The following is a 55,265-nucleotide window of genomic DNA, read 5'->3' as shown; positions in this document are numbered from 1 at the left end:
ACAATCAGTCTACTTACTAAATCTTTCTTAACAAACTAAAAGTTTAAGTGGTATAATATACCACTTAAATTAAAACCTTTAGGAATTGTCATGGATGATAAGCTATTACTTGAAAATGAAAATTATAAAAAAATTGAAAAAGTAATAAAATACATTGATGAAAACTTCAAAGAACAACCCTCGATAGATACCATTTCAGAATATATAGGAATGAGTAAATTCCACTTAATTAGAGTCTTTAAAGAATATGTTGGAGTTACTCCAATACAATTCTTACAATCCGTTACTTTAAACTATGCAAAAGAACATTTAAAAGAATCCAAAAGTATACTTGACTCTTCTCTTGATTTAGGATTATCTAGTTCTAGTAGACTACATGATTTATTCGTAAATATAATAGGAGTAACGCCAAAAGAATACAAAGAATCTGGTAAAAATGTAGAGATTACTTATGGATACGGATTTACTCCTTTTGGTGAGGCTTTAATAGCTTTTACAAAAAGAGGTGTTTCATATTTAGGTTTTGTTGACAACAATAAAGAGGCAGTTTTTACAAGGTTTAAAGAGATTTGGGAAAAGGCTACTTTTATTGAGGATGACAAAAAAGCTCAAGACTTTTTGGATAATATTTTTATAGAAAAAAAGAAATTTGACTTATATGTAAAGGGTACAAACTTCCAAATAAATATTTGGAAAGCCTTACTAAATATACCAAATGGAACAATCACTACATACCAAGATATAGCAAATACAATAAATAAACCAAAGGCAGTTAGGGCTGTTGCATCTGCAATTGGCTCAAACCATATTGGATATTTAGTACCATGTCATAGGGTTCTAGCAAAATCAGGTGCCATGAGTGGTTACCGTTGGGGAATTGAACGAAAAAAAATATTAATAGCATACGAAGCTATAAAAAACAAAAATCAGGAGTAGTATGTCACAAGATTTACTAAAAGAAATACAAGCAGGTAAATTAAAAAATGCTACATCTGTTAAAATGGCATCAGGATTAAAAACTTTTCCTATAGAGTTATATAAATTAGCAGATACATTGGAAGTTTTAGACTTAACAGATAATAACTTATCAAGATTACCCGATGATTTTTATAGATTTAAAAAATTAAAGAGACTTTTTTTATCAAATAATCAATTTGATCATATTCCAAAAGTTTTAGCAAAACTACCACTTTTATCAATGATAGGTATACGTAATAATCAAATTAAAATATTTGAAGAGGACTCTTTACCTTTAAGTACACGTTGGCTAATACTCACAGATAATAAGCTAACATCACTCCCACAATCAATTGGAGATTTAACACTACTTCAAAAATGTATGCTTTCAGGTAATCAATTAACTAGCTTACCTAATACTATTAGTAAATGTAAAAATCTAGAACTACTTAGAATTTCTGCAAATAAACTTGATATTTTCCCTTCAACTGTTTTAACACTACCGAAGTTAGCATGGTTAGCATATAGTGGAAATCCTTTTTGCAAAAAACATCCAAATTCAAATATAAAACTACCTACTGTTAAATGGCATGATTTAAAAATAAAAGAACTATTAGGACAAGGCGCATCAGGAAATATTTATAAAGCACAATATCAGGAAAAAGAAGTTGCTGTAAAAATATTTAAAGGTGAAATCACCTCAGATGGTTTACCTCAAGAAGAGATGAATATTAATATTTCTATGGGTATTCATAAAAACTTAATAGATGCAATTGCTCATGTATCAGAACATCCAGAAGGTAAAAATGCACTTATTCTAGAATTAATCCCTAATACTTATACAAACTTAGGATTACCTCCTAGCTTAGATAGTTGTACAAGAGATATTTATCCCTCTGATTTTACACTATCTCTAATATCCATACTAAAAATATTAAAAGATATGGCATCTACTGCTTTGCATATGCATCAAAGAGGTATTATGCATGGTGATTTTTATGCGCATAATATTTTAATAGATAAAGAAGCGGATACTATTTTAGGTGATTTTGGAGCAGCTTCATATTATGAAGAAGATTTTGAGATAGCTAAAGCTTTAGAGCAAATAGAAGTTAGAGCTTTTGGATGTTTGATTGAAGAGTTATTAGATATATCATCAAAAGAAGATGAAAAATACAAATATATTAAAGATTCTCTTCTTAACTTACAAATATCGTGTTTAAATGAATCAATTAAACAACGACCACTATTTGAACAAATAACAAAACAATTAAAAATAATCAAATAAAATAATTAGTAAAATCATATATTATAAATCATAATTTAGGTATTATATACATAAATAAACCTTTTTGTTAGGAAATAGATGCTAAATATACAATCTAATAATTTTCTTTATAATTATAAAATACTAATAATAATTACTATTTTACTTTTTATAGGATTCTTTGCAACATCTTTCTTTTCTTATAAAATTGCTACAGACCTTGCAAAAAATGAATTAAAATATAAATCCTTACCACTAAGTAGTGATAATGTATATTCAGAGATACAAAGAGACATACTAAAACCAAACCTAGTTTCTTCACTTATGGCACAAGATACATTTATGATTAAATGGATGTTAAATGGGGAACAAAATATTAATGAAATTACTACTTATCTTTCAACAATTCAGAAAAAATATAATACTTCAACTAGTTTTTTAGTATCAGACAAAACAAAAAACTACTACTACCCAAAAGGCATACTAAAAGAGATATCTCCAAATGAGAAAAGAGATATTTGGTTTTATAGAGTTAAAAATATTGTAAATGAATATGAAAGTAATATTGATATTGATTTGGCTCAAAATGATTCTATTACAATTTTTACAAATTATAAGGTAAAAGATTTCAATGGGAATTTTTTAGGAGCAACAGGAGTTGGTTTAAAAACCTCACATGTTGGTGACTTACTTAAAATCTATAAAAAGAAGTATAATCATGAAATCTACTTAATTAATAAAGATAATAAAATATTAATCAGTTCAAAAGATACACAAGATATCCAAAATAATAGTTTTATAAATAAAGTAATAAATACTTTTAATAAGAAAGATATATCTACTCATGAGTATTATAAAAACAATGAGAAGTATGTTTTAAATATTAGATATATAGATGAATTAAATTTATATTTATGCGTAGAAGCTAAAGAAGGCTATTTTACAGAAAAATTAGAAAAAACTTTTTATATAAATATTCTAATTTTCTCTATCATAATATTAATCATTATAATTTTTACAATTCTTTATATAAAACATCAACAAGAGATATTAAAAGATCTTGCAAAAACGGATAAATTAACTTCTTTAAACAACAGACATGATTTTGATTTAATATTTGAAAAACTTTTTAATTCACAAAGAAAAGATGAAAAAGATTTAACAATTTTAATATTTGATGTAGATGATTTCAAACAAATTAATGATAAATTTGGGCATATTGTTGGAGATAAAGTTTTAATTGAAATAGCAAATATATTTAAAAATACATTTAGAGATTCTGACACTCTAGTACGATGGGGTGGGGATGAATTTGTTGCATTGTTAGCAAAAATCAAAGAAGATAAAGCTTATAAATTAACAAAAAAATTATGTGAGAATATTAGCAGTAATAAAACTCTTCATAATTTACTAAATCAAGAAATCACTATAAGTGCAGGCTTGCATTCAAAAAAAGATGAAACTTCAAAAGAAGAATTATTTTCAAAAGCCGATAAAAATTTATATAAAGCAAAACAAAAAGGTAAAAATATAATAGTTTATTAAATATGCCACTAAATGAACACTAATAAAATATAAACTTCTTAAAACAAAGGAGTTTATATGTCTTATACTAAAAAAAGATATTTAGTTTATATCTTTATTACAATTCTCACATTTACATTACCGTTTATTACCATTGATAATAATCACATATTACTTTTATCATTTGATAAATTACAATTTCATTTTTTTGGATTTGTTTATAATGTAAATGAGCTTTATATTATGCCATTTTTATTAATGTTCTTATTTATTGGTATTTTTGCGATGACTGCTATTTTTGGTAGAGTTTGGTGTGGATGGGCTTGTCCTCAAACAATATTTAGAACGATTTATAGAGATTTAATTGAAAGTACTATTTTAGATATGCGAAGAATTAAAAATAAACAAAAAGATGTTGATTATTCAAAAAAATCTAATTTATTAAAAAAATATATTTCTATTTTTCTTTGGCTTATAATTACAATAGTAATTTCTACAAATTTCATGTGGTATTTTGTTCCTCCTGAAGATTTTTTCCTTTATATGCAAACTCCTAGTGAACACATGTTTATGATAATATTTATATTATCAATTGCTATATTCTTGATTTATGATATTGTTTTTATGAAAGAAAATTTTTGTGTTTATATTTGTCCTTATTCTAGAATACAATCTGTTTTATATGATGATGACACAAAGCAAATTGTTTATGATACTTCAAGAGGTGGAGACGTTTATGTAAATAGAGAAAAATCTATTTTCAAAATGAAAGAATGGACTTCAAATCAAGAGTGTACGACTTGTGAAGCATGTGTGAAAATATGTCCTACAAATATTGATATTAGAAAAGGTTTACAAGTTGAATGTATTAACTGTTTAGAGTGTTCGGATGCATGTAGTATTGTAATGGGAAAACTTGGAAAGAAATCTTTAATTAACTGGGGAAGTACAAATAGTGTTATAAATAAAAAAATATCAACACTTCTTACAAAAAGAAATATGACTTATTTTGTTTCGCTTATTTTATGTATTATTCTTGCTATTGTTTTTGCATCTAAGAAAGAACCTTTTTTACTTAACGTTAACAAAACTACAAACCTTTATAAAATCAAAGAAGATCAAAAAGTTACAAATAATTATATTTTAACTTTTCATAACACACAAAATAAAGCATATACCTTTGATATTAAATTAGAAGATAGTGAAAACTTTAGAATTAAGAGATTTAAGCCTTTTAAATTAGAGCCAAATAAAAGAATAAAAAAGATATTTATTGTAGAGACTAAAAAGAGACTTTTTATTTCAAAAACAAAAGATACTCCATTGAAAATAAAAATAAACTCTTTTGCTCTTGAAAATAAAGAAATTGTGCTATCAAAAGAGTTGTCTTTTGTTTATCCAAGAAGTGATTTAATCAAATGATTTTTCAAAAAAGAGGGTGAATGCTACTCCCTCTTTTTTATTAACTAACTCAATTTTACCTTCAAAGCTCTCTTCAACAATTAGTTGAACTAAATAAAGTCCAATTCCTGAACCTTGCTCCTTTGTTGAAAAATATGCTTCGAATACTTTTTCTATATTCTTCTCTTTTATTCCACCTGCATTATCTTGAATTTTTATTATAACCTCAGCATCAGAGGAAGTTACTTCGATTCTTATATAAGGATTTTCTACACTTGTTAAAGCATCATTAGAATTTGAAAGAAGTGCAAGTATTACTTGTGATAATTCATTTTTAACACCATATATTTTAATATTTTCATTTGTATTAAATACAAATTCTAAAGCTATATTATGTTTTTTGAAATCTGCACTTAAAATAGTAAGACAAGAATCAATGGCTTCTTTTACAGAAAAGATTTCTTTTTGTTTTGAAGGTGCATAAAAATCTTTAAAATCATCAATTGTTTTAGATAGAAAATCTAACTGTATATTTGCTTGATTAATTTTCTTATCTAAATAGACCTCATCAAGTTTTTTATTTTCAAAACGTTTTTTTATATTGATTAATATATAAGAGAGATTATTTAAAGGTTGTCTAAATTGATGTGTAATATTTCCAATCATTTCACCTGATTTAGCCAATCTAGATTGTTGAAGAAGCATATCTTCATAAGAATTACTTTGTATTTGTAAGTTATTGTATTTATATCCAACTGATAAAGTAAAAAGAATAGCCTCTATAGTAAAAGCCAATAGAACTAAATCCATATATCCTTTTTGAATATAGAGTGTCTTAAAGTCCATTACAAATAATACAAAGCATAATAATGACCAACCAACTACATAAATAACTGTAGGTTTAAACCCTTGTCTTAAATTAAATACAATAGATATAAATAAAATTGCATAAATAATAGTATAAGGTAAATATTCAAATAACATATAATGATAGAAAGCTGTTAAAACTACTATATTAAAAAGTATAGTGTTTATGATAAGTTCTTTATAGTTAGAAATTTTAGGAAAAAATTTTCCTTCATAAAAAGATACAGCAAATACAATTGAAAATAAACTTGCACCTAATATTGCAATTTGTTCTATAAGGTGACTTATATCAAACATCTTACTATATGAAATTATAAATAGTAAAGAAAAAGCTTGCATAATGCAGTAGCTTATATAAAAAATTTCTTTTGAATATATATATCTTACAAGTGTATACATTATAGTCATAATCAAGATACCAAAAGTAATCCCGTAAGCTAAAGTAGTGCTCAAGTCATAAATCAATTTTATATCCACTACCTGAGAGATTTAATATAAGTTCTTTTGGAATCTTTGTCTTTATATTCTTTACTAAAGTTTTTAGAGCATCTTTACTCATAGAAGAATCAAACCACACATAGTTTTCAATTTCAGTATATGTTACATATCTATTTTTGTTTTTTAATAGTAAAACTAAAAAGCCTAATTCTTTAGTACGTAATTTTATCATTTCCCCATTTCTTACTAAAGAATGATTAAACATATCAAAAGTATACTCACTATTTAAAGCTATTATATTACTAGTATCACTTTTTATACTTTCCATACAAGAAATCAATGCTTTTTTTAATTCATCCTCTTTAATTGGTTTAATTAAATACTTCACAAGTTGAAGCTCAATTGCTTTTAATAAATAGTCTTTATCACTAAAAGCACTTATTACAATAACTTGTGTTTTAGAGTCTGTTTTTCTAATTCTTTGAACAAATTCTAAACCATTTAATTTGGGCATTTGTATATCTGTTATAATAATATCAGGCTGGTGTTTTTCATATAACTTTAAAGCGGTTAAGGCATCACTTGCCTCATATATATTTTCAAAGTAATTTTCTAAATACTCAACACCATTTTCACGTGCAATATCATCATCTTCTACATATAGTATTTTAATAGTTTTGTTTATACTTTCTAACATAAAAGATATCTACTTTTCGAATAAATCAGGGATAAGATATCCAGATAATTTACTGTTCAACTTAAATTTTAGTTTTCCACGTGGGCTGTCTGTTTCTAAATAATCTTCTTCTAAAAGCTCTTTTACGATAGTGTTTGAAGTAGGTGCACTTACATCTAAAACTTTTATAGCTTCACCTCTAGTTACTTCTCCATGTATTAAAAGATATTCTAAAAGTTTATTTGAGTTTTTTGGTAAAGGTTTAATATTATGAAGCATTCCTTTTTGTGAAAGTTCTACAAATGCTTTAATTTTTGTTACCATAGAATCTAATTTTAAATATTGACTCATAAATAATACTTGATCTAATGCGATATCTAACATAAATTCCAGAAATGTTTCTAAGCCTTTTAATGTTAAAGGACCTCTTCCATCATTGTATGGACCGAATTGATCATCTGCTTTTGCTAAAAATTTTCTATAGTCTTCTTGATTACGAGCTAAGCCTCTAGATATATTCCATAAACCATATCCCTGAATATTCGTATGGAATAATAAATAATCTAAATAAAGCCTAGATATCCTACCATTTCCATCATAAAATGGGTGAATATAAGTTAAACGATGATGTGAACACAATGCATAAATTAATTTCATTGTGTGAGTGGAGTGGCTAGACTGATTATATAAGTTTTCAAACTCATTGAAACAAGATTTTAACTCATCGCTTTTAGGTGGAATATGTACACCTACTTGAACATATCCTTCTCTTAATTTACCGGGAATCATTTTTACTTCTAGTTCACCATTTTTAATATTTAAAGCATAATTCATTTCTTTTTTCTTGTAAAACTCTTCATGTATTTCTAATATCTTATCTAACGAATATGATGGTCTAGAAATATCTAATGTACTCTCCAAGTATTTTTGTACTTCTATATGAACTAAGGATAATTGTTGCATACTCTTTGTTTTATCATTTTGAGAGAAATCATTTTTCATTGCTCTTTCAATATCAATTGGATGTGTACCTTCTGATTCAATTTTATTAGAGTAGTAGGAATTTATTGTACGTAGATTATCTTTGATTGCATTAATTACCTGAATATTTAAATTACCTGTTAATTTAGCACTCTCAATTATGATACGTTCTGCTTTGTTTAGTATTTCTTGATTTAAAGGATAGTGCTCAGTTTTTGGTATAATTAGGGTTGTGTACATTCGTAACCTTTTTATATATAAAAACCTATTTTTTTGGATAGTTTTTTTAAATCTTTTTAGCTTATAAATATACTATAAATTGGTGTCTATGTCAAATTAATATTAATATATTTAATAGTTTTTTTAATAGTTTTTTTAAAAATAAATAAATAGCAACTTATTAATGAGTATTCAATAATTATACATCCTGGAAAAGTCAAGGGTTCTGTTAAAAGTGGTGGTGAATCTAGTAGTAGATGATTATGAAGCTTTTTAAAACCGACTTAAGTCGGCTTTTTATTTATAATCTATTTTTTAATTAAAGGTAATTTATTTAATAAGTTCTCACAATATTCCCATTGTTCTAAAGTCTCTTTCCATTCATTTGGAATTGCATCAACACCAAAATGTGCTCCTAATACCATTCCAATAGCAATTGCTCTTGAAGCGTTATCTCCACCTACCATTGCATTTGCTTGTAATGCTTTTTTAAGACCATCTTCTTCATTCGCATATTTAAGGATAAAGTAAATACTTCCAGGCATAGTTCCTTCAGTTGGACTAGCTTTTCCTACTTTAATAGGTTCGCTTCTGCCAACATCCCATAATCTTGCCATTGATGTAATTGCTAAATCATCACAAAACAACTCTTTTGATAAATCAGACTCTGGATTTACTGCTTCTTCATATTTAGAAATAGCTTGTTTTGTTTTTTCTTCAAAAAAACCACCCATTAAAATTGCAACATCTTCAATTGCAGATCTTGGATCTTCCCCTCTTAAAACTCTATGTGTTACTCTAGCAAAAAATTCACCTCCACCAAGAGCATGAACATCTCTATGCGTAAACATAGCTTTTCTTGCCACATCAACTATCTCTTCTTCTGTTTCATAGTATGAATGAGCTGCAACATGTCTAATTGCAGTTGCATTTGAAATTCCACCTAGATATTGAACTGCTGTTCCATTTTTAACTTGTGAGTAAGTCTCTTTTGTCATTGTACAAATCCAAGACCCCCAAGTATGTTCTAATCTATTCATCCAATGAGGAAGTAGGGGTGCTACTTCAAAAGCTCTTGGAGGATTGGCAATACTTACTAAATGTTCAAGTACTAAAATATTATAATCACCATAATCAGTAGTACCACCTGCACTTTTTCCTGGATGATAGTTTCTTTGACCCCAACCAATACCGTGAGTCTCTCCACCCATCATTTCACCTGGACTCATAAACTTTTCAATTGGTTTATTTCCATACGCTTTATATATCTTTTGGGCATCATATTCATAGTGTGAACCTAGACATAAAGCATCTCCTATAATTGCTGCAAAAAATGCACCTTTTAGTTTCTTTTCATCAGGTGTTTGAGTAATTTTGTTTTTTAATTCTTCATTCATATTTTATTCCTATTTTTTAATATTTTTATTCAATAATGCATTATAACTTATTTATTAAATATACTTTATTACTATCTATACTGATTTCATTTATAATTCATTTTTAGTACTTATAATTAATTATAGTAGAATAATAAAATAAAAATTAATATATTAGGCAGTGTATGAAAATCTTATTAATTGAAGATGACCACAACATAGTATCTCTTTTAAAAAGAGGCTTAGTTGAAGATGGTCATTCAATCGAAACTTCAAAGGACGGAGAAGAAGGTGAATATTTAGCAACTATGAATAATTATGATTTAATCATACTTGACTGGATGTTACCTAACAAAGAAGGCATAGAGATATTAAAATCTTTAAGAAAGAAAAATATTACTATTCCTGTATTAATGCTAACTGCAAAAAGTGAAATTGACGATAAAGTATTAGGATTAAATCATGGAGCGGATGATTATTTATCTAAACCTTTTTCCTATAAAGAATTAATAGCAAGAATTGAAGCAATATACAGAAGAAGTTTATCAGGTGGTAAAAATGAAGTTTTAATAAATGATTTAAATATTGATATAAATAAGAAAATTGTAAAAAAAGATAACATCGAAGTATTATTAACTGCAAAAGAATACGAACTTTTACTTTTTCTAATTAAGAATAAAAACTCAATGGTTTCAAATGGTATGATTGAGCAACAGTTATGGAATAATGAAGAATTTATAAATAGTAATGTGATTCCAGTGACTATTTATCATCTTAGAAAAAAAATAGGTAAAAATCAAATAAAAAGTTTTAGAGGCTTAGGATATAAAATTGAAGTTTAAGAGTTTAAAAACACGTATACTGTTTTGGTTTGGAAGTAGTACTTTTTTAGTTTTATTAATATTTAGTTTTTCTTTTTATTTCCTCTTTGAAAAAAATACTTATTTTAATTTTGAATCAAAATTATATAAAGAAGCAATTTTTATAAAAGAGAATTTTTTACATGATAATAAAGAAAATTTTAATAAAAGAGAATTCCTTTCTTCTAAAGCTGCATTATTTGAAAATGAGCAAATAGTAAAAAAAACAGATGATTTTAAATTAGAAGATATAAGTTCTTATTTAGACAATGAGAAATCTTTTTTATTAATACATAATGATGAAAGTATGCATGCTATTTATACTTTAAAGATAAATGATAAGTTAAAAATCATTTTATATGAAGATAATATAGATGATAAAATTGAAGATATAATAGAAGTTATGTTAGTAATTGAACCTTTACTTTTTTTTACTTTACTCTTTTTAGGAAGTAACCTAATTGATAAAATATTAATACCAATAAATCATATAACAAGAAGTGCAAAGAATATTACTATAAATAATTTCTCAAAAACTATTCCTCCTCATAAACATAATGATGAAATTTCTGAATTAATAGAATCATTTAATACTATGATTGAAAGACTTCAAGATGGTGTTAAAAATTTAGATAGATTTAATAGTGATGTTTCTCATGAATTAAGAACACCATTAACTGTTATAAGAGGGGAAATTGAAGTTACATTAAGAAAGGTAAGAGAAAGCTCATATTATATTGATTCTATGGATACTATTTATTATGAAATAAAACAAATAGAAGATATCATTGAAAACTTACTCTTATTAACAAAATATTCAAAAGAGAATATAAAAAAGACTTTTGAAGAAACAAGTGTTGATTCATTATTACTTGATACTATTTATAAATATGATACTCAAATAAAAAATAAGAATATTACTCTTACTATCGATAAAATCGAAACTATTACTAAAAAATTAAATCCTTTACTTCTTAAAACAATTTTCTCAAATCTTATAGATAATGCAGTTAAGTACTCCTTAGATAATAAAAATATAATAATTAAACTTTATCAAAATGAAAAGATGCATTTTTACATTGAAGATGAGGGTATTGGTATCTCAAAAGAAAAATTGCCTTTTATTACAGATAGATTCTATAGAGCTGATAAATCAAGAAATAAATCAATAGAAGGTTTTGGATTAGGATTATCTATTGTTAAAAATAGTGTTGAACTTCATAATGGACAATTGAAAATTGAATCTGTTTTAAATAAAGGAACAAAAATAGAAATAATTCTTTAATTCTTTTTTGTTCCTTTTATTTTTAGTTCTTCCAAAATACTTCCTTCATTTTCATTTCATTTTCAATTGCTAATTTATTATTATCAAAACCTAAAGGAAAAAGATGAAATTTATTTCACAATATAAACTTATATTATTTGTTGCTATTATCTTTACAATTTTTTATAATATGTCATTTTTCAAAAATGTTATATCTACTTATGAACCCCTAGGCATAAATATTTTATATATTTGTTCACTTGTTATTGTTTTAGTATCATTTATCGTATTTTTATTTACACTACTTTCTTCAAAGTATACAACTAAACCACTTTTAATAATTACCTTAATGACTTCTTCGTTTACAGCATATTTTATGGATACATATCATGTGGTTATTGATCATGAAATGATAAGAAATTCTTTACAAACAAACTTATCTGAATCAAGTGACTTGTTTAGTTTTCAACTTGTTATATATGTTTTATTATTAGGAGTTCTTCCATCTTATTTAATTTATAAAACAAAAATAAATTATAGACCTTTAAAAAAAGAGTTATTATTTAAGATAAGTACACTATTTATATCTTTAAGTTTTATTGTTATTACTATTCTTCTTTTTAGTAAGTTTTATACTTCATTCTTTAGAGAGCATAAGCCTCTTAGATACCATATAAACCCAATTTATTGGATTTATAGTGTAGGAAATTATATTAGTAAAACAATCAATAGTGGTCCTATAGTTGTGAAAAAAATAGGACTTGATGCAAAAATTCAAGAAAATGAAGAGGAGCTTGAGAAAAAAGAATTAATCATAATGGTTGTAGGAGAGGCTACAAGAGCGGATAGATTTTCATTAAATGGCTATGAAAAAGAAACAAATCCACTACTTAAGAAAGAAGATATAGTTAATTTTTCAAATTTCTATTCATGTGGAACATCAACTGCACAATCTGTTCCTTGCATGTTCTCTATATATAATCGTGATTCATATGATTATAAAAAAGGTATTAGCACACAAAATGTAGTAGATGTATTAACAAATACAAAAGATATAAAAGTTCTTTGGAGAGATAATAACTCAAGCTCAAAAGGTGTTGCAGACAGAATTGATTATGAAGATTATAGATCAAATAAAAACAATACAATTTGTGATGATGAGTGTAGAGATGAGGGTATGCTTGTTGGCTTAGATAGTTTTATTCAAAAGAATAAAAATAAAGACATTTTAATCGTATTACATCAAATGGGGAATCACGGACCTGCATATTATAAGAGGTATCCCAAAGCTTACGAGAAATTTACACCTGTTTGTAAAACTAATCAACTTGAAGAATGTACACAAGAAGAAGTTAGTAATGCTTATGATAATGCTGTTTTATATTCTGATTATTTCTTATCTAAAACAATAAACTTTTTAAAACCATATTCAAAAGATTATGAAACAGCAATGATTTATATGAGTGATCATGGAGAAAGTTTAGGAGAAAAGGGACTTTACTTACATGGTATGCCTTATTTTATGGCTCCTGATGAGCAAACACATGTTGCTTCATTTATGTGGTTTGGTGAAGGTGATATTAAAGAAGATGTTGATGTAGAAAAACTTAAGTCATACTCTAATAAAAGATTTTCTCAAGATAATCTATTTCATACTTTATTATCATTTTTTGAAGTTGAAACAGAAGTTTATAAAAAAGAAATGGACATTTTAAGTGATGCACGGAAATCTAAGTAAACATATACTTATTACAAGTTTATGTTTATTCTTTACGATTATACTATTTGAATTAACACCTATAGATATAATTGTTCAAAATTACTTTTTTAATTTTGATACAAGTTCTTGGATTTGGGATAATAAAGAACCTATTTCAAAGTTTTTATTTTATGATGGAATAAAAAAAACTTTAATACTTTTTGTTTTTCTTATTCTTTGTAGTTTAATATTTTTTAGAAATAAAGAAATAATAAAAACATATAAAAAAGGATTAGTTATAGTTTTATTATCAGCTATAATTATTCCTGCAACAATTGGTGCATTAAAAGCTACAACAAATATGCCTTGTCCTAAAAATATAGAATATTTTGGTGGAAGTTATCCTGATGTAAAACTATTCGATTCCTATCACATAGCCTTTGTGCAAAACAAAAAAATAAAATGTTGGCCAGCAGGACATGCAAGTGGTGGTTTTGCATTACTATCTTTATTTTTTTTATTTAAAAAACGAATACATCAAATATATGCACTTATCTTTGCTTTGACTGTTGGATGGAGTATGGGTACTTATAAAATGCTTATTGGCGACCATTTTTTAAGTCATACAATTATAACCATGCTTATAGCTTGGCTACTTATTCTAATAATATATAAAATCATTAATTCTATTGGAAAGGAAGAATATTGAGAAATCAACCAAAATACAATTTTTTTAAAAATACAACTTATGCATTAAAAGGTTTAAAAGATTTAATAAAAAATGAAACATCTTTTAAAATAGAATTAATAATTACCATAATTCTAATGCCTATACTTTTTATAATAGATGTGGCAATAGTTAGTAAACTTTTAATGTTTATTAGCTTAACAGGTATGCTTTTAGCAGAAGCAATAAACAGTGCCATTGAAAGAATTGTTGATCTTGTAACACTTGAACATAATAAAATGGCAGGTAGGGCAAAAGATGTTGGCAGTACTGTAGTGTTTATAAGTATTTTTATATTTATTGTGACATGGAGCGTAATTTTATATACATATTTCCAAAATAGTATATAATTTAAATATATCTAATATTAAATAAAAGGGATTGCATGTTTATTAATAAATATGATAAAATTCCACATGAGAGAATATAAATCACAATCCAAAGAAATAATACTAACAACAACTATTGATACACCCTTAGGACAAATGTTTGCAGCTGCTTCAAAAAAGGGAATCGTAATGCTTTGCTTCTTTACACCTTTTAATATTGAAGCTAGAATTGATACTTTAAAAAAGAGTTTTGATACAGATATCATTCCATCTGAGTGTGAATATTTTGATACCTTAAGAACTCAATTAGAAGAGTACTTTAATAAACAAAGAACTTCTTTTGAACTACCTATGCAACTAGTTGGTTCAACTTTTCAAATACAAGTATGGAAAGAGCTTTTAAATATTCCTTATGGAAAGAGGGAAAGCTTTTCAAGTTTAGCTTCAAAAATAGATGGCCTTAAATCAAAAAAAGCACTAGAAAGTCCACTTGCTCAAAATATGCTAAATATTATAGTACCTTGCCATAGAATAAAAAAAGATGATGGAAGCTTAAATGTATATGCAGGTGGAGAAGAGAAAAAAGAGTTTTTACTAAAACTTGAAAGTGCTGCTAAGTGATAAGTAAAGCTATATTTAGACAGTATGATATTAGAGGTATTGTTCAAAAAGAGTTAACAAAAGAAAATACAAAACTAATAGGATATTATTTAGGTCTAACAATACAAAAAAAGACAAAAGTTAAAAAACCATACATCATAGTTGGTTATGATATTAGAAAGCATTCTACTATGCTTTTTCAATCACTAATATCTGGTTTGAATCTTGCTGGTTGCAAGATATTAAATATTGGTCTTGTAGCAACTGGAGTTAATTACTTTGCTTCATATCAAAAGTTCGAAGTAGAAAATAAAACTATAAAACCACAGGCTTCTATTATGATAACAGGTAGCCATAATGCAAAACAATATAATGGGTTTAAGATCACTATAGAAAATCAACCATATTTTGCAGATGAGTTAATCAAATTATATAAAGATATAAAGAAAAATGAAAATATTACTATAATTGATAATCATAATTTCATAGATGTAGATGCAAAATCTTTATATATAGATTATATGTGCAAGCAATTTAAAGAGCTTGAAAATTTAAAAGAGAAGTTTGTAATAGACTGTGGAAATGGAATGGCAGATACAGTTATAACAAAAATCTTTGATAAACTAAATCTAAACTACAAAGCTTTATATACAAAGCCAAATGGAGAATTTCCAAATCATCATCCAGATCCTAGTAATGAAAAGAATCTTGTAGATTTAAAAAGCTATTTAAAAGATGACTGTCATTATGGCTTTGCTTATGATGGTGATGCAGATAGAATTGCTGTATTAACTCAAAAGTATAATATCAAAGGTGATACTTTAGCATTATTGTTTTCAAAAACTATGAAAAACCCTGTTATTATTGGCGAGGTTACATACTCACAAAATATCTTTGATGAGATTAATACTCATGGCACAACAATTATGGATAAAACAGGTTACTCAAATCTTAGATTAAAACTTCAAGAATTAAATGCAGACTTAGCAGCTGAGGTATCAGGACATATTTTCTTTAATGACAGATATTATGGATATGACGATGCTATTTATGCAACATTTAGAGTATTAGAGTTAATTCAAAATGGTATGAAAATAGATAAAGAGATAGATAAACTTCCTAAAATTTATACAAGTTCTAATATTGAGATTAAAATCCAAGAAGATAAAAAGTTTTTATTGATGCGAAAAATAGAAGAATCACTAAAGAGACTAAATAGAGACTTTCCAATAATTAAAAATATATGTAAAGTTGACGGTTTAAGAATTAACTTTGAATATGGATGGGCATTAGTTCGAGCTTCAAATACAAACCCTATATTAGTAACAAAATATGAAGCAAATACCTTTGCAACTGCAAAAACATATCAAAATTCATTTGAAAAATTAATACAAAAGGAAATAGATGAACTTAATAGCACTACAAGTTAAAACAACAGAAGATTTTACTAAAAATCTAGAACACTTAAAAGAGTTAATACAAGACTGTCCAGAAGATTCTATTATATTAGCACCAGAGATTGCCTTAAGTGGTTTTTGTTATGGCAGAATGCAAGAAGCCTCTGAATTCTCAACTTTTGCTATAAAACACTTACAGGAGTTAGCTGTAAATAAAACTATTGCTTTAACTCTAATAACAAAAAAAAATAAAAAGTTTTATAATACACTACATATTTTTGATAAACAAAAGATTATTCATACTCAATCAAAGGTAAAATTATTTCCTTTAGGAAATGAATTAGAACACTTTGATGCTGGAAATGAAGAAGATATAAAGATTATTGAAATAAATGGCTTAAAAATAGCAACATTAATTTGCTTTGAATTAAGATTTCCAGAACTTTGGCAGAAAGTTGCTGGTGCTGATATTATTTTAAATCCTGCAATGTGGGGATTAAAAAGAAAAGATCATTATGAGACTATTTCAAAATCTCTAGCACTGATAAATCAATGTTTTGTAATTGCTTGTAATAGTGCAGATTTAAATATGGCAAAAGGTAGTGCAATTATTTCTCCATTTGGAAATGTTTTTAAAGATGATGAGAAAGAAATTATCATTGAAAAAATTGATTTAGATGAGATTTCTAAGGTTCGAAAATATATAAATATTGGATTAAAAATATAAAAAAGTGAAAAAAACTATCTTTTTATTGTAAAAAATACTTTTTTATTTTAAAATTCTTTTTGATGTCAATAATATATTAAAATATTATTTTATTTTTAAAAAGTTATTTCTATCACAAAACTATATATAATTAAGATTATTATTATAAATTTTGTGAAAATTTAAGTAAAATATGGTAGATTAGATTTACTAATCTACTTTCATCGCAGATTTAATATCTTCAAAGGCAACACCGCTTTGTTTAGCTAATAGTGCCATGTTGATGATTCTTACTATATGATTTGGTATAAATTTGTATGTTGTAAAAGTCGTTGCTTTTACACCTATTTCTTCAGCAAAACTTCTTTGTGAAGTGAAGCCAATTTCTCTAATTAGTTTTTTAAATTCTTGTTTTTTCACTATTAATATATCTCGTTAAATGCTTTTTGGAATTATAATCAGGACTAACTAAATAGTAAATTAAAATTGTCCTAAATCTAGTAAAAAATAGGTTAAATTTGACAAATTTACTTATTTAATATATAATTCGCGCTTTAATTTAAGATAGAATAAAGGAAAACTGTATGAATTTAAAGATTACTTTATTAGTAATGTTGTTTATAACAAATATTTTTGCATCAAACTTTAACGCAACGAAATTAACAAAAGAAGAAATAAAAACATTAAAAGAGATAAAAAAACAAGGTGAAAAATATGGACTTAGTTATTCTCTAATGGCAATAGCTGTTAAAGAATCATCAATTGGGAAATACCTTGTAAATGTAGATAGTAAAGATTATGGTTTATATCAAGCCAACATAAAAACTGTTTTAAGTAGACAAAAAGCAAAGAACACTTCTTGGAATAGAAATAAATATGCAATGAGATTAATATCTGATTTTAAGTTTGCTACTAAAAATGCTATTGCTGAATTAAACTATTGGAAAAAAGTTCATAAGAATGATTGGAAAAAAGTTTGGAGTAGTTATAATGGTGGGTGGAAATATAATAGTAAAAAAGCTAGAAACTATTCTAGAGAAATTGCAATTATTATTAAAAAACTTAAAAGAGTAAACGTTTAGTATTAACTAACGTCTACTTCGTCATTCTCAATTTTCTGACTATAAACAGTCTCTTTACCTGACTCTAAAATCTTCGCTTGTTCAATCCATTGATTCTTTTTTGCACAACCTGGCAATGATAAAAATTCTTCAATCCAATCACAATTTTTACTTGACCAAGATGCTATTTGATTAAAGTGGAAAATACCTAATTTATTTAAGTTTTCTTCAACTTTTAAATCAATACCTTTAATTTTTATAAGTTTATCTTTTCCTGATGGTCTAGGAGAGCTTAAAATCAATGGTTTATTATCAACATTAGAATTCTTTCTAAAAACTGGATTAACACTTGTTTTAGATTTATTATCATCTTTAACATCTTTTTTATTATCATTTTTAGAAGGATTATAAGTACTTCCACTATTTTTACCAATTAAATAGCCAATAATCATCCCAATAAATGCGGCTATTATTAAATTTACAACTATTAATGAAGCTGTTTCGATCATTTTGATTCTCCTACAATAAATTCTACTCTTCTATTAACTTCAGATAGACCCTGTGCATCATCTTTTGCAATAGGGAAGTCTTCTCCATACCCAACTGCTTTAATCTGCTTAGAACTAACTCCAAGAGATACTAAAGCTGCCTTTACACTATTTGCTCTATCTTGTGATATTTCTTTGTTAAGAGAAGCTCTACCTCTTGAATCAGTATGTCCTGCAATTTCTACTGTAAGCTTACTATTACTTAACAAAATATTTGCAATTTCTTTTACTGTCTCTTTTGATTCTTCCGTTATATTTGTACTTCTTCTTTTGAATGTAATTTTGTTATTTGAAGTTAAATTATTAATACTGTTTTGAGCATCTTGAACTAACTTTGATTTAACTTTAATAATTTCTTTTTTAGGAGTAATTTTCTCCAATTCATTTAGTTTGTCTTCTGATTCACTACTTACTTCTTTAACTTTTGGAACAGAAGATTTTGTAATATTATCAATAATTGTTTCAGTATTTGATTTAAGTGGTTCTTTAATATCAGTAATCATATCAAGATTACTTTTTGCAATAATAGAATCTAATACTGGTTTAAAGTTTGAGTCTTTTAATTCACCACTTAATAAAACTTTTCCATTTTCAATAGCAAGTTTTGAACCATCTGCAAAGAACTCTTTAAATGAATCTATAAGTAAAGATAGTTTGTTTAATAAAACAACATCTTTAACTCTATTTTCTTCAAAAGTATATTCACCATTTCTATTAATATTTAATAGTTCAACTATACTTTTAGCCTGTTCTTCATCCTTAAAAGTTCCATTCATTAAAATTATTCCATTATCTTTTAATAATTCTAAAGTAATAGGTTCTTTATTTTGAGCTAATTTATCATCTTTATCTAAGCCAAAACTTTTTAATGCAGAAGATTTTAATTCATTAATTTTTAGCATTGCTGAATCTGCATATTCACCAAACATTGTATCTTCACTAGTAAAACTAGTAGTTTCATTTTCGCCTTTACTCAAAATAGTTTTGTAGTCAAATGTAGCAACTGTATAAGCTATTAGAATTACTAAAGCTATTAATAAAAAGAAAACTTTTTTCCCTAATGACATTTTAATTCCTGATGTTTTTTATAATTTTTATGATTATATCTTATAAATAAAAAATTATTGTTTAAATATAAGACAATAATGTAAGTATGTGTAATATTAAAAATGTATTTTATCCTTTTTATAAGAATAAAACAAGCTAAAATCATGAATATTTAGTATGATTATAAAGGAATTTGCAAAGTTACTTTAGTACATTTTTTATAATCACCATAACTACAGTTTTCAATTTTTATGGAACCTTTCATACTTTCTGTTATGATTTTATGAGTCATATATAAACCAAGTCCAGTACCTTGAGATTTGTGTTTAGTAGTAAAATATGGTTCAAAAACTTTTTTAATTACTTTTTCATCAATTCCACCGCCATTATCTACTACTTCAATTACAGCGTGAGTTTTTGTTTTATATGATGATATATGCATATATCTATATTTCTCATCTATATTTTTTAAGGCATCTTTAGAATTTGATAAAATATTTAATAAAGCTTGATTTAATTCATTTTCATAACTATTTACAGTAATTGATTCTAAGTTATGTTCAACTTTTATAAAACTATTTGTAAAAGACCCTTTCATTAAAATAAGAACTTTTTCTATACTATTAGAAATATTAAACTCTTTTTTTAATTTATCTTCTTTTATGTAGTTCTGAAAATCATCAATAGTTTCAGATAAGAATTTTGTAGTTTTTGTAATATTGTCTAAAGATTCATTAAGAACTTCATCGCTTAAGTGATTAAACTCTTTTTGCAGTTTTAAGCCAGAAGAAGTTGTAGAAATACTACTTAAGGGCTGTCTCCATTGATGAGCAATATTTCCTATCATTTCACCTAAACTTGCCATTTTTGATTGTTGAAGCATTAGCTCTTCTTTATTTTTTATATCTGTTAAATCAATTAAAGAAATGATATGTGAAGGTAGATTGTCAAATTCTACAGCTTCACCCTTTAATAAAACAGGAATGAGTTTATTTGTTTTTGAAATAGCAACCAACTCTGAAGAATCTGCTGAAGTTAATTTATCACATAGATTAGTATTATTATCTGTTTGAAATATCGTTGAAACATCGTTATTTATTATTTCATCTTTAGACTTATACTCAAGAATTTTAATTACTTCATCATTTGTATAAACTATTTTTTTATCTCTAACTATTAAAATACCTGCAATATTTAGCTCAATTAAAGTCTTAAAGTTATTCAAAGATTTTTCAGTTTCATCTTTTGCTAATTGTAATTTCTTTTGATATTGTAATAATTGTCTATTTCTATAAACTACGAAAAGGAGAATTGATATAAATACTAAAACAGTTTTTATTAGTATTGAATAATCTGATTTTTCTTCATATTTAGTTTTGATCCATACATTAAAAATATCTTCTTTTTCTTTATATGTCATTTGATTTAAAACTTTGTTAATTATACTTTTTAAAAGCGGATAATCATCTCTTATCATAAACTTTAAATTAAAATCAATTCCAGTTTGACCTGTAATTTTTATATTTGTAAAGCCGAAATTTTTAATATTAAATGAAAGAGCAGGCATCATATCAATATATGCATATACTTTATTATCAGATAAGTATTCTAATCCTTCTTTTGGATTATTTACAAAAACAAAGTTCATATCAGGGTATTTTTCTTCAAGTAGTCTATGCGCAGTATAATTTCGACCTACTGCGATTTTTTTTCCTAATAATTCAGAAGCATTTTTAATAAAGTTTTTATCTTGTAATGTAGCAATACCTAAAGGTGATTTTAAATAAGTATGTGAAAAAATAGAATATTTATCACGTTCTATAGATTGTGATGTTCCAATTATCACATCACTTTTTTTATTTTTTATATTCTCAATTGCTTCAGTAAAAGTTTTTTTAGGTATAAATTCTACTTTTAAATTTGCTTTTTCAACTATATAATTCCAAAAATCTATTGATATTCCATACATTTCTCCATTATTATTAACAAAATTAAAAGGAGCCCAAGTTTTAGTTGAAGTAGATTTTATAATTGTATTTTTAATAAAAGATTTTTCTTCTTCTGTAAAATCTATTTTTTTTGAAATATTTACCCATTTATCTTCTAAGACTTTAATCTCATCATCACTTACATCTAATATCGCTTTTTGAAGTAATGAATGTAGTATTTTTAAATCTTTTTGAATACCAATATGAAGTCTACCATCATAATCGTCTAAAGAAATCAAAGATGCAATTTTTAAATCTCCATAATTATTTTTATTTATGTAATAATTTGCTAAGAATTTATTTTGAATTGTTACATCTATAAAATTGTCTTTTATAGCATCAAATATATCCTTTACATTTTCAAACTCTATTATATTTGCATGAGGATAAGCATATCTAATTTTTTTTGTTAGCGTCCAATCTTTTATCATTCCAATTTTTTTATTAGTTAAATCATCACTATTTACAATATCTGTTCTTGATTTTTTCGTCACAATAGAAAAAGTTTGAGATAAATATGATTGAGTAAGATTCATATATTCTTTTCTTTGTTTATTATAAGCAACAACAGGCATAATATCTATTTTACCTGTTTTAAAATCCTCATACAAAGTTGACCATTGATCTGTTATAAAAACTGGTTTTATATTTAATTTTCCTAAAACTAGTTTCATATAATCTACTACATAACCTTTAGGAATACCATTTTCATTAAAATCATAAGGAATCCAATCATATTCATTAGCAATCTTTACTGTCTTATTCTTTTCAATATATTTTAATTCTTCAGCAGATAAATCTAATTTATTAGACTTTTTTACATTTAGTTTTTCAGTTCCAATCCATTTATTAATAATTCTATTTTTTTCTTCTATTGTAATTGAATCAAGACTTTTTTGTAATATATCACGTAAGATTGGATTATCAATAGTCGTAGCCATATGTAAATGATTTTGATTAAATCCAAATTGAAATTTTGCATTAAGTCCAGAGATACCATTTTTTTTCAAATAATAATTTATTAAAGTAATATTTGAAATAAAAAAATCAGCTTTATTTGTAATAACAGCATCTATTGAATCTAAAAGCTTATTTGAATAATGTAATTTTACATCAGGATAATTATTTTTTAAAATTTCTTCGTGAACATAACCTTTTATAATAGCTGCTCTTTTACCTTTAATATCATTAATTTCTTTTATTGTATTATTATCTTCTTTTGCAAATAAATAATCTCTTGTAATTATATAATCTTTAGTAAAAAGTAAAAATTTTTCTCTTTCAATAGTTTTGGCTAAAATAGGAAGAATATCAATCTCTTTATTCTTTGCTTTTAAAAGTAAGTTTTCCCAAGTATCAGTAATATAGTTAAATTTTAAACCACTTCTTTGCTCAATTAAATCTAAATAATCTTTTGATAAACCTGCATTCTTTCCATTTTCTAGAAAATCATATGGTGCCCAATCAAATTCAGCTCCAACAGTAATAATAGGATTGTTTTTTATAAAATTTTTTTCTTTTTGTGAGAAGTCAGCATTTAAAAGACCTTCTTGTCCAAATATATAAGAAACTAATAATAAAAATAGCAATAGTTTTTTAAACATTTTAACTCCAGCCTTTTTCTGTGTAAGTATAGCTAAATTGCTATATTAGTTAGCATATCAATCCAAAAATATTTTATATTTGTACCTCTATCAAGGACTTTCCAACCATATGTTATTGAATGATATTGCAATTTATTATCAATAATTTTAAAGGTCATTTCTTTATTTGATTCTACACCTAAAATTTGTGTAAAGTTTACATATACATAATTATCTTCAATATCTAATTCATAAGTAAAATCTTCTAAATCTTCAAATTGTTTTTTAATAAAATCTTCAATTTTTTCTTTTAACATAATGCATATCCTTTAAATTTACATAATATTGTACTGTATTTGCATTATATTAAATTAAAACTTGCTCTTTGAAAATAGATTATTTTTAGCTAGAATTTAATAAAAGGAAAAATTATGAAACTTTTACTAATAGTTAGCATATTACTAAGTTCAGTTTTTGCTTCACCACCAGAAGAATTTGATAGAGAAAGATATGAAATAGGAGAGCAAGTATTTGATAATAAATGCAGCTCTTGCCATGTTAAATCAATGGATATTCAAGTTCTAATGAGTAACTTTATTGAGCATGATAATAAAGTTTTAAAACTAAAGGCCCCAACAGGAAATGAAATATCATTTAGATTAAAAAGCCAGATTGGTAGTAAAGATGACATCGAATTCCAAATAGAAGAAGTTGCAGATTTTGTAAAAGATTACCTAATCAATCCAGATAAAGCAAAAACAGTATGTCTAGAAGGTGTTGTAAAACACTTTGATACAATGCCTTCCATGAAAGGAAAAGTTACAGAAGAAGAGATGGAAGATGTAACATTCTTCTTATATTTTTTAGAAGGATGGAATGGAATTAATGAGTATTATGAAAAAGATGAGTTTTAAATATAAATGAAAAAGATATTATTAATAGCACTAATAGCTTCTTCTTATAGTTTATATGCAAATGAAGTAAAAGTAGTCGATGTAAAAGCAAATTGTTCTACCAGTCGTGTATGTACATTTGATGTAACACTAAAGCATCAAGACACAGGCTGGAAGCACTATGCAAATAAATGGGAAATCTATACGCCAGAAGGTAAACTACTAGCTAAAAGAACTTTATATCATCCACATGTAAATGAACAACCATTTACTAGAAGCTTATCAGGAGTTAAAATACCAAAGGGATTAGATAAAGTAATTGTAAAAGGTCATGATTTGATTCATGGATATTCTGATGATGTTTTTGTTTATAAGTTTAAATAATAAAATTAAAAAGGATTTTAGATTAGAGAAGAACTAATAAGAAAAGGTGTTTTAGTAGGGGTTTTATTGTTAATCCTACTTGTGTATACTTTACTTAGATAGATGAAGAAAAACTAAAGAGACAAAATGATTCAAAACAACCTTAGCTTAACTAAGGCTGTATAATAGAGATACCTTTATAAGTAAATATTAACTGTAAAGTCTATATTCTCAATATATGGTAACATTATATAAAAGATACATAATAATTTGCTTTTATACTTTAGTTTCATAGAACTCCTTACTTCATTATTTGATTAATGAATCTTAAAGAAGTTTTCAGTCATACTTTCAATGATGAAATAGAAAGTGTACTGGTTTATCTTCTTCAAGATTTTAAATCAGTATAGTTTTATGACATTTCGGTCAAACTGCTATCTCTTAGAAATCATCAAAATCAATTGAACCTTTTGAATAATTAACAACATTCCCTTCAAAGAAGTTAGTTCTTTGATCATTAAATGACGCATATCCATCTACCCATGGTATTGGATGCTTCACGTTGTATTCTGGTTTATAACCAACTGCATCAAGTCTTTTGTCTGCTAGGTATTGAATATATTGTTTGATAATCGCATCTGTAAATCCTAAGATTTGACCTTGTGTGATATATGAACCCCATGAAGCTTCAAGTTCAACTGCTTTTCTAAACATTGCTCGAACCTTTGCTTCTAATTCAGGTGTAAATAAATCTGGTCTTTCTTTTCTAACAGAGTTAATCATATTTTGAAATAATAAAAGGTGCGTTACTTCATCTCTTTGAATAAATCTAATCATTTGTGATGAACCTAGCATCTTTCCTGATTTTCCAAGTGCATACATAGCTGCAAATCCAGCATAGAAGTATAAACCTTCTAAAATTTGGTTTGCAAACAAAGCGAGTACAATTTTTTCATCTGTAATATCACCTGCAAGATTTTTATATACATCTGCAATATAATTGTTTTTCTCTCTTAATTGTGGATCATTTTTCCACATATCATAAATCTCATCTGTATTATCTGAAATAGATTCAACCATAACTGCATATGATTTAGAGTGATTTGCTTCTTCATAAGCTTGTCTTGAAAGGCATGCATTTACTTCAGGAGCTGTAATATATGGATTGATATTATCCATTAAGTTATTTGTTTGTAAAGAATCCATAAATATTAATTGTGATAAAACTAAATCATACATTCTTTTTTCAGGAGGTGTTAAATACTTATAGTCTTTAGCATCTCCTGTCATTTGTACTTCTTTAGGAAACCAAGTGTTACCTTCCATTGTATCCCAAAGATTAAGAGCCCATTGGTACTTCATCTTTGTGAAATTGATCATACCATCACTATTCCCACCAAAAATTCTTCTATCATTTAAATTTTCTTTTGAATCTGGGTTATATATTACTTTTCTATCCATGGGTCCCTCTATATTTTCTTCAATTTTTTATAAGTCATAAACAGCTTGTCCTATTGACAACCTGAACATTCCATACTTCTATCTTCTACATCATTACTAGCTTCTGGTGATTGAGATCTTAAATAATAAGTAGATTTAAGTCCTAACTTCCAAGCAAGAGTATAAATCTCATGTAAATATTTACCACTTGCTTTATCTAAACTCATGAAAATATTTGTACTTTGACCTTGATCTATCCATTTTTGTCTAATTGCAGCAGCTTTAATTACTTGTAACTGATCAATTTCAAAAGCAGGTGTATAATAAGACCATGTTTCTGGATTTAATTTTGGAACTACAACAGGAATTAATCCTGATAAGTTTTCTTCAAACCATTTTCTTTTATAAACTGGTTCAATAGCTTGTGTAGTACCAACTAAAATAGAAATAGATGATGTAGGAGCAACAGCCATTAGGTAACCATTTCGCATACCATTTGTTTTTACTTGTTCTCTTAAAACATCCCAATCATAAGCAGAATCAAATAAATCTTTTTCTACAAGTGCATTTACAGCTTGAGGTGCATGATCATGAGGCATAATACCTTGAGACCATTTAGAACCTTCAAATGTTGGATAAACACCTTTTTCAACACCTAATTTAGATGAAGATGAAATTGCATTATATGAAATTGCTTCCATGATAGTATCAATCTTTTTAAAGTGTTCTTGCGATCCCCATGCTAATTTATTTGCAGCTAGCATTTCTGCTTCACCCATAACACCAAGTCCAATTGATCTTGATTTTAAGTTAGTAGCTTTTACTTTTCTTAATGGATAGAAGTTTAAATCAATTACATTATCAAGCATTCTAATTGCAATTGGAACAACTCTTTCAATATCTTCTCTTGTATTAATTCTAGAAAGGTTTACAGAAGCTAAGTTACAAACAGCCGTATCTCCATCTATTTTTTGTTTTTCAACAATAAATACTTTTTTGCCATTAATTGAATCAAGTGCTGTTACTTTATTCGCTTTCTTTTCAATACCACCATCAACTATTACTAAATCATTTTCTTCATAAGTAGAAATTGAACCATCGTTAAATTCTAACTTGATTTTATAGTGATTTGGATTTGTATTTTGGAAAATCTCTGTACAAAGATTTGAGCTTCTAATATGTCCAACGTGTGAGTTTGGATTTGCTCTATTTGCATTATCTTTAAAACAAAGGAATGGCGAACCAGATTCGAAATAAGATGTTAAAATCTTTTTCCATAAATCTTTGGCTTTCATTCTATCTTTTGTAATACTTTCATCTTTTTCATAAGCTTCATATCTAGATCTAAATGCATCACCGTGAAGTTCAGATAAATCTTTTACTTCATAAGGATCAAATAAAGTCCAATAAGAATCTTCTAGAACTCTTTCCATGAAAAGGTCAGTAATCCATAAAGAAGGGAATAAATCATGTGCACGACGTCTTTCTTCTCCTGAGTTTTTCTTTAAGTCAATAAAGTCAACTATATCCATATGCCAAGGTTCTAAATAAACTGCAATTGCACCTTTTCTAGTACCTAATTGATCAACTGCTAAAGCAACATCATTTGTAATTTTTAAGAAAGGTACTGTTCCACCAGCTGCACTTTTGTGGTCATCAATAACACCACCTAAAGCTCTAACTTGGTTCCAATCCCATCCAATTCCACCACCATATTTAGATAATAGTGCCATTTCATGATAAGAGTCAAAAATACCTTCAATATTATCTGGCGTTGAACCAATATAACAAGATGAAAGTTGATGTCTATTTGTTCTAGCATTTGATAATGTAGGCGTTGCTAACATAACTTCAAACTTAGAAACTACATCATAGAACTCTTTAGCTCTTTGCATTTTATTTTCTTCATCTTGTGCAAGGAAAATAGCAATTGCCATAAACATTTGCTGTGGTAATTCAATAGGATTACCCTCTTTATTTTTGATTAGATATCTATCATATAATGTTTTTATACCAAGATAATTAAATAAATAATCTCTTTCTGGTTTGATATAGTCATTTAATTCATCTAAATCAAAACCTTCACCTAAATTAGGAAGTAATCTTCCTGCATCTTTACCATATTGTAAATATTCTTTAAAGTGACAGTAAGGTTCACCTTTAATTCCATGAGTAGCTTTTCCAACTCTGTGATATAAATCAAAAACAAATAGTCTAGCTGCTGTAAATGTCCAGTTTGGAACATCAATATCAATTTTCTCAACTGCTGTTTTAATTAGTGCATCTTGGATATCAGAACTACTCATTCCATCAATAAATTTGATTTGTGAGTCAAGTTCTAATTCACTTTGAGATACCCCTTCTAAGTCTTCAGTAGCTTCAATAGTCATCTTTTGGATTTTTGTAATATCTAAAACTTCTTTACGACCATTTCTTTTTTGAATCATAATTGCCATATTTAATTACCTTTTATTTTCTTATGTTTTCTTATATTAAATCTACTTGAATACTCTTTTAAAGATTGCGCTTACGTTTTTAGTGTAATATTCAAAATTAAAACACTCTCTAATTTGTTTTTCAGATAAAGACTTACCTAACTCTTCATCAGCTAATAAATATTGTAAGTATAAAGACTCACCTTTTTTATTAGTTGAAGGTTTTCCTTGTTGAATTTCTTGCCAAACTTTCATAGCATTTCTTTGTACAATTCTATATGCATCTTCTCTTGAAACACCTGCAAGTGGTAGTTCTAATAATACTCTTTGTGAAAATACTAATCCACCTGTTAAGTTTAAGTTTTTCATCATATTTTCAGGCATTACTGTTAAGTTTGCAATTACATTGTTCATTCTGTGAAGCATAAAATCAGATGTAATAAATGCATCTGGTAACCAGAATCTTTCACTTGATGAGTGAGAAATATCTCTTTCATGCCATAAAGCAACATTTTCCATAGCAGGTGCAGCAAATGATCTAATAGTTCTAGCTAATCCTGTAATATTTTCAGTTAAAATTGGATTTCTCTTATGAGGCATCGCAGAAGAACCTTTTTGGCCTTTTGCAAAAAATTCTTCACATTCATAAACTTCTGTTCTTTGTAAATGTCTAACTTGAACTGCAAATTTTTCAATACTAGAAGCCATTGATGCTAATGCTGTTGCTAATCTTGCATATCTATCTCTATGAACTACCTGGTTTGAACAAGGTTCTGGTTTTAAACCTAATTCTTTCATAGCATACTCTTCTAATTTTAAAGGAGCATGAGCAAAGTTACCCATTGCGCCTGAAATTTGACCAACAGAGATAACTTTTCTTGTTTCTTTAAGGTTTTTAAGATGTCTAGACATTTCATCATACCAAACAGCAAGTGTTAAACCAAAAGTAATAGGCTCACCATGAATACCATGAGATCTACCTACCATTAAAGTATATTTATGCTCTTTTGCTCTTTTTTTGATAGATTTCATAAGAATTTTAACATCTTTGATGATTAAATCTAAAGAATCTCTCATTTGAAGTGCAACTCCAGTATCTACAGCATCTGATGAAGTCATTCCATAATGAAACCATCTAGATTCTTCACCAAGTGATTCTGAAACACTTGTATTAAATGCAATTAAATCGTGTTTAGTTATAGCTTCGATTTCTTCTATTCTTTCAACTGAGAAAGTTGCATTTTTTACAATTTTTTTAGCATCTTCATCTGGAATTAATCCAATTTTGTTCCAAGCTTTAACTGCTGCTTTTTCTACTTCTAACCATGCTGCATATCTTGCTTGTTGTGTCCATTTTGAACTCATTTCTTCTCTAGCATATCTTTCAATCATCTACATGTCCCTTGTTATCAATGTTTTTTTATTTTATAAAAAATTAGTATTTATTTTAGTATGATATACTATCTAACCTAGGCAAAAATAAACATAAAAAATAAGATAAATTTTGACCTATTTGAAAAAAAAATTAGGATTTAATATTGCCATTTATACTAAAAAAAATTAAAGCGATAAAAGATAAAAAACTTAGTCTATTTCTACTACAAGATTTAAAAATAAACCACCGAAGTACCCAACGATACGCAGCTCGTGGTAGAATATTTGATGAAGATATGAAGACAATTAAAGCAAGTGATAAAATCCCTAGTGAATTTATTTATATGGCTGTTTTTGAGGGTCATACACGAGGTTTAAAGCCTCTTATTGAGTTTCCTGAGTTTGCTATTTTTGATAAGCCAACACACCTTATGGTACACCCCATTTCAAAAAATACAAAATACTCACTTTTAGATGAAATTAGACATCATTTTGGTGAAAATGCCAATTTAATACATAGAATTGATGCAGAAACATCTGGACTTGTAATAGTTGGAAAAAACAAAAAAAGTGAAAAAACTTTAAAAGATATGTTTGAAGAAAAGAAATATCATAAGTCATATTTAGCAATCGTAGAAGGTCATATAAAAGATGAAGTTACAATAGACTCAAAACTTGAAAAAGAGGGTTTAAATATTGGCGTTAGAATGAAAGCAGGAGATAGTGGAAAAGAGTCTTGTACTATTATAAAACCTATAAAATATAATGAAAAAAATAAGACAACCCTAATAGAAGCAATTCCATTAACAGGAAGACAACATCAAATAAGAGTGCATTTATATTCAATTGGACATAGAATTGTAGGTGATCCTATTTATGGTGTAGATGATGAAATTGCAGAGGATTATTTAAATAAATCATTAGATAAAAATTTAAGAGAGAAAGAAACAGGAAGTCATAGATTATGGCTTCATGCTAATTATTTAGAATTTACTTTTAAAAATATTACTTATAAAATAAAATCAAAAAATCCTGATATTTATAATTTTTTTAATAAAGAAGTAGGGCGATAAATAAATACCTTGAAAACTTTGCAATTACGACAAGTAAAATAAATAGTTTTAAATTAAACTTTAAAACTCCAGCTATGAAAGTAAGTGGGTCTCCTATTATTGGAACCCACGAAAACAAAATACAAAACCATCCATACTTATCAAAATACTTTTTGCTTTTTAATATAGACTTTTCTTTTAATAAATTTTTTTTTATTAAAAACTCTTCACCTTTTAATCCCAAAAAATAGTTAAGTATAGAACCTAATGAGTTTCCAAGAGTTGCTATAAATACTAAATAAACAATATTAAAACCCTCTTTAATATCATAAATAAGTAAAGCTTCACTTCCAAAAGGAATTAATGTTGCAGAAATAAAAGCAGAAAAAAATAGAATTAAATATGTCATTTAATTCTAAATATCTTTTTTACTTTTGATAAAGGAACCTCTGAAATAAATACACCGAATAATATTGTTACAGATGCAATTAATTCAATAATTGTAAGTTTTTCATTTAATACAAGAAAAGCTAAAATAAGAGTAAACACAGGAATTAGATATATAAAAATAGCTGCTTTTGATGCTTCAATTTTCGTAAGTGCATAATTATATAAACCATAACCACCAAGAGTAACCACAACACCTAAATACAGAACACATAAAACTGAAGTAAGTGTTATACTAAAATCAGTTGTAAAGACTTCATAAAGGAAAAATGGAAAGAAAAAGATTGCTCCAATAAATACTTGAATTGCTGTAATAAATAAAGCCGAATACCTATTTGCTAAATATCTTGCAACTATTGTATATCCAGCACCACAAACCATTGCAAGAAGTTCGAAGAAATTCCCAAGAATAGGGTTTGGAGCACTTATACTTGATGTACTTTGTAAACTTAACCAAACAACTCCAGCAATTGCTATAAAAGAACCTACAAGTAATTGCTTAGTAATAATTTCTTTTAAAAAATATCCAGCAGCCATTGCAGTAATTACAGGCATCAATGAAGTTATCATTCCAACTTGAGAAGCTGTTGTAAGCTGAATAGCCTTAGCTTCAAATATAAAATATAAACATGGCTCAAAAAAAGCTAGAAGAATGATGTATTTAATATCGCGTTTAGAAAATTCATATTTTAAAAAACTTTTTATAAAATAAACAAAACAAAGAGAGGCTATTGCCATTCTAAAAAATATTACGGTGTAGGGTTCTAAATCATTCATAGCTAATTTTAAAGCAATAAAAGAACTAGCCCAAATAAACATAGCAAATATTAAAGATAATATTCCTATAAAATTAAAGTCTTTTTTCAATTTTTTTTCCAATCTATTTAAATAATTTCCGTATTATACATATAATTTGCAATAAGTAAAGTACTTTATAATAAATTTAAGATTTTTTAGATATAATTCATCTTCAAAAGAGAAGCACTGAAAATACATCGGTATTTTGAGTGCTCTTCTTTAGACCCTTACAATTATTATCAAAGACAACGCCCCAGGATGGGAACATAGCAAGGCACCTTTTTTAATGGTGTGTTTGGGTATCTGGAGAAGAGTACTTTTTAAGTACTCTTTTTTTTTGCACTATTTTTAATAAAATACAATTACTACAATAAATCTTCAAAATTTGAATTTAAAATCAAAAGCTTTTTATCACTTTTATTATAAATAAATCTTTCATCATTATCTTTTATAGCATTTAGAATTGTTAATTTTATATCATTTTGTGATTTATGATTTCTCTTCATGAAAAGTGTAAACTCTTTTAATGTAATAAATTTAGAAGTTTTATTAAAAACAGTATCATTAGTTTTTTTAAGTTCCTCGATTTGAGGTTTATAAATAGAACGCATTTCGTTAAATGCACTTTGCAAAAGTTTTATTTCTGAATTTAAAACACTCATCATATCTTTTTGATTTCGTTCTAATCTATTTATTTCAGATATATATTGTTTTTTCATCCATTTTTGTGATTTTTTTAATAAAGCAATTTGTTCATCTTTAACCTCAATAATTAAACTTACATCATTATTTTGATTTGTTTTATTAGAAGTACTTACTTTAGTAGATTCATTTTCCATTTTATCAGTGATATAAACAAAAATTTTACCAGATTGTTTAATTGATTTTAATTGATTTTTTTTTATTCTATAGTGTACACCTTGTAAAGAAAGCCCAAGGATTTGAGCTGCTTGAGTTGTAGTAACTAATCTTTCCAAGGTTTATACCCTACATCTTTGCAGAGTCTATTTCTATTACCGTATGCACATTTCCTCTTGGTTTAAAATCAGCAATAACTTTTAACCATCTAGGACTTAATTTTTCATATAAAGTATCAAATATTTCATTTGCAGAATTTTCATGTGAAACTTCTCTAAACATAAATGTATTGATATAAATTTTTAATGCTTTTAATTCTATAACTTTTTCATCTGGAGTATATTGAATTTTAATAGTTGCAAAATCTGGATATCCACTTCGTGGACATTTTGCCATGAACTCAGGTAATTCAATATCTATAATATAATTTTTTTTATTTGTATTTGGCCAAAAGTTTTCATCGTTGTTAATATCAAATTCTCTTATTTCTCTTTCACCATATTTCATTTCCATATTTTTTATAACCTTTATTAGTATTAATTTAGGCAATTTTATCTAAATATTACTTACAATTATTACTAATTGAAAAAATACATTAATTTATGTATAATCCGTGAAATTGATAAATATTTAAAATAAGAGAGAATTATGACTGATAAAATATATGATATTGTAATAATTGGTGGAGGTCCCGGTGGAATAGGCTGTGCAATTGAAGCCTCATCACATAAAATAGGTGAAATTTTACTAATTGAAAAAACTGATAACCACTCAAATACTATTAGAAAATTTTATAAAGATAATAAAAGAGTTGATAAAGACTATAAAGGTCAAGTTGCAACTTTACAAGGAAATGTAGATTTCTTTGATGGAACAAAAGAGACAACGCTTGATTATTTTGATGATTTACTTGATAGTGATAAAATTGATTCTTCTTTTAATACAGAAGTAGAAAAAATTGTAAGAGTTGGCGAATTATTAGAAGTTCATACATCAAAAGGTATAGTAAAAACTAAAAATGCTGCTGTTACTATTGGTAAAATGGGTAAACCCAATAAGCCTTCTTATAAAATCCCTCCATCAATTAGATCACAAGTTAATTTTAATCTTGATAAGTGTTCAAGAAATGAAAAAATTTTAGTAGTAGGTGGTGGAAATTCAGCTGCTGAATATGCATACGATTTAGCAGATCAAAACAATAACATAACTTTAGTTTATAGAAAAGCTGAGTTTTCAAGATTAAATGAAATTAATGAAAAAACACTACTACGATACCATGGCGAAGAGAAACTAAGACTTAGAATGAGTACAGATATTGAGTCTTTAGAAAATGAAGCTGGAAAAGTAAAAGTAAATTATAATGATGGTTTTTCTGTTCTTTATGACAGAGTAATTTATGCAATTGGGGGAACAACTCCTGTTGATTTCTTAAAATCCTGTGGTGTTGATGTTGACGAAAATTCTAAACCAATTTTTGATGAACATCATGAAACAACAGCAAAATGTGTTTATGTGGCAGGTGATATTGCACTTAAATCAGGTGGATCAATTGCTATTGCTTTAAACCATGGATATCATATTGTAAATAATATTATTAGAAAAAGAGGTCAAATTTTCTCTCATACTGATATTGTTGCAAAACTAGAAGAATCTAAATAAAAACATAGCTTATTAGCTATGTTTTTAGACTATTAAATATGGAAGTTCAATTTTAAATATTGCTCCTAAATTACCATTTCTACAACTAATCTCTCCATTTAATTGATTTACAACAATATCATAAGATAAATATAAACCAACTCCAACACCTTTTGAATTAAACTTAGTTGTAAAATAAGGTTCAAAGATATTACTTATAATATCTTTATCTATTCCACCTGCATTATCTTCTATTTCTATTATTACACTATTTTTTGTTTTTAATACTCTTATATTTATAATTTTTTGTTTTAGAGACTTATTTTTAATTAAAGCGGTTCTTGCATTAATTAAAATATTATATGCAACCTGAGATAAAAGATTTGGAACAGTTTTTATATTAATATCTTTATCAATAAAATCAAACTTAACTTCAATAAAATTACTTTTTAAAGTATCTGAATGCATTATGATTAAATCAAAAATGATATTTTCTAAATTTACAATTTCAATATTACAACTATCATCTGAATATTTACTAAAAGTATCAATAGTTTTAGTAAGATACGCGATATTTTCCATAACTACTTTATAACTATTATTAAACTCATCATCTTCTAATATGTTCAATTCTTTTTTTAATTTTAAACCAGAAGTTACTGTTGATATTACAGATAAAGGCTGTCTCCACTGATGTGCAATATTTCTAAGAAGTTCACCCATTTGTGCCATTTTGGATTGCTCATAAATATATTTTTCTTGGTTATGTCTTTTTTTTACTTCATCTTTAACTTTTAAATCTAAACTTTCATTTAATTCTTTTAACTCTTTAGTTCTTATCTTTACTTTTTTTTCTAATAAAGAATATGATTTAAATACTTCATCATCTTTTTTCTTTAAATACTTTACCATAAGGTTAAAATTGTTAGTAAGCTCATATATCTCATCTTCTGAGCTTTTATTTACTATTTCTTTATAGTTTCCTCTTACAATTGCCTTAGTACTTTCAGTAAGCATTAAAATAGGTCTTAGAAGCCATTTTGTTAAGAAAAAGATAAAAAAAGATAGGAAGATAAAAGACACAAGTGTCATAAGTAAAAAATTTTTATAAATATTATATAAATTTTTATTGTATTCATCAAGTGAAAAAGCTATATGTACCCAACCCCAATTATAAGAAGTAACTTGAATAGGGTAAACATAATGAAAAATATCTTCATTGCAAATAGAACAATTTATAATAGCATTTTCAATTTTTTCTGTTTGTAAAGATCTTGCATTATCAGCAATTTTAGAAAGAGATATCCACTTATTATTTTTAATTAAAATAGCATCTTCATTATTTTTATTGAATATAAAATATTTAATCAGATTATTCTCTTTTAATATTGAAAAAGAGTTTTCTATAATAGCTCCATAATCATCAGATAAAATAGCTTCCGTATTGGCAATGATAATTGTTTTAACAATGATATTAGCTTGATTTTCCATAATTTTTAAATTAGCTTTTTTTTGATCATGGATATTTATGATTCCATAAGTAATAAGTATAAAAGTAATTATTACTAATATTGAAAGATAAAACTTTACAAAAAGATTAAATTTCATTCTTTCTTATACTTGCTTTTTAGTTTTCTATATCCTTGGTAATAATCATATAACTTATCTAAATCACTTTTTTCAATACGACTAATTTCTTTAACTTTTAAGATATCAAAAAGTTCATGATTATCTTCATTAATAAAAAAACTACTTATAGATTTTTTAAATACTTTCATATTATCTGATGTATTTTTTTTATTAAAAAATATAAGTAAATTTGGGAAAATTTCGGGGCTTGTTTCTAAAATATTTATTTTTTTATTTATTGCGGGATTTAACTCAAGCATAATATCGTATTCATTTGAAGTTATTACAGCTGCATCATATTTATTAAAGTAAACTTGTAATAATAAGGAGTTTTTATTATTAAAATTTATTTTTGACATTATATCATCAATATTTTTTTTACTATTTTCTAAATAAATTTTTTCAAAGAAGAATTTTCCAAACTTATTTTCTTTGTCAATAGCAATTTTTTTATTTTTTAGATCTAAAATATTATTAATATTACTATTTTTATTAACAATCAAATACATTTTCTCTAATGACTTATTTTTACTTTTACCTAATTGCCAATAATCAATAGTATTTTCATCAATTTTTTCTTTATTATATAAATAAGAATAAGCAACTAAAGAAATAATATCTAGTTTACCATTATTGTAATCATCAATAAAATCTTGTTTATTATTATATGGTACTAAATTAATATTATTATTAATATTTTTAACAAAATCATTTATCCAAATATCTAAAGCACTTTTCGAATTTTTATAATTAGATATAATATCTTCATCATGATAGTATGCAACATCAATATTTTTTGTTTTTCCATTTGAATACATAATTAATGGTAAAAAAAGAAGTATTAGTATTTTAAAGTTCATGCTAGAAGATATCCTAATAATTAGTTTAGTAAAGAAGTTTTTAGAGACTAAAAAAGTCTCTAAAAAGTTTTAAACGTCTAAGTGTTCAACGTCTTTTGCATGTTCTTCGATATAGTTTCTTCTAGGTTCTACTTCATCACCCATGAATAATGTAAATGTATCAGATGCAACTTCAGCATCTTCAACAGTAACTCTTAAAAGTCTTCTAGCTTCAGGAGTCATTGTAGTTTCCCATAATTGTTCAGGATTCATCTCTCCTAGTCCTTTATATCTTTGGATATAAGCACCTTTTTTAGCTAAATCTTCAATTTCATCTAAAATTTCAATTAAATCTCTACCTTCAAACATAGAAATATCTCTTTCAATTAGCTTACTAAAGATGTATGTAGCCTCAGAAAAATAAGGTGATGCAAATAATTCATCATCAATAATAAGTTCTTCTAAACCAGCTCCTGTTTGTACAAACAGTTGTATTTTAGTATCAGTAATTGTTTTAGAAAGAATATTATAACCCTTAATATCAAGGAATGATTTAACTTCTTCAAATAATTTATCAAACTCTAAATTAACCAAATCAGAATTTTCAATTAAGTGCTTTAATACTTCAGGTAAAGAGTATCTTTTTTCTAATTGAGCTAACATTCCTCTATATCTTGAAACAGTTTTAAATAAATCAACTAAATCGTTATAACCTAAACCTTCAAAAGTAAATGATTCTAAACCATTTTCAATTAAGAAGTTAGATAATGCTGTATCATCTTTTAAATAAGTTTCATTTTTACCTTTTTTATATCTGTATAAAGGTGGTTGTGCAATATATAAGTAACCACTATCAACAATAGGTCTTAAGAATCTAAAGAAGAAAGTTAAAAGTAAAGTTTGAATGTGAGATCCATCAACATCGGCATCCGTCATAATAATAATTTTATGATATCTTACTTTTTCAGCATTAAAATCTTCACCAATTCCACAACCAATTGCAGTAATCATATTTCTAATTTCATCTGATTTTAAAATTTTATCTAGTCTTGATTTTTCAACATTTAAAATCTTACCTTTTAGTGGTAAAATTGCTTGATAAACTCTATCTCTACCTTGCTTAGCTGAACCACCCGCTGAATCCCCTTCTACTAGATATAATTCTCTAACTGCTGGATCTTTAGATTGACATTCAGCTAATTTACCTGGAAGTGTTCCAACTGTCATAGCATCTTTTTTTCTAGTTAAATCTCTAGCTTTTTTTGCAGCTTCACGTCCACGTGCTGCCATTAAAGCTTTTTCCATAATAGCTTTTGCTTGTTGTGGGTTTTCTTCAAAATGTTTTACTAATGATTCAAATGTAACTTTTTGACAAATAGGTTTTACATAAGAAGACCCTAATTTACCTTTTGTTTGACCTTCAAATTGTGGTTCTGGAACTTTTACTGAAATAATTGCAATAAGACCTTCTCTTACATCATCACCTGTAATTTTTGCATCTTTATCTCTTGCTGAAGCATTTTCATTTACATATTTTACAATTGCACGAGTAAGTCCAGCTTTAAAACCTGCTTCATGAGTTCCCCCATCAATTGTTCTAATATTATTTACAAATGAAAGTGTTTTTTCAGTATACGTAGTATTATATAAAACAGCAAAATCTGCTTCAATATCATCTTCACTTACGTTAAATGAAACTGCTTCAGTAACAGCTGTGTCTTTATTTATATCATTAGCAAATTGTGCAAGTCCACCTTCAAAATGGTAAACTTCTTTTTTATTAACTCTTTCATCTTTTAATTCAATAGTAATACTTGGATTTAAATATGCAATTTCTCTAAATCTTTTTGATAAAATATCAAATTGGAAATTTACAGTTTCAAAAATAGTTTGATCTGGCCAAAATTCAATTGTTGTACCAGTTTTTTTACAAGTATCAATAACTTTTAAATCTTCAACTGGAATACCTGTTGTAAATTCTTGATAATGTACTTCATTATTTTGGTAAATTGTCATTTTTAATTCACTAGATAGCGCATTTACAACAGAAACACCTACTCCATGAAGTCCACCTGATACTTTATAAGTATCTTTATCAAATTTTCCACCAGCATGAAGTACTGTTAATGCTACTGTTGCAGCTGATTTTTTCTCAGTAGGATGCATTCCTGTTGGAATACCTCTTGCATTATCTGAGATTAAACAAGATCCTTTTTTTGTAATAGTAACTTTAATAGTATCACAGTATCCTGCCATTGCTTCATCAATAGAGTTATCTACTACTTCATAAACACAGTGATGTAAACCATTTACACTAGTATCTCCAATATACATACCTGGTCTTTTTCTTACTGCTTCAAGACCTTTTAAAACTTTTATATTGCCAGCGCTATATTCATTACTCATTGGTGGTTTCCTTTTCTATTTTTCTAAAACAATTGGCATTACAATTGTATAAAATTTTTCATCTTCTAAATAAAATGGTAAGTTTGATTCGTTAAAACCTACTGTTATTTTTTCATTGTTTGTCATACTTAAAAAATCTAATAAGTATTTTGCATTTACTGCTAAGTAAAACTCTTTATCTATATTTAAATCCATATCAATTTGAGTTTTAGATTCTGTATCTTCATCTAAAGATTCAAAAACTATTCCTGTAGAATTAAATGTAACTTTAATATTTGAGAATAGTGAAGTTACAAGTTTAATTGATTCTATTAATATATTTTTTGGTAAAGATAAATTGTATTTTAAATTTTGTGGAATAATTCTTTCATAATCTGGATATTTACCATTGATTAATTTTGTAAAGAAAGTCATTTTATCATTCGATATTACAAGATTTGTTTCATCATAGTTTATACTTGCTTCATCTAAAAAAAGTTTTTGTATTTCTATTATTGCTTTTTTAGGAATAATAAATTGAGATTCTTCATTGTTAATATTTTGTAAATGTGAAATTGCTAATCTTCTAGTATCTGTTGAAACAAAATTTATTTTAGAATTTTTTATATCTATTAATGCACCATTTAATTCAAATTTAGGATTGTTATTATCAATAGCAGGTGTAATTTTTCTTACTGAATTAATAAAATTTAATGTTGAAATATCTAAGTTTTTTAAATTATCAGATTTAGTTAATGATGGATATTCATTAGCATCATACATTGGTAATTTAAAAGTAGATTTATTTTGTTTGATAATTATATTATTAGCAACTACTTCGAATATAATATCTTCATTTTTTAATCTTTTAATAATACCTAATAAATTAGAACCATTTGTTGTAGCTTTTCCATCTACGCTATCAGATATATTTTCAATATGTGATTCTAAACCAATTTCATAATCTGTTGCTTTTAAAATTAATTTTCCATTTGTAGTTTCTAGATATATATGTGATGTAATAGAACTAGCATCTTTTTTCTCTAAAAAAGGTTGCATTGATGATATTACATTTTCAATGATATTTTTTGTAATTACAAACCTCATTTTATCTCCTATTTTTTTATTTAAAGTAGTGGTAGTAGTAGAGCATGTGAAAAGATGAAAACACATCTTCGTAAACGATTGAGTCGAAACTCTTTCATGTGACTAAACGAAATGAAATATTCACACCTTTTCACACAATCTCTTTAAACTTTTTCAAGCTTGTTACTTTTACCACTCCTTATTTATGATTTTATTCTTTAAATTTTCAATAATTAACTTAAAGTTTTCGTCTTTTTCAATTAACTCATTTGCTTTTTTAATATTATGAGAAATTGAACTGTGATCTTTCATTCCAACGAACTTTGCAATATCTGGCATTGAGTTATGTGTAAGCTCACGTGCAAGATATATAACAACTCTTCTAGCATTTGCTACCGTTGCTGTTCTTTTCTTAGATTTAATATCACTAGGTTTTATATTAAGCTCACTTGCAACGATGTTTATTACATCAGGGAGTTTAATATTTTCTTTTGTTTCTTTTATTTGATCTTTTAATAAACCTTGAACCATTTCAAGATTAATTTCTTGGTTTAAAAGCGATGCAGACGCATTAATCCTAATTAAAACACCTTCGATTTCTCTAATTGAGTTATCTAAATTTGTTGCAATAAAGTTAATAATTTCTCTACTTAATGAAATACCGTTTAATTCAGACTTCTTTTCAATAATTGCAATTTTAGTTTCAAGTCCAGGTAATTGAATATCAGCTGTTAAGCCCCATTCAAACCTTGATTTTAATCTATCTACTAATCCTGCAATTTGAGACGGTAGTCTATCTGAAGTCATAACTATTTGTTTTTTTGCATTGTGTAATTCATTAAAAGTATGGAAAAACTCTTCTTGAGTTTGTTCTTTTCCCGATAAAAATTGAATATCATCGATTAATAAAACATCACATTGTCGGTATTTAGACCTAAAGTGTTCCATATTTTTATTTTTAATTGAGAAGGTAAAATCATTCATAAACTGCTCAATTGTTACATAAATTACAGTTTGACCTTTTTCAATTGCGGCATTTCCAACTGCTTGAAGTAAATGCGTTTTCCCCAGACCAGTTCCACCATAAATAAACAATGGATTGTATTGAATTCCAGGTTTATTTGATACAGCTAATGACGCATTATAGGCCATTTGGTTTGATGAACCTACAATAAATGAATCAAATGTATATGATGGATTTAATATTGTACTTTCAGCAGTTTTATTTTCAATCCGTTCTTTGATAATCTCTTTTTTTGACTTTTTTTCACCTGCAATTTTTATTTCAATTGTTGGTTTTGTCCCATCATATATTTCAAAACAATGTTGAATTACATCTGTGTATTTACTTTTAATCCATGAGGCGATATATTTATTAGCAACTTCAAAAATTGCAATATTATCGTCAGATGATATTTTTTTATATACAAGTTGCTTTAAGTATCTGTTGTAATCAGCAGAACTAGCTTCTTTTTGAATAATTGATAAAAACTCTTTGTGTGTCATTTAGTATTAACTCTTTTATTTATAAATAGTAATTATTATATCCAATTTTTAATAAAACTTATTAAATTACAATTTTAGTAACTTTATTAGTTCAAAAAAGACAAAAAAGATCTTAATTGTATATTTTACAAACTTTACAGATTTTTAGACTAATTAAATGTTGTACACATAGTGAATAACTCGTGAATAACTCATGTTGATTAAGTGAAAATTTATGTAAATAATACCATTATACGGGCTTAAGAACAAGTGAATAAAAAAATGAATAAAAAGAGTAAATAAGTGAAAATACTAGGAATTGACCCAGGTACAAGAAACTGTGGGTACGCAATAATAGAGAAAAATAGGGGTAGTATTAAGCTTATTGAAGCAGGTTTAATAAAAATAAAAGCAACAATTTTGCAAGAGCAAATTATGGAGATGACTGAAGGTTTTGATATGATTTTTAAGAATCATACAATAGATGAAGTTTCAATTGAAGATATGTTTTATGCATTTAATCCAAAAACAGTAATAAAATTAGCACAATTTAGAGGTGCTATTTCTCTTAAGATTTTACAAGAATTTGGAAATTTTGCAGAATATACTCCACTGCAAGTTAAAAGAGCAGTTACAGGAAATGGAAAAGCTGATAAGACGCAAGTTGCTTTTATGGTAAAAAAACTTCTTGGAATAAAAAAAGAGATAAAACCTTTAGATATAACAGATGCAATTGCAATTGCAATTACTCACTCACAAAGAATAAAATAGTGAACTTATTTCTAGTCACTTTATTTGCTATATTAGGAATTATTTGGGGTAGTAACTTTATTTATATGAAAATGGCTGCTGTTTATATAGATCCTATGCAAGTTGTATTTTATAGAGTTTTATTCGGATTTATTCCTGTATTTTTGTATGCAATATATAAAAATACTATAAAACTAGAACATTTAAAATATTCATTTCATTTTTTTATAATGTCCTTATTTGCTGCTGTAATTTATTATTATGGTTTTGTAAAAGGTTCTTCTTTACTTTTATCTGGAATTGCAGGAGCTTTAAGTGGTTCTGTCCCATTATTTTCATTTTTAGTTGCAAGTATTTTTTTAAAAGAAGAGAAGATAACTAAACTAGCAAGCATTGGCGTAATAGTTGGGTTTATAGGAATTATATTAATTAGTGGTGTTATAAATGAAGATATAGAAGGAAGTAATCTTGAAGGAATCCTAGCTATTGTAATAGGTTCTTTAAGTGTAGGTGCTTCTTTTATTTATGCAAAAAAATTTATAACTCCTTTAAAAATAAAAGCAGCGGCATTAGTTACTTATCAACTAGGCTTTGCTCTTATAATTTTATTGTTAATAACAGATTTAGAAGGTATTAATTATATCTGGAATGATTTTCATAGTGCAATTGGTATGGTCTTAGGATTAGGATTATTAGGGACAGGTGTCGCTTTTATTGGCTACTATTATTTAATAGAAAAATTGGGAGCTTTAAAAGCTTCTTCTATTACTTATATTCCTCCAGTTGTTGCACTTTTTATTGGTTTTTTTATTGTTGGAGAAAATATAAAGTTACTTGACTTTATTGCAACGGCTTTTATTTTTATTGGTGTATTTTTAATTAATAAAAGAAAAGCTTAGTTATAATTCGATTTATATAACAATAGGACAATAAATGAAAAGAATAGGTATTTTAGCTTCATATAATGGAAGTGGCTTCCAAACTATAAAGAAAGCTTGTGATGAAGGTATACTTAATGCACAAGTGAATGTAGTTGTATCTAATAACACAAATGCAAATGCTTTAAAAAGAGCAGAGCAAATGCAAATACCTAACTTTATAATTAATGCTAAGAAGTATCCAAATGAAGATTTAGATGAGAAGATTGCAGAACTATTTAAAGAGTTTAATTGTGATTATATTTTTTGTTCAGGATATATGAAAATAATAGGTTCAAAATTAATATCTTCATTTGAAGAAAAGATTATAAATACTCATCCTGCATTACTTCCTTCTAAGTATGGAGGAAAAGGAATGTATGGAAGATTTGTACATGAAGCTATTATAAAAAATAATGAAAAAAAATCAGGGGTAACTATTCATTTTGTAAATGAAAAATATGATGATGGTAGAATTATTTTGAAAAAAGAACTTGAACTTTTAGATGATGAAACAGTGGATTCTTTAGAAAGTAGAATAAAAGATTTAGAATCATTAGCAATTGTAGAGGCTTTTGAAAAATTACTAGCCTAAGCTAGTAATTTTTAATTAAATACTGAGTTTAATTCTTCAGCAGTTTTAATATATTTAACATCAGATACTTTACCATCTGTTATAGAATATACTGTAATATTATCTTCTTTTTTAGAAAATGATTTTGTTTGCTCTTCATCAACTAAAAGTATAGAAAAATCATATTTTTTCATTTTTGGTAATGCAAAAAACTTTGAAATTAAGCTTGGCATTCCTGAGATATCAGCTACATAATAAGCTTTATTAGCTTCTAAAAAACCTTTATCTTTTGCAGAGATATAATCTCTTAATATTTCACTTGTACCTTTATCCCCAGCAACTAAAATAGTTTTAGCGTCAGCACTAATTTTTTGAGCTTTCTCAAATTGATCTTTAATTTCAAATGTTGGTGTAGAATCCCCAATACTTAAAGCGTTTGCAAATGTTGCAACAAATAATAAAACTGAAAATAATATTTTTTTCATTTTTTCTCCTAAATTTTTAAATTGGCAGATTGTACCTATAAAAGATAAATGAAAAGTTAATCTAAAAATAAATTTTATTATTTAGATAAAGTAGGAAGATTCCAGCCTTCATAATATGCTAGTAATCGCAAAATAACACCAAAGATAAATACACCTATTAGTGCAGGAATACTTTGTAAATCAAAGATATGTAAAGCATAAGTAATAAGACCAACTATAATTGCAATTGTTGCATAAAACTCTGATACTAAAATAGATGGTACTCTATTTATTAATATATCTCTTATTGTTCCACCACCAACTGCTGTAATAAAGGCTAAAATGAGTACTCCTAAAAAGTTAAATTCATTTTCAATTGCAACTAATGATCCTGTAATTGCAAAAGATACAAGACCTACTGCATCAGAGATTATAAAGGCAGTTTTACCCTCTATATCAGCAATTTTATGAAGTTTAAATATAAGTGATATAATAACTGTTGCTATTACAAGTATTACAGGAAGGGTGTCAGTAAATACATAAGGTGTTTTTGAAGCTAAGACATCTCTTGTCATTCCACCACCAAGTGCTGTTAAAAATGCTGAGATAAAAACTCCAAGAATGTCAAGTTTATAATGTACTGCAATTAAAAATCCACTTAGTGCAAAACAGATTATTCCTATTAAATCAGCTATTTCTAATGCAGTCATTAATTTACCTTAGTTATAATTTTTCTGATTATACTAAAAAAGCTATCAAAATTTGTTAAAAAATTGATAAGCCAGTTTTACTTGTGAATAATTCTAAAGCTTTTGTACCTACTAAAGAATTTCCTTGCGCATTTAACTCAGGTGAATATACGCAAATTGCCATTTTTTGAGGAACAATAGCTACAATTCCACCTCCAACACCACTTTTTCCAGGAAGTCCAACTTTATATGCAAAATCACCTGAAGCATCATAGTGACCACAAGTTAACATTAAAGAACTTGTTCTTTTTGCTTTTGATATACTTGTTATTCTTTTATTTGTAAGAGGGTCAATACCATGGTTTGCTATATATTGCATTGATTGCGCAAGTTGAGAAGTACTCATCATAATAGAGCATTGTTTAAAATATGTATTTATAACAGTATCAATTTTATTATGAATATTATCATAGCTTTTTATCATATTTATTAATGCAAAATTTTTAAATCCATGTTCTAGTTCTGATGTATAAGTATCTTTATCATAAGTGATAGTTTCATCATTTGCAACTTTTTTTATAAAATCTAAGATATATTCAAAAGTATATTTTTTATGAATTGAAACTAGGGTATCTGTAGTTACTATTGCACCTGCATTTATAAATGGATTTCTTGGAATACCATTTTCATATTCAAGTTGAACTAAAGAGTTAAAAGGGTCACCAGAAGGTTCATGTCCTACTCTTTTGTAAAGATTTCTTCCATATTGTTCTAAAGCAAGAGAAAAAGTAAAAACTTTTGAAATACTTTGAATTGAAAATTTATGGTTTACATCTCCAACTCCAAAAGAAGTTCCATCAAATAAACGAATCGACATAATAAATTGATTGGGATCTACTTTAGCAAGTGCTGGAATATAATCTGCAACTTTACCTTGTGAAAAATAAGGTTGAATTTCTTTTTCTATTTCTTCGATTATTGTTTGATAATTCATTTGTTCTCGATAATTTTTTATAATTTATAAGGATTATACAAAAATAATCTTGAATATAGTCATTTATATTTTGAATAAAAAGAGGATTATAAAACCCCCCTTTTTTATTTTTGTATTATGTATTGTATAGTAGGACCACTACTATCAATTTTTAATACTTTATATCCATGATTTTTCATATCAATTGGAATATTATTTATACTTTGTGGACAATCACTAATAATTTCTAGTATTTCTCCAACTTCTAAACTTTGCATTGCTTCAAGTGTCTTAACAGCAGGATAAGGACAAGGTTCACCTTGCATATCAAGTCTGTAATCTGGAGTAATATTTTCTTTATTCATATTAATTCCCTTTTTTCTGTAATTTTATTCTATAGTTTTTTTCCAATTTCAAAATTAATAAAAACAATAAGAATAAAAAAATGTAGTTCATAAATAAACCACCATATTGACCAAATGATTCAAGGAGATTTATTTTTGGCCATGAAGTTGCTAATGATAAAGAAAACCCATCCCACATAAATGCAAGTAAAGTAGCACCAATTACATTCCCAATACCAACAATCCAAAAATGAACTTGACCTTCAACAGCTCTATACATCCATCCACATTCACAACCACCAGCTAATACAATACCAAAACCAAATAATAATCCACCAATAATTGCATTAGGTCCAGCCCACATAATTTTTGCAGGGGTTCCAATCATTATATAAGAGAAAACTCCAATAGTTGAAACAGCCATCCCTATCACAATCGCAATCGCTAATTCACTTCTTCCTGTAGTAAAAATATCTCTAAATGCAGATGTAAAACAAATCTGAGCTTTAGCAATCAACAAACCAAAAGCAGCTCCAAAAAGCATTGCAATTCCTAGTTTTTGACTATTTACAATAAAGATTAAATATAAAGCCCAAATAATCATTGCTACAAAGACAAAAGAACCAATAGTAAATAATGATTTAACTTTTTGTTTACTTTCATCTGAATTTTTATTTAAATCTTTACTACAAGAAACTTTTTCTAGTTTAATTTTTGATTGAAAAAAAGAAAGCATTGTTACTTTTGTTCCTAAATAAACACCAATAATCATTGCAAGAGTAAAAAACCATGCATGCGCTGAAAACTGAGGAATACCTGTAAATAAGCTAGCAAGGTTACAACCCATTCCAAGTCTTGCACCAAATCCAGCTATAATTCCACCAATTAATGCTTGTGCAATTCTAATTTTACTTGCAGGCATTCTAAGTTTTACATTATTACCCCAAAATGCTGCTGCGATACATCCAGCAAACATACCTATAATCATAACACCATCAACTCTTGTTAGACTATTTCCATTCATATTCATAATTTTATAATAGCCCCAATCGCTAATATCAACGCCAGCTAATTGTAAAATATGTCCACCCCATCGAGTAAACTCTCCTGTAACTGCCCAATATGTCCCTGTAATACCAAAGTAATAAGCTGCAAGTACACCTAATGCTATAACTGCAGGCGTAGGACGCCAGAATGCAACTAGGTATTTTTCTTTAAATTGCTTGAAATAGTTCATGCAAATTTCTCCTAACAATATGTTTTAATTTTGAAGTTTTGGATATAACTCTTATGATTTAAAAGTTTAAGTACCCTAAAAAGATGAGATTGAAGATTAAACTGTAATCTCTATTTGTGCCACAAATCTGATGGAATAATAATTAAATATAACTTAATAATAATTTGAATGGTAAAAAATTATTTACTATTTATTGTAATATTATTAACTAATTTAATAATTCCTTAAAATAGACTTGTATATTTAAGCATATTTTTAGTATAATCCGCGAAATTAATAGAAAAAGTTTTTTTGCAAGAGCTTTTTCGTAAAAACTAATAAAAAGAGATCCCATGAGAGATATTAGAAATATTGCCGTTATCGCACACGTTGACCACGGAAAAACTACATTAGTAGACGAATTATTAAAACAATCAGGAACTTTTACTGCTCACCAAGAAGTAGATGAAAGAGTTATGGATAGTAATGATATTGAAAAAGAAAGAGGAATTACAATTCTTTCTAAGAATACAGCTATTGATTATGAAGGTGTTAGAATTAACATTATTGACACTCCAGGCCATGCTGACTTTGGTGGAGAAGTTGAACGTGTTCTTAAAATGGTTGATTGTGTACTTTTATTAGTAGATGCTCAAGAAGGTGTTATGCCTCAAACTAAGTTTGTTGTTAAGAAAGCTTTACAATTAGGTCATAGACCAATTGTTGTTATTAACAAAATTGATAAACCAGGTTCTGATGCAGATAGAGTTGTTGATGAAGTATTTGACCTATTTGACCAAATGGGTGCAAATGAAGAACAATTAGAATTCCCAGTTGTTTACGCAGCAGCAAGAGATGGTTATGCAAAACTTTCATTAGATGAACCAAATGAAAACTTAATTCCATTATTTACAACTATTTTAAATGAAGTTCCAAAACCAAAAGGTTCTGATGAAAATGGTCTTCAATTACAAGTATTTACACTTGATTATGATAACTTTATTGGAAAAATTGGTATTGCAAGAATCTTCAATGGTACTATTTCTATGGGTGAAACAGTAGTTTTAGTTAAAGCTGATGGTGAAAGTATTAAAGGTAGAGTTACTAAACTTATTGGATTCAAAGGTGTTGATAGATTTGACATCCAAACTGCTGGTACTGGTGATATTGTTGCTGTTGCTGGTTTTGAAACAATTGATGTTGGTGATTCACTTTGTGATCCTACTAATCCAATGCCATTAGATCCTATGCATATTGAAGAGCCTACATTATCTGTAACATTTGCAGTAAATGATTCTCCATTAGCTGGAACTGAAGGTAAATATGTAACTTCAAATAAAATTGATGAAAGATTAGCTGCTGAAATGAACACTAATATTGCTATGAATTATGAGCAAACTGGTGAAGGTAAATTTAAAGTTAATGGTAGGGGAGAATTACAAATTTGTATCCTAGCTGAAAATATGAGAAGAGAAGGTTTTGAATTTTGTATTGGAAGACCTGAAGTAATTACAAAAGAAGAAAATGGTGTAAAAATGGAACCATTTGAGCACTTAGTAATTGATACACCAGATGAATTCTCAGGTGCAATTATTGAAAAATTAGGAAAAAGAAAAGCTAATATGACTAACATGGTTCCAATGGGTTCTGGTTATACAAGATTAGAATTTGAAATTCCAGCTAGAGGATTAATTGGTATTAGAACTGAATTCTTAACTGAAACAAAAGGTGAGGGTGTTATGAATCACTCATTCTTAGATTTTAGACCTCATTCAGGTGTTGTTGAATCTAGAAAATATGGAGCATTAGTTTCTATGGAAAATGGTGAAGCTGTTGGTTATTCAATCTTCAACTTACAAGATAGAGGGATTATGTACATTAAACCTCAAGATAAAGTTTATAACGGAATGGTAGTTGGTCAACATGCTAAAGGGAATGATTTAGATATCAATCCAATTAAAGCTAAACAACAATCAAATGTTAGATCTTCGGGTGCTGATGAAGCTATTAAGTTAGTACCTCCAAGAATTATGTCTTTAGAAAATGCACTAGAGTGGATTGAAGAAGATGAGCTTGTTGAAGTTACACCTCTTTCAGTAAGAGTTAGAAAAAGAGAACTAGATCCAGTTGCTAGAAAAAGAACTGCTAAAAAAGTTAAATTCTCATAATAGAATTAGATTTATCTATTTTATTAAAAGGATGAGCTTTTTAGCTCATCCTTTTTTTTTACAAAATTTTTAGACAAAAGGGTTTATATGTCCGATATGAAGATATTTAGGATTAGACAAAATTTAATAAAAACAAAAAAATAATAGGAGATTTTTTCTCCTATAAAAAGGAGAAAAAATGGAAAATATTAAAGATTATATTATAATAATTGGAATTGAATTTATTACAGTTTTTACAAGCTTTATATTTATTGGCAACTAGCCTTATTATAAATTACGAAAATTTAATAGGCAAATAATAATTTGCTTTAAACTGTGAGCTATTATCAAAGAAATCATTCTTCTCAAACTTAATGTATGAGGGAATGGTTGTAGCTTCATAGCCACTATTTGGTAACCAATAGTGATATACCCACTGAATTAACTTTAAAATATCCTCATACTTACCTTCAAAAGGAAACTTTGCACATAAACCATCATACAAATTAAAAAATGGTAAATTACTATTTTCAACAATATCTTCTTTATCTACCATAATTGCAGCCACATAATGACAATCTTCAGCTTTTGTAATAATTGGATTATCATGGTAAATACCAACTTGAGAATAGTTTATGACATTATTTGTATAAACCCAAGCTTTTAACTTTTGCCATGTTTGTCTAGCATGTGTTCCTAAACCTTTTTCTCTAATATAATAAGCTACTTTTTTTTCTATTTTAACAATTTGCGCTTCTATTAAAGAAAAGTCTTTTTTAATAAGACTTAATGAAGAATTAGAGTTTATTATTTTGTCAGAGAATTCTTTGTATCCACCTTTTCTCCATTGCTTTGGTGTTTGATTAAACCTTTGTTTAAAAGCTCGTAGAAATGATGTTTGAGAACTATATCCACACATTGATGCAATTTTACTAATAGTTGAACCTTGATTAGTAATTAATAGGTTGGATGCTTTTTGTAATCTAATTGATTTAATTGTTTCATATATATTTTCACCCATTTGTTCTTTAAAAATTCTATGAAAGTGAAACTTACTTATTTTAAATTCAATTGCCATTGCAGATATATTTATATCTGTATCGATGTAAGTATTTATATAATTTACCATTTCATTAGCTATTTTACAGTGTTTTAATGATGTTTCTTTCTTATGCATTTTTTAATCCATATGAGTTTTATATATTATAACAATAATAGAGTAAATTATTAGCACTAAAGGATAATAATTTAAGCACTAAATATAAAGCTATAAACTTTTTTATTGGTTATTATTCTATAAAAGGATTAAAGATGACAAAAAGAGATTTAAGTATTGCATTATTTATAACATTTATTTGGGGTATTAATTTTTCATTTATAAAATTAGGATTATCTTCTTTAGATCCATTTATGTTAGCAGCACTTAGGTTTTTTCTTTGTTGTTTTCCATTAGTTTTTTTTATTAAAAAACCTGATGTAGAATTTAAATATATTGTTTCTTATGGTTTATTATTTGGAGTGGGACTTTGGGGCGTGTTATATTTAGGAATGTACTTTGGTGTCTCAGCAGGTGTTGCTTCTATTGTTTTACAGCTAGGAGTATTTTTAACTGTAATATTATCTTATATAATTTTAAATGAAAAAATCTATATTCATAATAAAATTGCATTTATTATTGCATTAATTGGAATTTTCTTGATATTTTTACTTGATGATGGAACAGTTACAGTATTAGGAATGATGTTTGTAATATTATCTTCAGTATCTTTTGCATTTTTGCAAATAATAGTAAAAAAAGCAAAGACTAAAGATGTATTTTCATTTCTAGTTTATTCAACACTTTTTCCACCTATACCTCTTCTTTTATTATCATATATAACAAATGGAGATGTTGTTTTTATAGATTTTTTTAGTAATATTGATTCTAATGCAATTATTTCAATACTTTTTCAAGTATATCCAACAACGTTATTTGGTTATTATATTTGGAATATATTATTAAATAAATACAAGGTATCACAGATATCTCCACTTAGTTTGCTAATACCAATATTTGGTCTATTAGGTTCATATTTATTTTTTAATGAAGAAGTTGGATTTTATAAAATATTAGCTTCTTTGATAATTGTTCTAGGATTAGTTATAAATACTTTTGGTGCTAAAGTATTTACTAATTTAAAAAGAGTCGATAAAGACTAAAATAACAGAGATAACTTTCATAAAAAATTATAATATTAAATAAAATGAAAATTATCTCTATAAAAAGGAAAGAAGAAAGTAAATCCAATTAGGGAGATTGGTTTATATCTAGCTTTGGCTTATAGTAGGAGGCCATAAAACGTATTGTATATATTAATTGCTAAGATACTTTTTACTTCTTGGTTTGAAATCAAAGTTATTAATCAGTTTTGTTTTTTAATATTTATTATATTGGAGGAAAATAGAACAAATACTGATGTAAATATTATGAAATTCATAAAGAAATTATATACTCAAATGATTAATGAATGCTAAACAAAAAGTTAAGATTAGTTAACAATTTTTTTGATTGAATTAACCAAGTTTAAAATCTCTTCTTTTGTTTGTGAAAAATGAATAGAAACTCTAATCCATCCTGGATTTTTATCTAAATCTAAATCTTCTAAACCTAATAAATCATGCCCATAAGGACCAGCACATGAGCATCCTGCTCTTGTTTGGAAACCATTTTGTTCTGATAGTTTTGAACATAATTCATAAGGGTCTAAATTTAAGATATTAAAAGAGATTATTCCAATATTATCTTCTTTTTGATTCCCATAAATTTCACAGTTTGGAATTTTTGAAAGTTCATTTAAAAATATCGTTTTTAATTCTTCTTTCCTTTTTTTTATAAAGTCAAAACCTATTTCATTTCTTAATTGATAGGCTAAACTTGCACGAATAAGTTGTAAAATTCCAGGAGTTCCTGCATCTTCTCTAGTTTCTATATTTTTTTGATAAACATGACGATCTTTATTTACATATTTAACAGTTCCTCCACCTGCAAAAGTAGGAGATAAACTAACATCTACTAAGGATTTCCTAATTACTAAAAGTCCACAAGAGCCAGGACCTCCTAGTAACTTATGAGGAGACATAAACATAGCATCGTAAAGTTCAGATGGAATATTCATATAAGGAGATGAGGCAGCAGCATCAAAACAAATGATTGCATTATAAGATCTTAATATTTCTGAAATCTTTTTATACATAGTAATAATTCCTGTAACATTTGAAGCTACACAAAAAGAAGCAATTATTTCTCTATGTTTATTTTTTTCTAATACTTCTTTTAGATGGTCTAAATCAATTAAGCCAGTTTTACAAAGTTTAATTCTTTGTATCTCGCATAAAGCTTCTCTAAAAGAAACTTCATTTGAATGATGTTCATAAGGTCCTACAATTACTAAAGGCAGTTTACTTTTATCAACTTGTATATCATATCTTTTTTTTGTTGCAGGGGGAATATACAGACCTAAAAGTTCTTGAAAATGCTTAATAGCAGCAGTTGTTCCACAACCATTTGGAAGTATTGCAAACTCATCATTTATTTCTAAACTTTTTGCTAAATTTGCTCTTGCCATCTCATAATAGTTACTTGTTGTATCTGCATTTGATGACTCTTTTGAGTGAGTATTTGCATATGTTTCTAATACATCATGTATTCTATTTTCAATTTGTCTAAAAGCTAAGCCTGTTGCGGTGTAATCAAAATACTCTTTTTTATTTTTTCCAATAGTATTATATCTTATGTAATCAAGAGTATTTGTATTAGTATTTAAGAATGGTTTGAAAACTTTATTGCTCATTATTTTACTCTATATAAAAGGATTAAAATTTACTTTTTTTAAGTCATGTGCTAACTCATTTGCTTTTGTTGTTGGAGCATCTAAAACAATGATATGACCTTTATTTGTTAATTTTATTTTTGAAGCATCATGCTTTTCTAAAATATTTGCTAAACTTGTAAAATCTGATGCTTTAAAGTTTAGTGATGGGACTTTACATCCCACATAACTTTGACCTTCTACTACACTTTCATTTATTCCAAAGTGTTCGCCTTTTGTAGTTGTAGTATCTTCTTCTAAAATAATTGTCTTTATTTTAAAATTAATTGATGATTCTAAGATATTAGTAAACTGATCAATTCCCCATGTTTTAATTAAAGATGAAAAAGTACTTTTTTTAATATCTGTTCTATTTCCAAAGTCTTTATAAATATTGGCAATAGCTTTTGTTGTATTAACAATTTGAGAAGATGTAATATAACCTATATGTTTATCAATAACTTTCACTGAAAATAAAACTTTATTACTTTTATATGAATTAGCATTAAAAGTAATATCAGGCACTTCATCAAGGTTACATCCTTCTTTACAGCCACTAATTGCTACTTGAAATTTATTTGGTAAGTTAGAGAATTTTTTATTTCCAATAAATGTAGTATTTAATTTACTTGCAATTGCACTTACATCTGTCAATTGTTTACAATCAACTGTGTTGATAGGACAAGTTATAACATTTCTTACAGTATGTCCAGATTCAAAAATAGTACTTAAATTTACATTATGTAGAAGATTAAAAATATGTGGTAAGTTATGCATTTTTAAATATTTAAATTCAATTTTTTGACCATGATTAATATCTAAAGAACTTTTTGCATAATCTTTTGAGATAAAAGCAAGAGTTTTAAGCTGCTCAACATTTAATTCACCTAGTGGCAAAGGAACTACTATTTTATAATAGTCTGTATTATCTTCATGCTGATAAATTCCATACCATTGAAATCTAATTAAATCTTTTGGCGTTACTCTTTCACCTAAAACTGCATAGATATAGATGTCACTTAAGACATCTAATCCATCTTTTTCTTTTTTTATTTGTTCGATATTTAAAGTTAAATTATTTGACATTATATAGCCTTACAATTCCA

51 protein-coding genes are annotated in these 55,265 nt (G+C 26.6%); 22 read left to right on the top strand and 29 right to left on the bottom strand.

The genetic code is table 11. The features are described 5' to 3' along the window. Nucleotides 1-90: 90 nt before the first annotated feature. The 4 genes from KO488_RS10890 to ccoG all read left to right on the top strand — a co-directional run bounded on the left by KO488_RS10890 (nt 91) and on the right by ccoG (nt 5,170). A complete protein-coding gene (locus tag KO488_RS10890) occupies nt 91-936 on the top strand; it encodes a bifunctional helix-turn-helix domain-containing protein/methylated-DNA--[protein]-cysteine S-methyltransferase (RefSeq protein ID WP_216058839.1) in 846 nt (281 codons plus the stop codon). A 1-nt stretch (nt 937) separates the two neighbouring features. Beyond that, on the top strand, nt 938-2,245 hold the full coding sequence (locus tag KO488_RS10885) for a leucine-rich repeat-containing protein kinase family protein (protein ID WP_216058838.1): 1,308 nt from the start codon (nt 938-940) through the stop codon (nt 2,243-2,245). Between the two features lie 78 nt (nt 2,246-2,323). Continuing rightward, nucleotides 2,324-3,769 carry a sensor domain-containing diguanylate cyclase gene (locus KO488_RS10880; protein WP_216058837.1) on the top strand — a complete coding sequence of 482 codons (1,446 nt, stop codon included), beginning with the start codon at nt 2,324-2,326 and terminating at the stop codon, nt 3,767-3,769. A 57-nt stretch (nt 3,770-3,826) separates the two neighbouring features. Next, on the top strand, nt 3,827-5,170 hold the full coding sequence (gene ccoG, locus KO488_RS10875) for a cytochrome c oxidase accessory protein CcoG (protein ID WP_216058836.1): 1,344 nt from the start codon (nt 3,827-3,829) through the stop codon (nt 5,168-5,170). On the opposite strand, the gene KO488_RS10870 is transcribed toward ccoG, so the two are convergent. The 4 genes from KO488_RS10870 to KO488_RS10855 all read right to left on the bottom strand — a co-directional run bounded on the left by KO488_RS10870 (nt 5,159) and on the right by KO488_RS10855 (nt 9,727). Next, a complete protein-coding gene (locus KO488_RS10870; protein WP_303572464.1) occupies nt 5,159-6,493 on the bottom strand; it encodes a sensor histidine kinase in 1,335 nt (444 codons plus the stop codon). The two genes, ccoG and KO488_RS10870, sit on opposite strands and share 12 nt — an antisense overlap. Continuing rightward, nucleotides 6,471-7,151, bottom strand: coding sequence for a response regulator transcription factor (locus tag KO488_RS10865; protein ID WP_216058835.1), 681 nt, complete (start codon nt 7,149-7,151; stop codon nt 6,471-6,473). The genes KO488_RS10870 and KO488_RS10865 overlap by 23 nt, the downstream gene beginning before the upstream one ends. A 9-nt stretch (nt 7,152-7,160) precedes the next feature. After that, a complete protein-coding gene (locus tag KO488_RS10860) occupies nt 7,161-8,351 on the bottom strand; it encodes a Fic family protein (protein WP_216058834.1) in 1,191 nt (396 codons plus the stop codon). A 287-nt stretch (nt 8,352-8,638) separates the two neighbouring features. Further along, complete coding sequence (locus tag KO488_RS10855; protein ID WP_216058833.1) at nt 8,639-9,727, bottom strand: ADP-ribosylglycohydrolase family protein; 1,089 nt, start codon at nt 9,725-9,727, stop codon at nt 8,639-8,641. 164 nt (nt 9,728-9,891) lie between these two features. Here KO488_RS10855 and KO488_RS10850 point away from each other — a divergent pair, with 164 nt between their 5' ends. From KO488_RS10850 to KO488_RS10815, 8 genes are all read left to right on the top strand, one after another. Continuing rightward, the gene (locus KO488_RS10850) at nt 9,892-10,548 is read left to right on the top strand and encodes a response regulator transcription factor (protein ID WP_216058832.1); all 657 of its coding nucleotides are present in this window, start codon (nt 9,892-9,894) and stop codon (nt 10,546-10,548) included. Then, nucleotides 10,538-11,851, top strand: coding sequence for a sensor histidine kinase (locus tag KO488_RS10845; RefSeq protein WP_216058831.1), 1,314 nt, complete (start codon nt 10,538-10,540; stop codon nt 11,849-11,851). The genes KO488_RS10850 and KO488_RS10845 overlap by 11 nt, the downstream gene beginning before the upstream one ends. A 103-nt stretch (nt 11,852-11,954) precedes the next feature. Continuing rightward, entirely contained in the window at nt 11,955-13,568 is a 1,614-nt protein-coding gene (locus KO488_RS10840; RefSeq protein WP_216058830.1) for a phosphoethanolamine transferase, read from the top strand. Then, nucleotides 13,549-14,238, top strand: coding sequence for a phosphatase PAP2 family protein (locus KO488_RS10835; protein WP_216058829.1), 690 nt, complete (start codon nt 13,549-13,551; stop codon nt 14,236-14,238). Before KO488_RS10840 ends, KO488_RS10835 begins: the two co-directional genes overlap by 20 nt. Next, a complete protein-coding gene (locus tag KO488_RS10830) occupies nt 14,235-14,606 on the top strand; it encodes a diacylglycerol kinase (RefSeq protein ID WP_216058828.1) in 372 nt (123 codons plus the stop codon). The genes KO488_RS10835 and KO488_RS10830 overlap by 4 nt, the downstream gene beginning before the upstream one ends. A gap of 66 nt (nt 14,607-14,672) precedes the next feature. Continuing rightward, on the top strand, nt 14,673-15,206 hold the full coding sequence (locus KO488_RS15410) for a methylated-DNA--[protein]-cysteine S-methyltransferase (protein ID WP_216058827.1): 534 nt from the start codon (nt 14,673-14,675) through the stop codon (nt 15,204-15,206). After that, nucleotides 15,203-16,615 carry a phosphomannomutase/phosphoglucomutase gene (locus KO488_RS10820; RefSeq protein ID WP_216058826.1) on the top strand — a complete coding sequence of 471 codons (1,413 nt, stop codon included), beginning with the start codon at nt 15,203-15,205 and terminating at the stop codon, nt 16,613-16,615. Before KO488_RS15410 ends, KO488_RS10820 begins: the two co-directional genes overlap by 4 nt. After that, on the top strand, nt 16,590-17,309 hold the full coding sequence (locus KO488_RS10815; RefSeq protein ID WP_216058825.1) for a nitrilase-related carbon-nitrogen hydrolase: 720 nt from the start codon (nt 16,590-16,592) through the stop codon (nt 17,307-17,309). The genes KO488_RS10820 and KO488_RS10815 overlap by 26 nt, the downstream gene beginning before the upstream one ends. 189 nt (nt 17,310-17,498) lie before the next feature. On the opposite strand, the gene KO488_RS10810 is transcribed toward KO488_RS10815, so the two are convergent. Beyond that, nucleotides 17,499-17,708, bottom strand: coding sequence for a hypothetical protein (locus tag KO488_RS10810; protein WP_216058824.1), 210 nt, complete (start codon nt 17,706-17,708; stop codon nt 17,499-17,501). 164 nt (nt 17,709-17,872) lie between these two features. Between KO488_RS10810 and KO488_RS10805 the strand changes: the two genes are divergently transcribed. Next, the gene (locus KO488_RS10805) at nt 17,873-18,370 is read left to right on the top strand and encodes a transglycosylase SLT domain-containing protein (protein ID WP_216058823.1); all 498 of its coding nucleotides are present in this window, start codon (nt 17,873-17,875) and stop codon (nt 18,368-18,370) included. Nucleotides 18,371-18,372: 2 nt separating this feature from the next. Here KO488_RS10805 and KO488_RS10800 read toward each other — a convergent pair whose 3' ends face one another. The 4 genes from KO488_RS10800 to KO488_RS10785 all read right to left on the bottom strand — a co-directional run bounded on the left by KO488_RS10800 (nt 18,373) and on the right by KO488_RS10785 (nt 23,832). After that, nucleotides 18,373-18,858, bottom strand: a complete 486-nt coding sequence (locus tag KO488_RS10800; RefSeq protein ID WP_216058822.1) for a hypothetical protein — start codon at nt 18,856-18,858, stop codon at nt 18,373-18,375. Further along, entirely contained in the window at nt 18,855-19,964 is a 1,110-nt protein-coding gene (locus KO488_RS10795; protein WP_216058821.1) for an OmpA family protein, read from the bottom strand. The genes KO488_RS10800 and KO488_RS10795 overlap by 4 nt, the downstream gene beginning before the upstream one ends. Before the next feature lie 161 nt (nt 19,965-20,125). Further along, entirely contained in the window at nt 20,126-23,536 is a 3,411-nt protein-coding gene (locus tag KO488_RS10790; RefSeq protein ID WP_216058820.1) for a transporter substrate-binding domain-containing protein, read from the bottom strand. A gap of 32 nt (nt 23,537-23,568) precedes the next feature. Then, the gene (locus KO488_RS10785; protein ID WP_216058819.1) at nt 23,569-23,832 is read right to left on the bottom strand and encodes a hypothetical protein; all 264 of its coding nucleotides are present in this window, start codon (nt 23,830-23,832) and stop codon (nt 23,569-23,571) included. A 114-nt stretch (nt 23,833-23,946) separates the two neighbouring features. Between KO488_RS10785 and KO488_RS10780 the strand changes: the two genes are divergently transcribed. Together KO488_RS10780 and KO488_RS10775 are read left to right on the top strand one after the other, a co-directional pair. After that, a complete protein-coding gene (locus KO488_RS10780; protein WP_216058818.1) occupies nt 23,947-24,429 on the top strand; it encodes a hypothetical protein in 483 nt (160 codons plus the stop codon). A 6-nt stretch (nt 24,430-24,435) separates the two neighbouring features. Continuing rightward, the gene (locus KO488_RS10775) at nt 24,436-24,792 is read left to right on the top strand and encodes a hypothetical protein (protein WP_216058817.1); all 357 of its coding nucleotides are present in this window, start codon (nt 24,436-24,438) and stop codon (nt 24,790-24,792) included. Between the two features lie 420 nt (nt 24,793-25,212). Here the strand turns inward: KO488_RS10775 and KO488_RS10770 are convergent, their stop codons facing one another. Genes KO488_RS10770 through purB form a run of 3 tightly spaced genes read right to left on the bottom strand, consistent with a single transcriptional unit; the run spans nt 25,213 to nt 30,038 of the window. Further along, complete coding sequence (locus tag KO488_RS10770) at nt 25,213-26,232, bottom strand: ribonucleotide-diphosphate reductase subunit beta (protein WP_216058816.1); 1,020 nt, start codon at nt 26,230-26,232, stop codon at nt 25,213-25,215. A gap of 50 nt (nt 26,233-26,282) precedes the next feature. After that, nucleotides 26,283-28,667 carry a ribonucleoside-diphosphate reductase subunit alpha gene (locus KO488_RS10765; protein ID WP_216058815.1) on the bottom strand — a complete coding sequence of 795 codons (2,385 nt, stop codon included), beginning with the start codon at nt 28,665-28,667 and terminating at the stop codon, nt 26,283-26,285. Nucleotides 28,668-28,709: 42 nt separating this feature from the next. After that, a complete protein-coding gene (gene purB / locus KO488_RS10760; RefSeq protein ID WP_216058814.1) occupies nt 28,710-30,038 on the bottom strand; it encodes an adenylosuccinate lyase in 1,329 nt (442 codons plus the stop codon). Nucleotides 30,039-30,184: 146 nt separating this feature from the next. On the opposite strand from purB, the gene KO488_RS10755 reads away from it, so the two are divergent. After that, nucleotides 30,185-31,093 carry an RluA family pseudouridine synthase gene (locus KO488_RS10755; RefSeq protein ID WP_216058813.1) on the top strand — a complete coding sequence of 303 codons (909 nt, stop codon included), beginning with the start codon at nt 30,185-30,187 and terminating at the stop codon, nt 31,091-31,093. Here KO488_RS10755 and KO488_RS10750 read toward each other — a convergent pair. From KO488_RS10750 to queF, 4 genes are all read right to left on the bottom strand, one after another. Next, nucleotides 31,071-31,481, bottom strand: coding sequence for a YqaA family protein (locus KO488_RS10750; protein WP_216058812.1), 411 nt, complete (start codon nt 31,479-31,481; stop codon nt 31,071-31,073). The two genes, KO488_RS10755 and KO488_RS10750, sit on opposite strands and share 23 nt — an antisense overlap. After that, nucleotides 31,478-32,386: a DMT family transporter gene (locus KO488_RS10745; protein ID WP_228319127.1), complete on the bottom strand. Its 909-nt coding sequence runs from the start codon at nt 32,384-32,386 to the stop codon at nt 31,478-31,480. Before KO488_RS10745 ends, KO488_RS10750 begins: the two co-directional genes overlap by 4 nt. Before the next feature lie 296 nt (nt 32,387-32,682). Beyond that, the gene (locus KO488_RS10740) at nt 32,683-33,294 is read right to left on the bottom strand and encodes a helix-turn-helix domain-containing protein (protein WP_216058811.1); all 612 of its coding nucleotides are present in this window, start codon (nt 33,292-33,294) and stop codon (nt 32,683-32,685) included. 10 nt (nt 33,295-33,304) lie between these two features. Next, entirely contained in the window at nt 33,305-33,682 is a 378-nt protein-coding gene (gene queF, locus KO488_RS10735; RefSeq protein WP_216058841.1) for a preQ(1) synthase, read from the bottom strand. A gap of 141 nt (nt 33,683-33,823) precedes the next feature. On the opposite strand from queF, the gene KO488_RS10730 reads away from it, so the two are divergent. Further along, nucleotides 33,824-34,834 (top strand): NAD(P)-binding domain-containing protein, encoded by a 1,011-nt coding sequence (locus tag KO488_RS10730; protein ID WP_216058810.1) that lies wholly within the window; start codon nt 33,824-33,826, stop codon nt 34,832-34,834. A 24-nt stretch (nt 34,835-34,858) separates the two neighbouring features. On the opposite strand, the gene KO488_RS10725 is transcribed toward KO488_RS10730, so the two are convergent. From KO488_RS10725 to dnaA, 5 genes are all read right to left on the bottom strand, one after another. Further along, nucleotides 34,859-36,421 (bottom strand): ATP-binding protein, encoded by a 1,563-nt coding sequence (locus KO488_RS10725; protein ID WP_216058809.1) that lies wholly within the window; start codon nt 36,419-36,421, stop codon nt 34,859-34,861. Next, nucleotides 36,418-37,302, bottom strand: a complete 885-nt coding sequence (locus KO488_RS10720; protein WP_216058808.1) for a PhnD/SsuA/transferrin family substrate-binding protein — start codon at nt 37,300-37,302, stop codon at nt 36,418-36,420. Before KO488_RS10720 ends, KO488_RS10725 begins: the two co-directional genes overlap by 4 nt. Nucleotides 37,303-37,371: 69 nt before the next feature. Beyond that, nucleotides 37,372-39,687 (bottom strand): DNA topoisomerase (ATP-hydrolyzing) subunit B, encoded by a 2,316-nt coding sequence (gene gyrB / locus KO488_RS10715; protein WP_216058807.1) that lies wholly within the window; start codon nt 39,685-39,687, stop codon nt 37,372-37,374. Nucleotides 39,688-39,702: 15 nt separating this feature from the next. After that, nucleotides 39,703-40,773, bottom strand: coding sequence for a DNA polymerase III subunit beta (gene dnaN / locus KO488_RS10710; protein ID WP_216058806.1), 1,071 nt, complete (start codon nt 40,771-40,773; stop codon nt 39,703-39,705). A gap of 168 nt (nt 40,774-40,941) precedes the next feature. Continuing rightward, entirely contained in the window at nt 40,942-42,258 is a 1,317-nt protein-coding gene (gene dnaA / locus KO488_RS10705; RefSeq protein ID WP_216058805.1) for a chromosomal replication initiator protein DnaA, read from the bottom strand. A gap of 282 nt (nt 42,259-42,540) precedes the next feature. Here dnaA and ruvC point away from each other — a divergent pair, with 282 nt between their 5' ends. From ruvC to purN, 3 genes are read left to right on the top strand one after another with little or no spacing between them, the layout of a single operon-like run. Further along, nucleotides 42,541-43,008 (top strand): crossover junction endodeoxyribonuclease RuvC, encoded by a 468-nt coding sequence (ruvC, locus tag KO488_RS10700; RefSeq protein ID WP_216058804.1) that lies wholly within the window; start codon nt 42,541-42,543, stop codon nt 43,006-43,008. Further along, nucleotides 43,008-43,886, top strand: coding sequence for a DMT family transporter (locus tag KO488_RS10695; RefSeq protein WP_303572453.1), 879 nt, complete (start codon nt 43,008-43,010; stop codon nt 43,884-43,886). Before ruvC ends, KO488_RS10695 begins: the two co-directional genes overlap by 1 nt. A 34-nt stretch (nt 43,887-43,920) precedes the next feature. After that, nucleotides 43,921-44,499: a phosphoribosylglycinamide formyltransferase gene (gene purN, locus KO488_RS10690; RefSeq protein WP_216058803.1), complete on the top strand. Its 579-nt coding sequence runs from the start codon at nt 43,921-43,923 to the stop codon at nt 44,497-44,499. Between the two features lie 11 nt (nt 44,500-44,510). Here purN and KO488_RS10685 read toward each other — a convergent pair whose 3' ends face one another. From KO488_RS10685 to yedE, 5 genes are all read right to left on the bottom strand, one after another. Then, entirely contained in the window at nt 44,511-44,963 is a 453-nt protein-coding gene (locus tag KO488_RS10685; RefSeq protein ID WP_216058802.1) for a hypothetical protein, read from the bottom strand. 77 nt (nt 44,964-45,040) lie between these two features. Next, nucleotides 45,041-45,652: a trimeric intracellular cation channel family protein gene (locus KO488_RS10680; protein WP_216058801.1), complete on the bottom strand. Its 612-nt coding sequence runs from the start codon at nt 45,650-45,652 to the stop codon at nt 45,041-45,043. A 55-nt stretch (nt 45,653-45,707) separates the two neighbouring features. Further along, nucleotides 45,708-46,625, bottom strand: coding sequence for a glutaminase (locus KO488_RS10675; RefSeq protein ID WP_216058800.1), 918 nt, complete (start codon nt 46,623-46,625; stop codon nt 45,708-45,710). 104 nt (nt 46,626-46,729) lie between these two features. Then, nucleotides 46,730-46,969: a sulfurtransferase-like selenium metabolism protein YedF gene (yedF, locus tag KO488_RS10670; protein ID WP_216058799.1), complete on the bottom strand. Its 240-nt coding sequence runs from the start codon at nt 46,967-46,969 to the stop codon at nt 46,730-46,732. A 1-nt stretch (nt 46,970) separates the two neighbouring features. Next, the gene (yedE, locus tag KO488_RS10665) at nt 46,971-48,185 is read right to left on the bottom strand and encodes a selenium metabolism membrane protein YedE/FdhT (protein WP_216058798.1); all 1,215 of its coding nucleotides are present in this window, start codon (nt 48,183-48,185) and stop codon (nt 46,971-46,973) included. Between the two features lie 332 nt (nt 48,186-48,517). On the opposite strand from yedE, the gene typA reads away from it, so the two are divergent. Further along, the gene (gene typA / locus KO488_RS10660) at nt 48,518-50,332 is read left to right on the top strand and encodes a translational GTPase TypA (RefSeq protein WP_216058797.1); all 1,815 of its coding nucleotides are present in this window, start codon (nt 48,518-48,520) and stop codon (nt 50,330-50,332) included. Nucleotides 50,333-50,606: 274 nt separating this feature from the next. On the opposite strand, the gene KO488_RS10655 is transcribed toward typA, so the two are convergent. Next, nucleotides 50,607-51,488 (bottom strand): AraC family transcriptional regulator, encoded by an 882-nt coding sequence (locus KO488_RS10655; protein WP_216058796.1) that lies wholly within the window; start codon nt 51,486-51,488, stop codon nt 50,607-50,609. 134 nt (nt 51,489-51,622) lie between these two features. On the opposite strand from KO488_RS10655, the gene KO488_RS10650 reads away from it, so the two are divergent. After that, nucleotides 51,623-52,510 carry an EamA family transporter gene (locus KO488_RS10650; RefSeq protein WP_216058795.1) on the top strand — a complete coding sequence of 296 codons (888 nt, stop codon included), beginning with the start codon at nt 51,623-51,625 and terminating at the stop codon, nt 52,508-52,510. A gap of 329 nt (nt 52,511-52,839) precedes the next feature. Here the strand turns inward: KO488_RS10650 and KO488_RS10645 are convergent, their stop codons facing one another. Both KO488_RS10645 and KO488_RS10640 read right to left on the bottom strand, forming a co-directional pair. Further along, the gene (locus tag KO488_RS10645) at nt 52,840-54,141 is read right to left on the bottom strand and encodes an aminotransferase class V-fold PLP-dependent enzyme (RefSeq protein WP_216058794.1); all 1,302 of its coding nucleotides are present in this window, start codon (nt 54,139-54,141) and stop codon (nt 52,840-52,842) included. 9 nt (nt 54,142-54,150) lie between these two features. Then, nucleotides 54,151-55,245 carry a sulfite reductase gene (locus KO488_RS10640; protein WP_216058793.1) on the bottom strand — a complete coding sequence of 365 codons (1,095 nt, stop codon included), beginning with the start codon at nt 55,243-55,245 and terminating at the stop codon, nt 54,151-54,153. Nucleotides 55,246-55,265: the final 20 nt, after the last annotated feature.

The sequence above is a fragment of the Poseidonibacter lekithochrous genome, assembly GCF_018861145.1.
Classification (GTDB): Bacteria; Campylobacterota; Campylobacteria; order Campylobacterales; family Arcobacteraceae; genus Poseidonibacter; species Poseidonibacter lekithochrous_A.
The sequence above is the reverse complement of the archived record's forward strand: the minus strand, read 5'-3'. Positions and strand labels throughout refer to the sequence as shown.

Excerpts from the sequence above, each read along its gene's own strand:
- KO488_RS10890 (WP_216058839.1), top strand. The coding sequence starts at position 91 with ATGGATGATAAGCTATTACTTGAAAATGAAAATTATAAAAAAATTGAA.
- KO488_RS10885 (WP_216058838.1), top strand. The coding sequence starts at position 938 with ATGTCACAAGATTTACTAAAAGAAATACAAGCAGGTAAATTAAAAAAT.
- KO488_RS10880 (WP_216058837.1), top strand. The coding sequence starts at position 2,324 with ATGCTAAATATACAATCTAATAATTTTCTTTATAATTATAAAATACTA.
- ccoG (WP_216058836.1), top strand. The coding sequence starts at position 3,827 with ATGTCTTATACTAAAAAAAGATATTTAGTTTATATCTTTATTACAATT.
- KO488_RS10865 (WP_216058835.1), bottom strand. The coding sequence starts at position 7,151 with ATGTTAGAAAGTATAAACAAAACTATTAAAATACTATATGTAGAAGAT.
- KO488_RS10860 (WP_216058834.1), bottom strand. The coding sequence starts at position 8,351 with ATGTACACAACCCTAATTATACCAAAAACTGAGCACTATCCTTTAAAT.
- KO488_RS10855 (WP_216058833.1), bottom strand. The coding sequence starts at position 9,727 with ATGAATGAAGAATTAAAAAACAAAATTACTCAAACACCTGATGAAAAG.
- KO488_RS10850 (WP_216058832.1), top strand. The coding sequence starts at position 9,892 with ATGAAAATCTTATTAATTGAAGATGACCACAACATAGTATCTCTTTTA.
- KO488_RS10840 (WP_216058830.1), top strand. The coding sequence starts at position 11,955 with ATGAAATTTATTTCACAATATAAACTTATATTATTTGTTGCTATTATC.
- KO488_RS10835 (WP_216058829.1), top strand. The coding sequence starts at position 13,549 with ATGCACGGAAATCTAAGTAAACATATACTTATTACAAGTTTATGTTTA.
- KO488_RS15410 (WP_216058827.1), top strand. The coding sequence starts at position 14,673 with ATGAGAGAATATAAATCACAATCCAAAGAAATAATACTAACAACAACT.
- KO488_RS10815 (WP_216058825.1), top strand. The coding sequence starts at position 16,590 with ATGAACTTAATAGCACTACAAGTTAAAACAACAGAAGATTTTACTAAA.
- KO488_RS10805 (WP_216058823.1), top strand. The coding sequence starts at position 17,873 with ATGAATTTAAAGATTACTTTATTAGTAATGTTGTTTATAACAAATATT.
- KO488_RS10800 (WP_216058822.1), bottom strand. The coding sequence starts at position 18,858 with ATGATCGAAACAGCTTCATTAATAGTTGTAAATTTAATAATAGCCGCA.
- KO488_RS10795 (WP_216058821.1), bottom strand. The coding sequence starts at position 19,964 with ATGTCATTAGGGAAAAAAGTTTTCTTTTTATTAATAGCTTTAGTAATT.
- KO488_RS10790 (WP_216058820.1), bottom strand. The coding sequence starts at position 23,536 with ATGTTTAAAAAACTATTGCTATTTTTATTATTAGTTTCTTATATATTT.
- KO488_RS10785 (WP_216058819.1), bottom strand. The coding sequence starts at position 23,832 with ATGTTAAAAGAAAAAATTGAAGATTTTATTAAAAAACAATTTGAAGAT.
- KO488_RS10780 (WP_216058818.1), top strand. The coding sequence starts at position 23,947 with ATGAAACTTTTACTAATAGTTAGCATATTACTAAGTTCAGTTTTTGCT.
- KO488_RS10775 (WP_216058817.1), top strand. The coding sequence starts at position 24,436 with ATGAAAAAGATATTATTAATAGCACTAATAGCTTCTTCTTATAGTTTA.
- KO488_RS10770 (WP_216058816.1), bottom strand. The coding sequence starts at position 26,232 with ATGGATAGAAAAGTAATATATAACCCAGATTCAAAAGAAAATTTAAAT.
- KO488_RS10765 (WP_216058815.1), bottom strand. The coding sequence starts at position 28,667 with ATGGCAATTATGATTCAAAAAAGAAATGGTCGTAAAGAAGTTTTAGAT.
- purB (WP_216058814.1), bottom strand. The coding sequence starts at position 30,038 with ATGATTGAAAGATATGCTAGAGAAGAAATGAGTTCAAAATGGACACAA.
- KO488_RS10750 (WP_216058812.1), bottom strand. The coding sequence starts at position 31,481 with ATGACATATTTAATTCTATTTTTTTCTGCTTTTATTTCTGCAACATTA.
- queF (WP_216058841.1), bottom strand. The coding sequence starts at position 33,682 with ATGAAATATGGTGAAAGAGAAATAAGAGAATTTGATATTAACAACGAT.
- KO488_RS10730 (WP_216058810.1), top strand. The coding sequence starts at position 33,824 with ATGACTGATAAAATATATGATATTGTAATAATTGGTGGAGGTCCCGGT.
- KO488_RS10725 (WP_216058809.1), bottom strand. The coding sequence starts at position 36,421 with ATGAAATTTAATCTTTTTGTAAAGTTTTATCTTTCAATATTAGTAATA.
- KO488_RS10720 (WP_216058808.1), bottom strand. The coding sequence starts at position 37,302 with ATGAACTTTAAAATACTAATACTTCTTTTTTTACCATTAATTATGTAT.
- gyrB (WP_216058807.1), bottom strand. The coding sequence starts at position 39,687 with ATGAGTAATGAATATAGCGCTGGCAATATAAAAGTTTTAAAAGGTCTT.
- dnaN (WP_216058806.1), bottom strand. The coding sequence starts at position 40,773 with ATGAGGTTTGTAATTACAAAAAATATCATTGAAAATGTAATATCATCA.
- dnaA (WP_216058805.1), bottom strand. The coding sequence starts at position 42,258 with ATGACACACAAAGAGTTTTTATCAATTATTCAAAAAGAAGCTAGTTCT.
- purN (WP_216058803.1), top strand. The coding sequence starts at position 43,921 with ATGAAAAGAATAGGTATTTTAGCTTCATATAATGGAAGTGGCTTCCAA.
- KO488_RS10685 (WP_216058802.1), bottom strand. The coding sequence starts at position 44,963 with ATGAAAAAAATATTATTTTCAGTTTTATTATTTGTTGCAACATTTGCA.
- KO488_RS10680 (WP_216058801.1), bottom strand. The coding sequence starts at position 45,652 with ATGACTGCATTAGAAATAGCTGATTTAATAGGAATAATCTGTTTTGCA.
- KO488_RS10675 (WP_216058800.1), bottom strand. The coding sequence starts at position 46,625 with ATGAATTATCAAACAATAATCGAAGAAATAGAAAAAGAAATTCAACCT.
- yedF (WP_216058799.1), bottom strand. The coding sequence starts at position 46,969 with ATGAATAAAGAAAATATTACTCCAGATTACAGACTTGATATGCAAGGT.
- yedE (WP_216058798.1), bottom strand. The coding sequence starts at position 48,185 with ATGAACTATTTCAAGCAATTTAAAGAAAAATACCTAGTTGCATTCTGG.
- typA (WP_216058797.1), top strand. The coding sequence starts at position 48,518 with ATGAGAGATATTAGAAATATTGCCGTTATCGCACACGTTGACCACGGA.
- KO488_RS10655 (WP_216058796.1), bottom strand. The coding sequence starts at position 51,488 with ATGCATAAGAAAGAAACATCATTAAAACACTGTAAAATAGCTAATGAA.
- KO488_RS10650 (WP_216058795.1), top strand. The coding sequence starts at position 51,623 with ATGACAAAAAGAGATTTAAGTATTGCATTATTTATAACATTTATTTGG.
- KO488_RS10645 (WP_216058794.1), bottom strand. The coding sequence starts at position 54,141 with ATGAGCAATAAAGTTTTCAAACCATTCTTAAATACTAATACAAATACT.
- KO488_RS10640 (WP_216058793.1), bottom strand. The coding sequence starts at position 55,245 with ATGTCAAATAATTTAACTTTAAATATCGAACAAATAAAAAAAGAAAAA.